We start from the raw sequence: 55,096 nt of genomic DNA on the forward strand, positions 1-55,096 counted from the left end.
TGCTGTTCCTCGGCGCGTTCTTCGTGCTGACCCCCGGGTCGCGGGGGCTGCGCGGGCTCGAGACGCTCGTCGGCGGCAACGCGATCGACGGACTGCGGGACATCGGGCTGATGGTCGGCATGCTCGCCGCGATCGCGCTCGGGATCCTCACCCTGGCCGCGCTCCTGCCCGCGCGATGGACCCGCGGCATGCTTCCGTAGCCGTCCGGGCTCGCCGCGCGCCGGGCGCGGCCCCGCGCCACACTGGCTGGCAGTCCGAAGCCGCCCAGCCAAGGAGCAGCCGTGAGCATCCTGCGCACCAAGAGCGTCGAGCAGTCCCTGGCGGACGCCGAAGAGCCGGAGTTCAAGCTCAAGCGCTCGCTGTCGGCGTTCGACCTCATCGTGTTCGGCGTCGGCGTGGTCATCGGCGCCGGCATCTTCACGCTCACCGGCCGCGCGGCGCACGAGGTCGCCGGTCCCGCCATCGTCATCAGCTTCGTCGTCGCCGCGATCTGCTGCACGCTCGCCGCGCTCTGCTACGCCGAGTTCGCGTCCACCGTCCCGGTCTCGGGGTCCGCGTACACGTTCAGCTACGCGAGCCTGGGCGAGATCTTCGCGTGGATCATCGGCTGGGACCTCATCCTCGAGATGTTCCTGGGTGCGAGCGTGGTGGCGCAGGGCTGGTCCGCCTACCTGAGCGTGTTCCTGGAGAACATCGGGATCACCGTGCCCGCCTCGATCAGCTCGGGCGGCACGGTCGACCTGTTCGCCATCGGGCTCGTCGTGCTCCTCGGTGTGCTCATCACGATCGGCATCAAGGAGTCGATGCGGGTCAACATCGTGCTCGTCGGGCTCAAGCTCTTCATCGTGCTGTTCGTCATCATCGCGGGGATCGGGTTCATCTCGACCGCCAACTACCACCCGTTCGTCCCGCCGGCCGAGGCGAACGAGACGACCACCGGCCTGACGCAGCCGCTCATCCAGGCGCTGTTCGGGCTCGCGCCGACGGCTTTTGGGATCGGCGGGATCTTCGCGGGTGCCGCGCTCGTGTTCTTCGCGTTCATCGGGTTCGACGTGGTCGCGACGACCGCCGAGGAGACGAAGAACCCGCAGCGCGACCTGCCGATCGGCATCATCGGCTCGCTGATCATCTGCACGGTCCTGTACTGCGCGGTCTCGATCGTGGTGACCGGGATGGTCCCGTACGACAAGCTCGACCCGGAGGCGGCGCTCGCGAACGCCTTCGAGGCGCACGGGCAGGACTGGATGGCGACGATCATCGCCGCCGGGGCGGTCGCCGGGCTCACGACCGTGGTCCTCACGCTGATGATCGGCGCGACGCGCGTCGTGTTCGCGATGAGCCGCGACAGCCTGCTGCCGCGCGGGCTGGCTCGCGTGCACCCCACGTTCCGCACCCCGTACGTGATCACGGCGCTCGTGACCGTCGTGACCGCGCTCGTCGCCGGCCTCACGCCGGTCGGGGTGCTCGAGGAGATGGTGAACATCGGCACGCTGTCGGCGTTCGTGCTGGTCAGCCTCGGGGTGATCGTCCTGCGCAGGAAGCGCCCCGACCTGCCGCGCTCGTTCCGCGTGCCGTGGGTCCCGGTGCTGCCGGTCGTGTCGGCGCTGATCTGCCTCTACCTGATGCTCAACCTGTCGGTCGAGACGTGGCTGCGGTTCCTGATCTGGCTGGTCATCGGGTTCGTCATCTACTTCGTCTACTCCCGCAGGCACTCGCGCGTGACGGACACGGACGCGCCGAAGGTCACGACGACGACGTGACCAGCACCTGCTCGACCCGCGAGGCCTGGACCACGCGGTGCACGAAGTCGAGCTTGCGCGCGACCTGCTCGACGATCGCGAACGGGTACAGGTCGGACTTGCCCATCGCGCGGTTCGCGGAGTCGAGGAACGTCGAGACCGGCCGCCAGTCGGTGAGCACGTCGGCCATGGTCGCGTCTCCGTAGGTGGCGCGCGGGACGACCTCGTCGCCGAGGCGCATCGCGGCGGCCGCTGCCGTCGTGAGCGTGTCCGTCATGTGCAGGTAGTGGGCCCAGCACTCGGCGAAGTCCTCCCACGGGTGCATCGTCGCGTACTCCGAGATGTAGCCCTCGGTCCAGCCCCGTGGCGCCCCCGTCCGGTAGTGGCGCGCGATGGCGTCGGCGTAGGACGCGCGCTCGTCGCCGAACAGCTCGCGGCACTCGTCGATCCACCCCGTCTGCTCGACGAGGACCCACTGGTAGTAGTGGCCGACCTCGTGGCGGAAGTGCCCGAGCATCGTGCGGTACGGCTCGCCGAGGCTGACCCGCAGCTGCTCGCGGTGGGCGTCCAGGGTCTCGGCCAGGTCGATCGTCACGATGCCGTTGGCGTGCCCGATGACGACGCGCGAGCCGTTGGTGCGCGACGAGAGCAGGTCGAACCCGAGCCCGCCGGGCCGCTCGTACCAGGGGGTGACCGGTAGGCCGAGCTCGGCCAGCTGGACCAGGAGCCGGCGCTTGCTCGCCGACGCGGTCGCCAGCTTCTCCAGGGCGAGGGTGTCGTCCGCGCTCGGGCGGGTGCGTGTGAGGCGGCACGAGAAGCACTGGCCGGACCCCGAGTCGCCCGCCGTCAGCCAGCTGCAGTCCCAGCGCCGGTTCGCGCACCGGAACCACCAGGTGCCGTCGACGTCGATGCCCTGCTCGGGGGCGGCGCGGACCGTCCGCGTGGGCGGGTGCAGCCCCACCTCGAGGCCGCACGCGCCGCACGTCAGCGAGTCGACTGCGAGGGCTGACGAGCAGCGAGGGCAGGAGAACTGGCGCACGGCGCGACCGTAGCGCACGGGCCTGTCGGTGGTCGGCGGGTGTGGTCGAGGGCCCGCGCCGCCTCGTGTGGGTGGTCGTCCGTAGCGTCGGCGCGAGCGACGAGGCGAGCTCGGGGGACGAGGGGAGCAGTGCGATGTGCATGCGGTGCCAGGGCATGAGCGAGGAGGAGGTCCGGGAGGACCTCCTGGCGAAGATCGAGCGGTTCGGATGGACGCTCTGCTCGGTCGAGGCCGGCGCGGGCAGCCTCTCGTTCACCTACACGATCGGGCTCACGCGGTTCCACGGGCATCCCGAGCTCATGGTCAGCGGTCTGGACGAGTTCGACGCGGCAAGCGTGCTCAACGACCTCGGAGAACGCGTGCGCGCGGGCGAGCGCTTCGAGCACGGGCAGGTCGTCCCGTACGAGGGCACCGCCCATCGGAGCCTGCTGGTGCACGTCGCGAGCCCGGAGGGCTGGTCTACGCGCAGGAGATCTACGCCGTGCCCGGCGGCCGGCCCGTCCCGGCGCTGCAGGTGATCTGGAGCGACCGCGCCGGCGCCTGGCCGTGGCAGGTCGACGCGCGTCCCGGACGGCAGGAGCTGTTCGGCCGGCCGCAGCACCTGCGACGCGGGTAGCCCGACGATGCCTGGTTCGCATTGCGCACTCGCCCCACCAGGAGAATCGTGTGCGGGGACGCGCCTCGCCGATCGCGTCCCCGCGCGTGAAGAGGGACCATGACCGACGCGACCGCCACGCCCGCACCATCCGCCTTCACCGTCCCGCGCTCGGCGTGGAACGCGCTGATCGTCCTCATGGCCGGGATGTTCATGGCCCTGCTGGACACGACGATCGTCAACGTCGCCCTCCCGACGATCCAGCAGTCGCTGGACGCGAGCGAGGCCACGCTGAGCTGGATCATCTCGGGCTACGCCCTCGCGTTCGGGATCGCGCTGATCCCCGCGGGCCGGATCGGGGACCGGATCGGGCACAAGTGGGTGTTCTTCGCCGGGCTGGCGCTGTTCACGCTCGCGAGCCTGTTCTGCGGACTGGCGCAGAACAGCATCCAGATGATCCTGGCGCGCGTCGTCCAGGGGCTCGCGGGCGGCATGTTCGTGCCCGCCGTGACCGCGTTCATCCAGCTGCTGTTCCCCGGGCCCGTGCGTGGCAAGGCGTTCGCGATCCTCGGGTCGGTCATCGGCGTGTCCACCGCGCTCGGCCCGATCCTCGGCGGCCTGATCATCGAGGCGTTCGGCGATGAGAACGGCTGGCGGCTGGTGTTCTGGGTGAACATCCCGATCGGCATCATCGCGCTGATCGCGGCGGCCAAGCTGCTGCCCGCGGGCGCCGAGGGCGGCGCGCGCGAGGGGTCCGACTACGTCGGGCTGCTGCTCCTGAGCGCCGGGCTCGTCGCGCTGCTGGTGCCGCTCATCGAGGGGCAGGACAAGGGCTGGCCGGCGTGGACGTTCGTCACGCTCGCGATCGGCGTGCTGCTGATCGTCGCGTTCGCGTTCTGGGAGCGGCGCGAGGCCTCGGCCGACAAGAACCCGCTGGTGCCGCCGCACCTGTTCTCGCACCCGGCCTTCACCGGCGGGACGATTCTCGCGCTCGTCTACTTCGCCGCGTTCACCAGCATCTTCTTCACCATCTCGCTGCTGTGGCAGGCGGGGCTCATGCACACCGCGCTGGAGTCCGGGGTCGTCGGCGTGCCGTTCGCGCTCGGGAGCATCGTCGGCGCGTCGCAGAGCAACCGGCTCAGCCAGAGGCTGGGGCGCACCGTGCTCGTCGTCGGCACCGCGATGGTCGCGGCGGGGTTGATCTGGGTGTGGCTGGTGCTGCGCACGGAGGACGCGAGCAGCCTCAGCAACTGGGACCTCGCCGTGCCGCTGGCCATCGCGGGCATCGGCAACGGGTTGTTCATCGCCCCGAACGCGCAGTTCATCGTCGCGACCGTGGACCGGACCGAGGCGGGTGCCGCGAGCGGCGTGATCTCCGTGATGCAGCGCGTCGGCAGCGCCATCGGGATCGCGGTCATCGGCAGCATCCTGTTCGGCACGCTGCACATCACGAGCAAGGACCCGGCAGCCATCGGGCAGGCGTTCACCGACAGCGCGGCGCACGCGATGGCGGTCAGCGCGGCGCTCGCGGTGCTGAGCTTCGCGCTCGTGTTCGCGCTGCCGAAGAAGGTCGACCAGTTCCGCGGCTGAGCCTCAGCGGGGGAATGGCACCCCGGTGATCTCGGCCAGGCGCGCGAGCAGGCCCTCCTGGACGTCGACCTCGCGCGCGAGCGGGTTCGGCACCTGGATCTCGTGCCGCTTGAGGTACTCGCCGGTGACCCGCGCCGCGTCGTCGTCCGAGGTCGCGAGCCAGACCTGCGTCGCAGCGCCCTCGTCGACCTCGTCCCACGCGTCGGGTCCGCCAAGCTTGGTCTTGATCCAGCCGGGGTCGACGGTCGTGGCCAGCACGTCGGGCCACAGGCGCGCGACCGCGAAGGCCAGCACGACGTCGTGCAGCTTGGAGTCGGAGTACGCCTGCATCCCGTGCCACGGGCGCTCGCGGTACTGCAGGTCGTCGAGCTGGGCGACGCCGTCCTCCTGCAGTCCGGACGTCAGGTAGACGAGGCGCTCCGGGCGCGGCAGCAGCGCCGTGAGGAGGTAGGGCGCGACGACGTTGACCTGGAAGATCTGCTCGATCCCGTCGGCGGTCTCGACCCGCGCCGCAGCGCCGCCGCCGATGCCGGCGTTGTGGATCACCGCGTCGAACGGCCCTGCCGCGACGGCCTGCTCCGCGAGCGCGCGCGTCTCGGCGAGCGACGCGAGGTCGCCGACGACGACCCCGTGCAGCTGCGGCAGCGCCGCGCGCAGCTCGTCGGCGCGTGCCGCGCTGCGGGCGTGGCCGGTGACCTCGTGGCCGGCGGCGAGGAGCTGGCGGGCGGTCTCCCGGCCGATGCCGTCGGACGAGCCGGTGACGAGGACGTGCGACATGCGGTGCTCCTGCGGTCGAGGGGGGGACGCCGCAATCTAGCCCGCGTCGGCCCACGGCGGCGCGTCGAGGCCCTCGTCGTACGTGCCGCCGGCACCGCACCCGTTCGCGTACTCCGGCCGCACCCGCGGGTAGGCCTCGGTCCAGTACCGCCGGGCCAGCGCCTGCCCCTGGGCGGGGGTCGCGCCGAGGGCGACGGCCATCGACGCGTCGCGCTGGATCGCCGCGCACTCGGCCTGCGACTCGTTCTTGAGCCCGACCATGTGCATCGTCTCGTGCGTGAGGATGTGCACCGCGATCACCTGGTCGAGGGTCGGAGCGTCCTTGGACGACCCCAGCCACGCCTTGAGGTCCCCGCACGGCTCCCGCTTGATGAGCGTCGAGCGCTCGGGGACGCCGTCGGCACCCCACCGCACCCAGCCGAGCTCGGGGCCGAGGTCGACGAACGCCTGGCCGAACGTCTGGCAGTGCACCGTGACGGGGCCGCCCGCGACGGCGCTCGCGGCCCGCTCCAGGCGTGACTCGAGCCGCGCGTGGGTCCACAGCGGGACCGCGCAGGCGACGACGACGACCAGGCAGAGCGTCACGCTGATGCGCGGGAACGGGCGAGCGCGGCCGAGGCCGTCGAACCGGCGGGGGACCCAGCGGATCGTGATCCCGGCCGCGAGGGCCAGGAAGCCGATGAGCACCCAGGTGAGGATCACCCCGGTGCTATCGGTCGATCGGCCTCAGGGCTGGAGCCTCGTGGCCGTCCAGGTGCTGCCCGCCAGCGTGTACTGCAGCCGACGATGCAGGCGGTCGGTGCTGCCGTACCAGAACTCGATCCGCTCGGCGACGACCCGGTAGCCGGTCCAGTCCAGGGGTCGTGCGACGTGGCCGGCCGCGAGGAGCGCGGCGGCTGCGGCGCGGAGCTCGTCCTCGGAGCCGAGCGGTTCGCTCTGCCGGGACGCCGCCGTGGTCGCCTGCGCGAGCGGGGGCCGGTGGTGGAACAACGCGTCCGACTCCGCGTCGGGCAGGGTCTCGACGGACCCTGCGACGGTGACCTGCTGCAGCGTCTCGCGCCAGTAGAACGTCAGCGACGCGCGAGGCCGGCCGGCCAGCTCGCGGCCCTTGCGGCTGCCCGTGAAGCTGCCGAACACCAGGCCGCGGTCATCGACGCCCTTGATCGCCAGCGTGCGCGTCGAGGGGTCACCGGCCGCGTCGGCCGTCGCGAGGGTCGCCGCCCACGGCTCGCGCACCTCGCGCTGCACGGCGGCGTCGAACCATGCGCGGAGCAGGGCCAGCGGGTCCGCCGGCGGTGAGTCGAACTCGGGCAGGACCAGGCTCGGGTCACCGGAGAGGGTCACGGCCACGGGTCCAGGATCGGGAGCGCACCGGTGAGGTCGTCGCCCAGCGAGCGGCCCGCCAGCCACTCCGCCAGCGCGTGCTGCTGCCCGGTGATCGGGACGGGCGCGTCGCCCGCGGTCGTCCAGCTGCGACCCGTGTCGGACGCGGTCAGCTCCGCGGGCGCGGGGACGCGGACCAGGAGCCAGTCGACGAGGTGGCCGCTGGTCGCGAACGACCAGTCAGCGGCCGTGCGCCCCACCTCGAGGTCGACCCAGTGCACCTCGAGCTCGCGCCACCAGCACAGCCGCGTCGCGTGCAGGTCGCTGTCCCGGTAGGCGCACGGCAGCGACCAGTCGGCGTCGCTGAGGGCGTTCCACGCGTCGGCGAGCTGGGCGAAGCCGGCGCGCAGGCCGTCGAGGATGTCGGGCAGGGCGCGCCCGGCGCCCAGCTCGATCGCGGCGTCACGGGCGGGTCGGCCGCCGTCGTAGACCTCGCCGCGCTCGCCGCGCTGGGCGTACCGCGCCTGGCGTGCGAACGCGGCGGACAGGTGCCCCAGGTGGGTGAGCACGTGCGCACGCGTCCAGCCGGGCAGGGCGATCGGCGCGTGCGCCTCCGCCTCGGTGAGCTGTTCGGCGCGCGCGAGCAGGGCCGCGTCGCCGGCGAGGAGGTCTTCGGGCGTCATGCGCTCTCCTGGGGTTGCGTGAGGGCGTGCTCGTCGACCGTGTACAGCCGGTCGAGGAGCGCATCGGCCGTGTCGAGGTCACCGACGACGACGGCGGCGTGCAACGCGCGCACCAGGCCCGCGTCGAGCGCCGCCGAGACCGCCGGGTCGTGCAGGGTGTACCAGCGGACCCGGGCCGTGGTCCGTCCGAGCAGCTCTCGCAGCACGGCGTTCGAGCTGCGCTCCTCGAACTGGTCGGCAAGGGTCGTCGCCGCCTCGAGCACGGGCACCCCGCGGTCGAGCGCGGCGACGGCGTCGGCGGTGACGGACGCTGCGTGGGCGGGGTCCGTCGTGACGCCCTCGCGCAGGACGAGCCGGCGCAGGACGCCTGTCGCGCGCATCGCGTGCTGGAACGCCACGGGATCGAGCGTCGCGACGCGCGCGGGGCGGTGGTAGGCCTGCTCGACGAGCCCACGGGCGATCAGCCGCGCGAGCGCCTCGCGGACCGGCGTCCGGGAGACGTTCATCCACTCCATCAGGGCAGACTCGTGCAGGGTCTCTCCCGGCACGAGGGTGCCGTCCAGGATCGAGCGCTGGATCAGGTCCGCGACCCGGTCCCGCAGGAGCAGGGTGGGCGGCGACGGCGGGGGCTCGCGCCGGCTCACGACCTCCAGGCTGGCCGGGAGGTTCGACCGGCCGTTCGCCTCCCACGCGGCCAACGCGCCGGTAACGTCTCCGGCGAGCGCCGCGTCCACCACGGCCCGCTGGTGCGCGAGCGACGCGGTGGCGTCGATCTCGTCGGCGTAGAACGCGTGCACGCGCATGAGGGTCGGGTTGAGCCACCCGCGCAGGCGCTCGTACTCCGGGTTGGCGACGCGGTCGAAGAACACCCCGTAGAGCCCGTCGATCACGGCGTTGGTGCGTACGGACTCGCGCGCGCTCGCCTCGTCGCGCAGCGCGGTGCCCCGGTAGGCGACCAGGCGCGAGCGGTCGGCGTCGGTCAGGAGCGGCACGCCCTCGCTGATGCCCTGCGCCACGATGGCCTGGACGACCGCGAGCGCCTCCTGCGTGGTGGCGACCCGGAGGGGCGTGACCTGCGTGTGCTGGCGAGGGGTCACCTCGACGAGGCCGACGGCCGCGACGCGGTGCAGCGCCTCGCGCAGCAGCGCCCGGGAGGTGGCGAACCGCTCGACCAGCTCGGGCTCGGCCAGGCGCGCCCCCGGGGCGAGCTCGCCGCCGATGATCGCCGCGAGGATCTGCTCGTAGAGCGCGTCGTGGGAGGGGGTGAGGTCGACGCTGGTGCGAGGAATGGGCACGATGCCATTCAACAGGCAGTTCTCGTGGCGACGTGGGACCAGGGGTGAGCGGTGGAGTTCGAGTTCGAGGCGCGGCTGCGGCTGTGGGACGCGCGGCGCGACGAGGGGTGGACCTTCGCGGACGTTCCGCCGGCCATGGCCGACGAGATCCTCGAGGTCGCCGAGGGCGTCGCTCGCGGGTTCGGGTCCGTGCGTGTCCAGGTCCGGATCGGCGGATCGACCTGGCGCACGAGCCTCTTCCCCGGCGAGTCGACCTACGCGCTGCCGATCAAGAAGGCCGTGCGCACGGCGGAGGGCTGCGAGGCGGGCGACACGGTCCAGGTCTGGCTCGAGCTCGTCGACGTCCCGCGTCCGTAGCGCGACCGCTGCTGCTCCTGTCGTCCGAGCGAGGAGGTGGCCCGATGGACGAGGTGTCCGCTGCGCGCAGCTGGCTGCGCCTGAACCAGCGCCGGTTCGCGCAGGTCCACACGGAGGGGGGTCTCGACGGGCACCGTGTCGCGCTCGCGCGAGTCGACGAGCGGGAGCGGATCGGGGTGCACGACGGCGACGACGTGCACGTCGAGGGCTTCACGTTCGGCGCGTCGAGCGAGCAGGCTCGGCTCGACCGGACCCGGGCGATCATCGACCGGATCGAGCCGGGGCCGCACGAGGACGGGATCAAGCTCGAGATCCTCGCGCGTCAGGCGGCGACCCTCGAGCTCGCGCTGCTCGAGCTGGACCCGCACCACGACCCAGACGAGGGCATGCGGCCCATCGCACGTGCGCTGGACCGCGTGATCCTGGGGACCACGGGCTGGCAGCGGCACGACGCGGTCACCAGCAAGGTCGGTCCCGCGTCCGTCATCACCGTCTCCGACGGGATGATGACGGCGTACTACCAGTCTGCCAAGGCTGTCGTCCTCGCCTGGCCGCTGATGACCGGCGACGACGGCCTCGAGTACCTGTCGACGAGGCTCGAGGTCATGGCTGCGGGGCTCGACCGGGACGCGTCGCCCGTGCTGCAGCTGGAGGAGACGTTCGGCAACTGGTTCTACTCCGGCCGGCCGCTCCCTCAGCGCTCGGCACCGCCCGCCTCGGAGCAGCGCCGCCGGGCGTTGACCGTCGTGACGGCGTGCATGGAGCGGTTCGTGCTCGCGCACGAGTACGTGCACGCGGTGTTCGACCAGCAGGCCGCGCCCTTCCCGGGCGACGAGCCGGCGTCGGCGATCGAGCGCGAGGTGCGCGCCGACCTGGTCGCCGCCCAGCTCGTCATGGGGAGCGCGATCACCTGGGACCGGTTCGCTCCGAACATGTCGCTGCAGGGCGCGCTGCTCGCGGTGCGCATCCACGAGATCGTGCAGGAGGCGCTGACGACCGCGGGCCGACCGGAGGCGGCGCCCTCCGACACGCACCCGCCGCTCCGCGACCGGATCGACATGGTCGTCGACCTGTACCGCGAGCAGGTCCACCGGGAGGGTGACCTTGACGTGCGCGGGATGCTGTACGCGACGCTGACGCTGGACGAGCTGTGGCGCCGCGCCCGAGTGCCGCTGCGCGCGTGGCTGACCTCCGACCGACCGTTCCACGCGACGTGGGCCACCACCTGAGGGGGAACGATGGACCAGGAACCGGGTGACGCCGAGCTCGTGCTCGACCCGACCGAGGTCGCCGACGTCCAGCGCTGGGCCGCCGACGAGGGGCTCGAGGTCGTGCCCGTCGAGCAGCAGGGCTTCGAGCCGATCTCGACGGTGACGCTGCTGATCTTCGGCGGGATCGCGGGGGTCGCCGTGGTGAAGCACCTTCTCGAGCAGCGCCGCGGCGGGCAGGTGATCGACCTCCGCGAGGGCGTGCCCGTGTTCCGGCGCGACCCCGAGGTCGTCTACGGGCTCGTCGTCATCCTCGCGGGCGACGGCACGGTGACGGTCGACGTCAAGGAGCCCCGAGGCGTGCTCGGCGAGATCATCGAGGCGCTGCGCGGCACCATCACCGACCTGGGCAAGGCCGGCACCGAGGCGGTCGCGGCCGCCGCCCGCGCGGCGGTCGGAGCTCGCGGCTCGGTGACGACGAGCACCTAGCTCGTCACGTCCGCGGTCGTGAACCGGCTCCAGGCGAGCGCACCGAAGATCGCGACCCACGCCGCCTGCACCGCGAGCCCGCCGCCGATCACGCCCCAGTCCGGCTCGATCCGCAGGAACTCGGCGAAGTCGAGCCAGTGGTGCGTGAGGAGCGCGGGGTGGATCGCCGACAGGGCGGGGATCGTGTCCAGCACGCCCGAGACGATGGCGACGACGACGGTCGCGGCCATAGCGCCGACGGGCACCTCGGTGAGCGTCGAGAAGAACAGCCCGACGGCCACGAGCCCGGTCAGCGACAGGCCGACGTAGACGACGACCGCGAGCACCCGCAGCACGCCCGCGCCCAGGGACACGGTGTCCCCGGACAGCAGCGTGACGTCGTGGATGCCGAACAGCGCGGCCCCGGCGATCAGGCCGACGACGGCGATCGACGCGACGGCCGCCGCGGCGAACGCCAGGGCGCCGACCGCCTTGACCAGCAGCAGCCGGGTGCGGCCCACCGGGACGGTCAGCAGGTACCGCAGCGTCCCCGCCGAGGCCTCGCCGGCGATGGCGTCGCCCGAGGCGATGCCGATCGTCAGCGGGAGCAGGAACGGCAGGCAGAGGAACACGGACGCGACGACGAGGAACAGGCCGTTGCCCGTGACGCGGCCGAGGAAGGCGGGGCCCTGCCCGTCCAGCGCGGTGTCCTGCGTGAAGAACAGGACGAGCCCGAGCAGCAGGGGCACCGCGGCGAGGCCGAGCAGGAGCACGACGTTGCGCCGGCGGCCGAGCACGAGGCGAAGCTCGGAGCGTTGCAGCCGCCAGTACGAGCGGGCCATCGACGGGGCGGGGGCCTCAGCGAGCGACATCGAAGCCCTCCCCGGTCAGCTCGACGAAGACCTGCTCGAGGCTCGGCCGCCGCACCGCGAAGCCGGTGACGTCGACGTCCGCGTGCACGAGGGCCTCCGGGATGCGGGCGGGGGCGAGCGAGCCGAGGTCGGCGCCGAGCGTCAGCTCGTCGACCGTGACGTCCAGGCCCAGCACCCGGAGCACGCCCGCTGCGGTCGCGACGTGCCCCGGGGCGACGGTGACCGCGACGCGCGTGACGCCGCGGGAGTCGATGACGTCACGCGGGCCCTGCAGGAGCAGGCGTCCGCGGCTCATGATGCCGATGTGCGTGCACACCTGCTCGATCTCGCCGAGGAGGTGGGAGCTGACCAGCACGGTGGTGCCGGCCTGGGCGAGCTCGCGGATGAGCAGCCGGACCTCGCGGGTGCCCTGCGGGTCCAGGCCGTTGGTGGGCTCGTCGAGGACCAGCAGGTCCCGGGGACGCAGCAGCGCCGCGGCGAGGCCGAGGCGCTGCTTCATGCCGAGCGAGTACTGCCGGTAGGGCTTGCCCTCGGCGGCCAGGAGGCCGACCCTCTCGAGGGCCTCGGACGCCCGCCGGTCGGCGGTACGGGCGTCCGAGGTCTGGTCGGCCGCGTCCAGGCGCGCGAGGTTGGCGCGTCCCGTGAGGTACGGGTGGAAGCCCGGTCCCTCCACGAGAGCGCCGACCCGCGGCAGGACGTCGGCCGGGTTCGGGGAGTCGAGCAGCCACGCCTGGCCGCTCGTCGGGCGCACGAGGCCCAGCACCATGCGGATGGTCGTCGTCTTGCCCGAGCCGTTGGGGCCGAGGAAGCCGTAGACCGCGCCGCGCGGCACGTGCAGGTCGATGCCGTCGACCGCCACCTGGCCGGACCGGAACCGCTTGGTCAGGCCCTGAGTCCGCACGGCCGTCCCGGCGGTGACGGGGGTGGTCACCGCCGGGGCGGCAGTCGTGGCGGGAGCGGTCATCGGGCGTCGGCCTGCAGGGTGGCGCCCGGGACCGCGCCGACGAGCACGCGCCCGTCGTCGGTCACCAGCACGCTGGCGAGCTTGGTCTCGATGAGCCGGCCCTCGGGCACCTTCGTCGTGATCGTGTCGAACAGCGTGCCCAGGTCGAGGTCGCGGACCTTGCCGCTGCCGTCGGCGCCGAACTCGTCGAGCAGCTTCTGGCCGCTCTTCGAGCCGATCGCGGGCTGGCTGCCGGGGACCGTGGTCAGCGCGTCGGTGCTGCCGGCGAGAAGTCCGGCCACGTCGACGCCCGACGCCTGGACGACGGTGTCCCAGCCGGTGCCGGTCACGGTCGTGCCGTCCGGGATCGTCGCGTCGGGCCGGTCGCTCGCCGTGGGCAGCGGGACGGTCACGTCCTTGGTGCTGGCGCCGGCGGGGGCGCTGAACGACAGCACCGAGTCGGACGGGGTCGAGAAGCTGACGTCGGTGAAGCCGACCTCGAGCGCGGGAGCCTTCGAGCCGCGGTCCCAGACCTGCACACGCAGCGGCGTGCTGGTCTTCGCGTCGATCGAGACGACCACGTGCCCGACGAGCGTCGTCGTGCTCTTCGGCGTCACGACCAGGTTGTAGGCGTCCCGGCCGGCGACGGTGGTCTGCGCGTCGAGGCTCACGCTGGAGAACTGCTCGACCAGACCGAGGACGGAGGACGCGGCCGCGGCGGGGGTGGGCAGGTCACCCTCCACCGTCGGGTCCTTCGCCAGGGCGTCGTAGCGCGCCTGGTCCTTCGGGTCGACCGCGTAGTGGACCACCGCGTCGTCGGTGCTGGAGTACGTCCAGGCCTGCGAGCCGTCGCGGACGACCGAGTACTCGGAGGTGGCCCCCAGCAGCGAGGCGCGCGAGCGGTCGACGCCGTCGGTCCAGACCCGCATGGTGGAGCTGCCGTCGAGCAGGTTCACCGGGGAGGCGCCGGCCATGTCGCCGAGCGGCAGCGACGGCAGGCCCAGGCGGGCGGTGTAGACGACGGTGCCGGACAGCGGCTGGTCCTTCGCGTCCGCGACGGCCGTCACGAGCTGCTGCGGCGTGAGCGTCGGCAGGTCGTCGCTGCTGGCCGAGGCGACCAGCGGGGGAGCGACGAACGCGGCGGCGACCACGACGCCGACGACGGCGGGAACGGCCCAGCGGGCCCGGGGCGACAGGTTGCTCATGACCACACCCTGCGCCGCGTGCGCTGTGGGGAACCTGAGAGCTGCTGCGGGCACGGGTGGGTGGGCGGTGACATGCTGCCCGTATGCGGGTCCTGGTGGTCGACGACGAGCGCGGGCTCGCGCGCGCCCTCCAGCGCGGGCTGACCGCGGAGGGGTTCGCCGTCGACCTGGCGCACGACGGCGAGCGCGGGCTGGAGATGGCGACCGACCACGAGTACGACGCGATCGTGCTGGACATCATGCTGCCGCGGCGGAACGGGTACGACGTGGTCACCGAGCTGCGCGCCCGCGCGGTCACCACGCCCGTGCTCATGCTCAGCGCCAAGGACGGCGAGTACGACGTCGCCGACGGCCTCGACGTGGGGGCCGACGACTACCTCACCAAGCCCTTCTCGTTCGTCGTGCTCGTCGCTCGCCTGCGGGCCCTGCTGCGCCGGCCCGCGCGGGTGACCGCGCCGGTCCTCGAGGTGCGCGACCTGGTGCTCGACCCCGCGGCCCGCACGCTGACCCGGGCCGGGGTCGCCGTCGCGCTGACCGGCCGGGAGCTCGCGCTGCTCGAGTACCTCATGCGGCACGCGGACCGCGTGGTCGGCAAGGTCGAGCTGCGGGACCACGTGTGGGACGGCACGGGGGAGGACGTCAACGTCGTCGAGGTCTACGTGGGGTACCTGCGGCGCAAGCTCGGGCGCGACGCGGTGGCCACCGTGCGCGGCGCGGGCTACCGCGTGGCGGGGTAGGCGTGCGCCGCTGGTCGCTGCGCGCGCGGCTGACGGTCGTGACCGCGGCGCTGCTGTGCGTCGCGCTCGTCGTCGGCGCCGTCGCCCTGACCACGGTCCTGACCCGCAGCCGCGTCGCGGCGCTGGACGACGTCGTCGTGCAGCGGGCCGCGACGGTCGCCGCGCTCGCGCAGGACGACCGCCTGCCGGCCGCCCTGCCCGTGGAGCAGCCGGGGGAGATCGTGCAGCTGCTCGACGCCTCGGGGCGGGTGCTCGCCTCGTCCCCGTCGGCGAGCCGGACGTTGCCGGTGCTGCCCGCAGGCGTCGTCGCGGACCTGCGACGCCTGTCCCCGTGGGTGGGGAGCACGACCGACAGCGCGTACGACGAGCAGGCGCGCGCGGCCGTCCGCGCGACGACCTGGCAGGGCGCGCCGGCGACCGTCGTCGCGACGGTGCCGCTCGGCGAGGTGCGCAGCCTGCTGCGCGCGCTCACCGTCGCGCTGCTGGTCGTCGTGCCGCTGCTGACCGCCCTGCTCGCGGCCGCCATCTGGTTCGCGCTCGGCCGTGCGCTCACGCCCGTCGAGCAGCTGCGGCGGGCCGCCGCGCAGGTCGCGGTGAGCGGTGGACCGGGGTCGCTGCCCGTGCCGGCGGCCGACGACGAGCTGGGCGCGCTGGCCCGCACCCTCAACGAGATGCTCGACCGGCTGGAGACGGCCGCCGCGCGGCAGCGGACGTTCGTGGCGGACGCCGCCCACGAGCTGCGCTCGCCGATCGCCTCGCTGCGGACCGCCGTGGACGTGGCCCGCGCGCACCCCGGGTCGTACGCGCCCGACGAGCTGGCCGCCGACCTGGACGGCGACCTGACCCGGATGCAGGCGCTGGTCGACGACCTGCTGCTGCTGGCGCGCGTCGGGTCGGCGTCCCGCGAGCGGGCGCCCGTGGACCTCGCGGCACTCGCGTCCTCGGTCGGCGCGACCGAGGTCGTCGGCGCGGGCTCGGCCGTGGTGGACGCGGAGGCCGTCGGGCGCGTGCTGCGCAACCTGGTCGACAACGCGACCCGGCACGCGTCGTCGCGCGTGCTGGTGAACGTGGCTCCCGGGCTCGTGACGGTCGACGACGACGGCGCCGGCGTCCCGGCGGTCGACCGGGAGCGCGTGTTCGAGCGGTTCGTCCGGCTCGACGAGGCACGCGAGCGGGAGGCCGGTGGCAGCGGGCTCGGGCTGGCCATCGCCCGCGAGATCGCGCGCGACCAGGGCGGGGACGTGACGCTGGCGGACTCTCCGCTGGGCGGCCTGCGCGCCGTCCTGACGCTCAGTTGATCCGGATCCGCACCCGATGAGCCCTTTCTGCATCTCGGCACGCGCACCTACGATCTCGAGCGTGAACCCCCGCCGCCTCGCCGCCCTCCTGCTGGCCGCCGCGCTCGTCCTCGTCGTCGGCGCCCCCGCGCAGGCTTCGACTCTCGACCCGCGCCTGACGCAGAAGCTCTACGTCGAGCCCGCGGGATCGGCGTACAACGCGGCCAAGGCGGCGCGCAGGGCGGGCCACACCGCGACGGCGAAGAAGCTCGAGGTCATCTCGAAGACCGCGCAGGGCAAGTGGATCGGCGACTGGGCCGGCGCCAAGCAGACCCGGGTCGACGTGCGCACCTACGTCAAGGCCGCGGCCAAGACCAAGCGCACGCCGCTCGTGGTGGTCTACGCGGTGCCGGGCCGCGACTGCGGCGGGCAGTCCGCGGGTGGGCTCACGGCCGGCGCGTACAAGGCGTGGATCAGGAGCGTCGCGGCCGGGTTGAAGGACGGCGCCGTCAAGGGCAAGAGCCGTGCGCTCGTCGCACTCGAGCCGGACTCGCTGATGATGGACTGCGCCGGCTCGTCGCGCAGCGCCCTCATCGCCTACGCGGCCAAGACGCTCGCAGCGACCGGTGCGTGGGTGTACCTCGACGCCGGCCACTCGAACTGGCGGACGCCCGCGGACACCGCCACCCGCCTCAAGGCCGCGGGCGTCCGGTACGCACGGGGCTTCTTCACCAACGTCTCCAACTTCAACGCGACCGCCGCGGAGAAGCGGTACGCGACGAAGGTTGGTGCCTCCCTGAAGTCGAGAGGCATCACGGCCGCGCACCGGCACTACGTGGTCGACACCTCGCGCAACGGCAGGGCCACGGCGAAGGGCCAGTGGTGCAACCCGCCCAAGCAGGGGCTGGGTGTGAAGCCGCGGCCGTCGACGGCCGGCGGGGCGCTCGACGCCTACCTGTGGGTCAAGCGGCCCGGCGAGTCCGACGGTGCGTGCAACGGCGGGCCCGGCGCGGGGCAGTGGTGGCAGGCGTACGCACTCGACCTGGTGAAGTATCGGGCGCGCTGAGCACTCCTAGACTCGAGGGGTGCAGTGCTCCTACTACGACGCGGGTTCGTGCCGCTCGTGCACGCTCATGGGGCAGCCGCACGGTCTGCAGGTCGCTGACAAGGAGCGGCACGTCCGCTCGATGCTCGGGCCCGACGTGCGGTGGCTCCCGCCCGTCGTCGGGCCGGAGAGCGGCTTCCGCAACAAGGCGAAGATGGTCGTCGGCGGGACCGTCGACCGCCCGACCCTCGGCATCCTCGACCGCGCCGGCGGGGGCGTCGACCTGCAGGGCTGCGGGCTCTACCCGCCCGAGCTGAGTCGCATCTTCCCGGTCCTCGAGGCGTTCGTCACGACCGCCGGGCTCACGCCGTACTCGGTCCCGGAGCGGACCGGTGAGCTCAAGAACGTGCTCGTCACGCTGTCGCCGGACGGTGAGCTCATGGTCCGGTTCGTGCTGCGCTCGCAGGAGTCGGTCGCGCGGATCCGCAAGCACCTGCCCGCGCTCGGCGACGTCGCGGTGGTGTCGGCGAACATCCTTCCCGAGCACAAGGCGGTCGTCGAAGGCCCGCTCGAGATCCCGCTGACCGAGCGGCAGACGCTACGCATGACCGTCAACGGGATCGACCTGCACCTGCGCCCGCAGTCGTTCTTCCAGACGAACACCGCGGTTGCGTCCGCGCTGTACAGGCAGGCGGTGCAGTGGGTCGACGAGGTCGCGCCGGCCTCGTTGTGGGACCTGTACTGCGGCGTCGGTGGGTTCGCGCTGCACTGCGCGGCGCCCGGGCGGGCGGTCACCGGCATCGAGGTCAGCGCGGAGGCGATCGTCAGCGCGGAGGCGTCGCGCGACGAGCTGGGGCTGGACGGGGTGTCCTTCGCGGCCGGGGACGCGACCGCCTTCGCGCTGGGCGCCGGGTCCGCGCCCGAGATGGTGATCGTGAACCCGCCGCGGCGGGGGATCGGGCACGAGCTGGCCGCCTGGCTCGAGGGCTCCGGGGTGCGGCACGTCGTCTACTCGAGCTGCAACGCGGAGTCGCTGGCCCGCGACCTCGCGGCGATGCCCTCCCTGCGGCCCACGCGTGCGCGGCTGCTCGACATGTTCCCGCAGACGACGCACTACGAGGCAATCACGGTGCTCGAACGGCCGTCGCGCACGGGGTCCTCCGCACGGTAGAACTGCCGGCATGAGCACCCTGGTCGTCGGCGCCGGTCCCGCAGGTCTCGCCGTCGCGGCCGCGCTCGGCGCTCGAGGCGTCGACGCGACCGTCCTCGAGCGGGCCGACGACGTCGGGGCGTCGTGGCGCGGGCACTACGACCGGCTGCACCTGCACACCACCCGCCGATGGTCGAGCCTGCCGGGCACGGTGATCCCGCGGCGCTACGGCCGGTGGGTGGCCCGCGACGACGTGGTCGCCTACCTCGAGGAGTACGCCCGTGACCTCGACGTGCGGACGGGCGTGAGCGTCGACCGCGCGGACGCCGACGGCACCGGGTGGGTGCTGACGACGTCGGCCGGCGAGCTGCGGGCACGCAACGTCGTCGTCGCGACCGGGTACAACCACACGCCCGTCCCGCCGGCCTGGCCCGGCATCGACACGTTCACCGGCGAGGTGCTGCACGCCTCGCGGTACCGGAACGCCGCGCCCTTCGTCGGGCGGGACGTGCTCGTGGTCGGCGTCGGCAACACGGGCGCGGAGCTCGCGGTCGACCTGGCCGAGGGCGGCGCGTCGCGCGTGCGGCTCGCGGTCCGGACGCCGCCCCACATCGTGCGGCGCTCCAACCTGGGCTGGCCCGCGCAGGGGACCGGGATCCTGGTGCGGCACCTGCCCGTGCCGCTCGTGGACCGGATCGCTGGTGCCGTGGCGCGCGTCGAGGTCCCGGACCTGTCGTCGTACGGCCTGCCGCGGCCGACGACCGGGCTGTACTCCCGCGTGCAGCAGGGATCGGTGCCGGTGCAGGACGTGGGGCTCATCGCGGCGGTGCAGTCCGGCGCCGTGACACCCGTCGGGGCCGTCGTCGGCGTGGACGGGCCGGACGTGCTGCTCGCGGACGGCTCGCGCGTCAGCCCGGACGTGATCCTCGCGGCGACGGGCTACCGGCGCGGGCTCGAGCCGATGGTGGGGCACCTCGGCGTGCTCGACGAGCACGGGGTGCCGCGTGCCCACGGCCCGCGGCCCGCCCGGCCGGGCCTCTACTTCACTGGGTACACCAACCCGATCAGCGGGATGTTCCGCGAGCTGCGGATCGATGCCGAGCGGATCGCGCGCGTCGTCGGCTGACTCTTGCCTGTCGTCCGCTGCCCGGTCAGACTCCCGACCATGCCTGCACGCCGCGGCCTCGTCGTCGCCCTCCTGCTCGCCGCCCTCGTCGTCGCCCCAGCCGCCCAGGCGTCCGCGGCCACGCACCACAGCCCGAAGAAGGGCGTGGCCACGTGGGAGATGCCCGGGCTGAAGGCGGCGCTCAAGGACGTCGGCGCCAGCTGGTACTACAACTGGTCGCCGTCGAACGCGGGCATGAAGGGTCCTGCGGGATCGACGTTCGTCCCGATGATCTGGGGCGCCGCGTCCGTGACCAAGGCCAACCTCGCGGCGGCCAAGAAGTCGAAGGTCATCCTCGGCTTCAACGAGCCGGACCTCGCCGGGCAGGCGAACATGACCGTCTCCCGTGCCCTGACCCTGTGGCCCCGGCTGCAGGCAACCGGCCGGACCCTCGGCAGCCCCGCGGTCGCCTGGGGCGTCGACCGTTCCGGCGGCTGGCTCGACCGGTTCATGAAGGGAGCCAAGGCCAAGCACCTGCGCGTCGACTTCATCACGCTGCACTGGTACGGCTCGGACTTCTCGTCGGCCTCGGTCAAGCAGCTCAAGGCGTACCTCGTGGCGGTGCACAAGAAGTACAAGAAGCCGATCTGGGTGACCGAGTTCAGCCTCATCCGGTTCGGCGCGAAGACGACGTACCCCTCCAGCAAGCAGCTCGTGGCGTTCCTCCAGGGCGCGACGACGATGATGGACAAGCTCGCGTACGTGAAGCGGTACGCGTACTTCGGGCTGCCGGCGAAGGGCTACCCGAACGGGCTGTACCGCGACGGCGACTCGCCGACCGCCGCGGGCCGGGCGTACCGCGCGGCGGGTCGCTGACGCATCCCGCCCCACTGGTGACTGGTGGTGCCTCTTGTCGCGTCGATCGCGGCTCAAGAATGCACGTGCGTCACAAGTGGGGCGGGATCGGTCACGCCAGCGCGGCAGCCAGCAGGCGCAGGGTCTCCTCGCGGGCCGGGGAGCGGTCCGCGGGTGAGCCGCGGTGCGCGCCGGCGATCGGGCTGACCATGAGCTCGTCGGTGCCGAGCCGCTCGGCCAGGCGCGTGACCTCCGCGGCGGCGTGCGTGGGGTCGCCGACGATCCACGAGTGGGTCAGCTCGTCCATCGGCGGCGTCGGCGCGGCGGCCTCCGCGTCCTCGACGAGCTCCTGCGCGGCCAGGGTCTGGCCCGAGCGCAGGCGCCACATCGAGCGGGCGTTCGGCAGGGCGAGGCGGGCGGCCTCGGCGCTGTCCTCGGCGACGACGACGTTGGCGACCGCGATGGTGCGCGGCTCCGGGAGCTCCTCGCTCGGGACGAAGGTGCGGCGGTACAGCGCGATCGCCTCGTTGGTGCCGCGGCCCGCGAAGTGGTGGGCGAAGACGTACGGCAGACCCAGCTCGCCAGCGAGCTGTGCGGAGTACATCGACGAGCCGAGCAGCCACACCTGGGCGGCGCTCGTCGCCTGCGGTGTCGCGCGCAGGTCGTACGTGCGGGCGCCGAGTGCGACCTGGACGCCGTTCGGGCGCAGCAGCGAGCTCAACGTGGCGACGTCGTCGGGGAAGGTGTCGACGCCGTCGGTCGTCGCGCCGCGTCGCAGCAGGTGCCCCGTCACGGGGTCGGAGCCGGGCGCGCGACCCAGGCCGACGTCGATCCGGCCCGGGTGCGCGGCCTCGAGGAGGGCGACCTGCTCGGCGATGACCAGCGGGGAGTGGTTGGGGAGCATGACGCCCCCCGAGCCGACCCGGATGCGCTGCGTCGCGGCGGCCACCATCGCCATGAGGATCGGCGGGTTCGTCGAGGCGACGGCCGGCATGTTGTGGTGCTCGGCGAGCCAGTAGCGCGTCAGGCCGAGGTCGTCGGCGGTGCGGGCCAGTGCCAGGGTCGCGGCGAGCGCGTCACCCGTGGTCTGGTCGGTGCGGACGGGGATGAGGTCGAGGACCGAGAGTGCGGGCACCTTCTCGGCAACCCGCTGGTGCTACCAGGCATTCCGGCCGAGCCGACGTCAGGCCGACGTCACACCGGCGAGCGCTGCGCGGCGATCGCCTCGGCGACCCGCTGGATCAGGTCGTACGGGACCTCGTCGGCGTATCGGAACGTGACCGAGTCCTTCTCGGAGCGGTACGGGGCGATCGCCTCCTCGAGGGCACCCTCGAAGCGCGGCACGGGGTAGAGGCCCACGTGCTTCTTCCAGCCGCCGATGTGGATCGCGTAGCGGCCGCCGAGCATGACCGCGGCCATGCCGTAGCGGATCTTCTCGTCCGCGCCCGGCACGCCCCGATGGATCGCGAGGCGGACGTTCTGCAGGATCTCCTGCACGTCGGGCTCGAAGCCGGCGATGTACTCGTCCACGGTGTCGGGCATGGGGGCACTCTAGAGTCAGGGCCGTGACTGCGCTCGAGCTGGCCGTGACCGATCTGGCGGGCCTCCGTGTCGCCCTGGACCTGGGGATGGACCGGGTCGAGCTGTGCGGGGCGCTCGAGGTGGGTGGCGTGACACCGTCCCTGTCGCTCGCCGCCGCAGCGGTCCGGCTCGCGGCCGGGTCGGGGCTCGGGGTCCACCCGATCATCCGGGTGCGGGCAGGCGGGTTCACCTACGACGACGACGAGGTGGCCGTGATGGTCGCCGACGTGCGGCGGCTCGTCGAGCTCGGGGTCGACGGTGTCGTCGTCGGCGCACTGCGGGACGGCGCCGTCGACCTGGCCGCGCTCGCGGCGCTGCGCGACGCCGCCGGGGGTGTGCCGGTCACCTTCCACCGCGCCGTGGACGCCGTCGCCGATCCCGACGTGCTCGACGTGCTGGCCGACGCCGGCGTCAGCCGCGTGCTCACCGCCGGGGGGGAGTGACGTCACCGCGGGCCTGGCCGCGCTGCGGTCGATGTCCGCGCGACCGGGACGCCGCGTGCAGGTGATGGCCGGCGGCGGCGTGACCGAGGCGAACCTGGTCAGCGTGCTGGAGGCCGGCGTGGACGCGGTGCACTTCTCTGCGGGGGCACGGGTCTTCGACCCGAGTGCGGAGGCCGGGGGCTACGGGGCCCACCAGGTCACCGATCCGGCCCGCGCCCGGGCGCTCGTGGAGCTCGCCCGTTCTCACGTGGCGGCCGCGGTCGCCGGCCCGAGATAGCCGCACTTGTGGCTGGAGTGCGCTCCTGAGGTTCGTCGGAGCCCCAGGAGCTCACTCGCGTACCAAGTGCGGCTAGGTCGGGCGACCGACGACGGGCCCGTCAGGCGGTGCGGGCGCCGTAGCGCAGGCCGTCGATCACTAGGTCGAGCAGCCGGCGGACCTGGCCCTCCCACGCGTCACCGAGCGGGATGTTCCACACCCCGCCCATCGCGAGCCAGAGGTCGTCCGGGTCGGCATCCGGTCGTGTGGACCCGTCGGCCGCCCCTGCGGCGAGCAGCAGCGCGAGTGCGCCGATGATCCGCTCGCGCGTCTCGCTGAACAGCATCGCGTCGCTCCCCGCGGCAGAGCGCAGGGCCGCGCCCATCCCGCGCTTGGTGGCGACGTAGTGCACGAAGCGCACCGACCACTCCCGGAGCGCGTCGACCGCCTGGTCGTGGCGATCCAGCAGGTCAGGGGCTGCGTCGCAGAGCGCGCCGACCTCCTGGCGGTACGCGGCCTCGACGAGTGCGTCGCGGTTGGCGAAGTGGCGGTAGAGGGTGCCGACCCCGACGCCCGCCCGGGAGGCGATCGTCTCGAGCGGCACGTCGGCGCCGTCGGAGCCGAACGCGTCGATGGCGGCGGCGAGGAGCTTCTCGCGGTTGCGGGCCGCGTCGGCCCGGAGCGGGGTGCCCACGCTCACCTCCTGTTGCGATGCGGAGGGGCCTCCGCTTAGTCTGGTCCCGTAACCGGAACCGCTTCCGTTTACGAGGGTAGCCCACGAGGCGCCCCCACCCCGCACTCCGGGAAGAGACCCCATGAAGACCTGGTTCATCACCGGCGCGTCCCGCGGCTTCGGCCGTGAGTGGACGCTGGCCGCCCTCGACCGCGGCGACCGCGTGGCCGCCACCGCCCGCGACACCGGCACCCTGGACGACCTCGTCCAGAAGTACGGCGACGCCATCCTGCCGATCCAGCTGGACGTCACCGACCGGGACGCCGACTTCGCGGCGGTCCAGCAGGCGCACGCCCACCTCGGCCGCCTCGACGTCGTCGTCAACAACGCCGGCTACGGCCAGTTCGGCATGATCGAGGAGCTGTCCGAGGCGGAGTCGCGCGACCAGATCGAGACGAACGTCTTCGGCGCGCTGTGGGTCACGCAGGCGGCGCTGCCGCTGCTGCGCGAGCAGGGCGGCGGCCACATCCTGCAGGTCTCGTCGATCGGCGGGATCAGCGCGTTCGCCAACATCGGCATCTACAACGCCTCCAAGTGGGCGCTCGAGGGCTTCAGCCAGGCGCTCGCGCAGGAGGTCGCCGGCTTCGGCATCCACGTCACGCTCATCGAGCCCGGCGGGTTCTCCACCGACTGGGGCGGCGCGTCGGCCAAGCACGCGACGGCGAACCCGGCCTACGACGAGTTCCGCGTCCAGGCCGCCGAGACCCGGGCCACCCGGACCGCCAACCCTGGCGACCCGAACGCGAGCGCGGCGGCCGTGCTGCGCATCGTCGACGCCGAGCACCCGCCGCTGCGCGTGTTCTTCGGCACCGCCCCGATCGCGATCGCGGAGGCCGACTACGGCCGCCGGCTCGAGACGTGGCGCGAGTGGGAGCACGTCTCCCGGATCGCGCAGGGCTGATCATGCGCGTCGGAGCACACCTCTACCGGTTCGACTCGGTCCCGCCGGCCCACCTGCGGGCCGAGCTCAAGGCGACCGGCGAGGCGGCCGACGAGGCCGGCGTCGCCTGGCTGTCCGTCATGGACCACTACTTCCAGATGGAGCGGGCGGGCTTCCCGGCCGAGGACCCCATGCTGGAGGCGTACACGACCCTCGGCTACCTGGCCGGCGTGACGGAGAAGGCCCAGCTGGGCGTGCTCGTCACGGGTGTCACCTACCGCTACCCGGGGCTGCTCGCCAAGATCGGCGCGACGCTCGACGTCCTGTCCGGCGGTCGCGCGACGATGGGCATCGGCGCCGCCTGGTACGACCGCGAGCACGCCGCGTTCGGGGTGCCGTTCCCGCCGCTCAAGGAGCGGTTCGAGCGCCTCGAGGAGGCGCTCCAGATCCTCCACCAGATGTGGGACCCGGCGCAGGTGGGCCCGTTCGCCGGCACTCACTACCAGCTGGCGGAGACGATCTGCTCGCCGCTGCCGCTGAGCAAGCCGGAGATCATGGTCGGCGGGTCGGGGGAGCGCAAGACGCTGCGCCTCGTCGCGCAGTACGCGGACGCGTGCAACCTGTTCGCGGCCTCGCCCGACGAGACGAAGCACAAGCTCGAGGTCCTGCGCGGGCACTGCGAGGACGTGGGCCGCGACCCGGCCGACATCCGCGTGACGATCCTGGCAGGCGGCGACCAGCTCCTGACCGGCGACGTCGACGGCTTCGTCGACGAGATGCGCCCGTACGCCGCGCTCGGTGTCGAGACGGTCATCCTGCGTGCGCCGGAGACTCCTCCGTCTGCCTGGCTCCGCGACAAGGTCGCCCCGGCGGTCGCGCGCGTCGCCGACCTCTGAGCATGCGCTGAGCAGGCCCGTCACCACCCGGTGACGGGTCTGCTGCATGCTCAGGGCGCACACAGCGGGGGCCTACGGGGTCGCTATGCCCAGTTCGTAGAACTGCGGCATGGACACCTCGACACCTGCCCCGAAGCGCAAGCGCCGCGTCCGGCGCGCCGTCGTCGCCGGATCGCTGAGCGTGCTGCTCGTCGTCGGCGGGGCGGCGGCCTGGGCGCTCGACCGGTTCGTCATCGACCACGTCGCGATCTCCGACGTGGACTCCTACGTCGCCGCGCAGTCGGGTGCGACGAGCGAGCCGACCACCGCGACGAGCGGCACCGTCACCTCGACGAGCTACACCTCCGACGACTCCGACGTCACGATCAAGAAGGTCGTCACCGGATCTGGGGACTCGACCGTCACGTACTACGTCGCCGACGTGACGCTGAGCGACGCGACCACCCTGCGGTCGGCGTTCGCGAACAACGAGTTCGGCACGAACATCGTCGAGGACACCTCCGACATCGCGGCCGACAACGACGCGGTCTTCGCGATCAACGGCGACTACTACGGCTTCCGTGACACGGGCATCGTCATCCGCAACGGCGTGGTGTTCCGCGACGAGGGCGCCCGCGAGGGGCTCGCCTTCTACCGCGACGGGCACGTCGAGGTGTACGACGAGACGTCGACGACCGCCCAGGAGCTCGTCGACGCGGGTGTCTGGAACACCCTGAGCTTCGGTCCCTCGCTGCTCGACGACGGCCAGGTCGCCGCCGGCATCGACGACGTCGAGGTCGACACGAACTTCGGCAACCACTCGATCCAGGGCGCGCAGCCGCGCACCGCGGTCGGGGTGATCGACGACAACCACCTGGTGTTCGTCGTCGTCGACGGCCGCAGCACCGGGTACTCGGCGGGCGTCACGATGACCGGGCTCGCCGAGATCATGCAGGGCCTCGGCGCGACGACGGCCTACAACATCGACGGCGGCGGGTCCTCGACGATGGTGTTCGACGGCGAGCTCGTCAACGACCCGCTCGGCAAGGGCCAGGAGCGCGGGACGTCCGACATCCTCTACATCGGCGGGCTGTCGTCCGCGGTGTCGTCGTGATCGTGCTGATCCCGGCATTCGAGCCCGACGAGCGCCTGGTCGCGCTGGTGCGGGCGCTGCGTGGCCGGCCCGTGGTGGTGGTCGACGACGGCAGCGGGCCGGCGTACGCCGCAGTGTTCGCCGCCGCGGCCGACGAGGGCGCCACCGTCCTGACCCACCCCGTGAACCGCGGCAAGGGCCGCGCGCTCAAGACGGGCTTCGAGCACGTGGCCCGCGCGCAACCCGGCCACGGGGTGGTCTGCGCCGACTGCGACGGCCAGCACACGCCGGACGACATCCTCGCCGTGGCCGAGCACGCCCGCGCCGGCGGCACGGCCGTCGTGCTGGGCGCACGGCGGTTCACGGGCGACGTGCCGCTGCGCAGCCGGTTCGGCAACGCGTGCACGCGGATGGCCTTCCGGGCCGGGACCGGGTGCGCGGTGCAGGACACCCAGACGGGCCTGCGGGCGTACCCCGCGCACATGCTGCCGTGGCTGCTGGGCGTGCGCGGCGAGCGGTTCGAGTACGAGCTCGTCGTGCTGCTGCGTGCGGCGCAGGAGGGCCTGCCGGTCGAGGAGGTGACGATCGCGACCGTCTACCTCGACGGCAACGCCTCGTCGCACTTCCGGCCGATCGTCGACTCCGCGCGGATCTACGCGCCGCTGCTGCGGTTCACGGCTTCGTCGCTGCTGGCCTTCGTCGTCGACGCCGCCGCGCTGGTGCTGCTCATGTCGGCGACCGGCTCCCTGCTCGCTGCCGTCCTGGGCGCCCGCGCCCTGAGCTCGGCGGTGAACTTCGTCGTGAACCGCTTCTGGGTCTTCCGCCGCCGCACCCGCCACCCGGTCCGACGCGAGGCGGTCGCGTACTGGCTGCTCGCGGCCGCGCTCATGGTGGCGGGCTACGGCTCGCTGTGGGCGCTGACCTCGGCCCGCGTGCCCCTGCTGGCCGCGAAGGTCGCCACCGACCTCGCGCTGTTCGTCATCGGCTTCCAGGTGCAGCGCACCTCCGTGTTCGCGGGACCCCGTGCGGCCGCGACATCCGTACCCCTGCCTCAGCGGGCGCACAGCGACCGCTCAGCCGCGCGCGACTGAATAGCACCACCGAGCACTCCACCCGAAAGGTCCCCCCCATGTCCCCGTACGTCCTCTACGCGGTCGACCTGGTCGCGATCAGCATCCTGACCTTCGCGGTCTACCTGCCCCGCCACCGTCGCCGCGACCTCGTGGTCGCCTACCTCGGCGTGAACGTCGGCGTCCTGGCCGTGGCCGGCGTGCTCGCCCAGAGCACCGTCGGCGCGGGCCTCGGGCTCGGTCTGTTCGGCGTCCTGTCGATCATCCGGCTGCGCTCCACGGAGCTGACGCAGCACGAGGTCGCCTACTACTTCGCGGCCCTGGCCCTGGGCCTCATCGGCGGGCTCGGCGTCGCGCCGCTCGCGCTGAGCATCGGCCTCATGGCGCTCGTCGTGCTGGTCCTGACGCTCGCGGACAGCCCGCGGGTCATGTCCCGCTACCGGCAGCAGACGATGGTCGTCGACCGGGCGATCGTCGACGAGGTCGCCCTCGTGGCCCACCTCGAGCGGCTGCTCGGCTGCCACGTGCACCAGGTGTCCGTCCAGCGGCTCGACCTGGTCAACGACACCACCACCGTCACGGTCCGCTACGAGTCCGGCCGGCCCGCGCAGGTCGCCGCCGAGGCCACCACGTGGGAGCAGGTGGCCCGATGACCGCGCTGGCGGACCTCGCGCCCATCACCCTCGGCGAGCTCGAGGCGGCGGCCTCGCTGCAGACCCGGATCGACCGCAAGTACCTGGTCCCGACGAGCGACCTGCCGGCCCTGCTCGACGCGCTGGACCCGGCCGTCCGCACCCTCGAGATCGACGGCGAGCGGGTGTTCGCCTACGAGTCGGTCTACTTCGACACCCCCGGGCTGACGAGCTACCTCGGCGCGGCCCGCCGTCGGCGCCACCGCTTCAAGGTCCGCACCCGCACGTACGTCGACTCCGACCTGTGCTGGGTCGAGGTCAAGACCCGCGGCCCGCGCGGCGCGACGGTCAAGACGCGCCTCCCGCACGAGGCGGCGGGCCGGACCGAGCTCGACGACCCCGCGCTGCGGTTCACCAGCGACGTGCTCGGCGGGCTGGCCGGTCCGATGGCGCCGACGCTGCTGAGCTCGTACGACCGGGTGACCCTGCACGTCCCGGCCGAGTCGGGACCCGACAGCCGCACGACGATCGACACCGACCTGGTGTGGACCGACGCCGACACCGGCCGCGAGCGGGCGCTCGTCGGGCTCGCGGTCGTCGAGACCAAGACCGGCTCGACGCCCTCGTCGACCGACCGGCTGCTGTGGCGGCACGGGCACCGGCCCGTCCGCATCTCCAAGTACGGCACCGGCATGGCCGTCCTGCACCCCGACCTGCCCTCGACCCCCTGGCGCCGCGTCCTCGACCGGCACGTGGGCTGACTGAACGGAGCATCATCATGAGACGCATCACCGCACGCGTGGCCGCACCGGTCGTCCTGGTCGCGGCCCTGCTGGCCGGCTGCTCGGCCGACCCGGCCGATCCGGCCGCGACCGGCACGACCGACTCCGGTACCGCCGCGACGACCACGACGACCGCCACCGCGACTGACGCCGACGTGACCGTCGAGTCCGTCATGGCGGACAACACCGCGGCGCACGTCGCCGGGGCGTCCGACTCGGCGGAGACGACGATCACGCTGTCCGGGACGTCCGCGACCGTGTCCGGGGACGGCGCCTCGGCGGAGGGTTCGACGGTCACCATCACCGCGGCGGGGACCTACCGGATCAGCGGCACGCTGACCGACGGCGCGGTCGTCGTCGACAGCCCGGACGATGGCACGGTCCACCTGGTCCTGGACGGCGCCGACCTCTCGAGCTCGACCACCTCGCCGCTGCAGGTCACCGACGCGGGCGACGTCGTCGTGGAGCTCGCGGCGGGCTCCACGAACCACCTGTCCGACGCGACCACCTACGCCTCGACGGACACGGACGCGCCCAACGCGGCTCTGTTCAGCAGCGCGGACCTGACGATCACGGGGACCGGCACGCTCGACATCGAGGGCAACGCGAACGACGGGATCACCTCGAAGGACGGCCTGGTCGTCGAGTCCGGCACGATCACGGTGACCGCGGCCGACGACGGCATCCGCGGCAAGGACTACCTCGTCGTCGACGGCGGCTCGCTCACCGTCACCGCCGGGGGCGACGCCCTGAAGTCCGACAACGCCGACGACACCGCGCTCGGCTACGTCGAGATCACCGCCGGAGACGTCACGCTCACGGCCGGCGACGACGGGCTCTCCGCGGCCACGGACGCCGTGGTCGCGGGCGGCACGCTGACCGTCACGGCCGGCGGCGGGCACGAGACGGCCGTGGCCGACGACGCGTCGCCCAAGGGGATCGTGGCGGACACCGTGGTCGTCGTCGGCGGAGGCACGGTCGCCGTGGACTCCGCCGACGACGCCATCCACTCCGGCGGCGTCGCGTCGATCACCGACGGCACGCTCACGCTGGCCACCGGCGACGACGGCATCCACGCCGACGGCGCGCTGCAGATCTCGGGCGGGACGGTCGACGTCCCCACCGCGAACGAGGGCCTCGAGGCGCCGGTCATCACGGTCGCCGGCGGCTCGACGTCGGTGACGACCAGCGACGACGGGGTCAACGCCTCGGCGGGGTCGACCGACGACACCGCGGACGCAGCGGGCGGCGGGGAGATGTCTGCCGACGCCGACGTGCTGCTCGACATCACCGGCGGGTCGCTCGTGGTGGACGCCGAGGGCGACGGGCTCGACTCGAACGGGTCGATCACGATGAGCGGGGGCACGGTCGTCGTGTCCGGGCCGACGAACGACGGCAACGGCGCGCTCGACTTCAACGGCACGTTCGAGATCTCGGGCGGCGAGCTGCTGGCCGTGGGCTCGTCGGGCATGGCGCAGACCCCGTCCGCGGACTCCTCCCAGTCGTTCGTCGGGATCACCCTCTCGGCGGCGCAGCAGCCCGGGGTGGTGCACGTGCTCGACGCCGACGGCACCGTGCTCGCCTCGTTCACGGCCACGAAGCAGTACTCCTCGGTGGTCTACTCCTCGCCCGACGTGGTCTCCGGTGACACCTACACGGCGAGCGTCGGTGGTTCCGCAGGGACCGACGCCGTGGGCGGTCTGACCCATGACGGCTCGGCGTCCGGCGCCACCTCGGCCGGGACCGGCACCGCCGGCGAGGCCCAGGAGGGCATGGGCGGCGGGATGGGCGGAGGCGGCGGCCGTGGCGGTGGCCCGCGCGGCGACGGCGGCCAGCCCCCGGCCCAGCCCTGACGGCCAGCCTCCCGTTAGCCCTAGCGGGCAGCCTCCCGCCCAGCCCTCACGGGTGAGCTGCGATCCGTGGTCGCAGCCTTCGTTGAACGACACGCCGTGCGCAGCAGCCTCTGCGCACGGCGTGTCGTGCAACCACACCTGCATCCATCCGCGCGAATCGGTGCGCTGGTGCGCTGGTGCGCTGGTGCGCTGGTGCGCTGGTGCGCGGGTCGGTGTGCGAGTGGGTGTGCGACGCGCCGCAGCTCCCGCGGCGTGTCGCACACCCACGCGCACCCTGCGAGGAGCCGGGGGCGAGGGGCGAGAGGGCGGGGAGCGAGGGGGCGGGGAGAGAGGGGGCCGGGAGAGAACGGCCTTCCGGCTCAGAGGGTGGTGAGGAGGGACTCCACGACGGCGGCGGAGCGGTCGGCCGCGTCGTCGACATGGGTGAGGAACTCGCCGGCCTCCATGGGGCTGCACAGGTCGGAGATGCCGCGCACCGAGACGAACGGCACCCCGAACAGGTGGGCGGTCTGCGCGAGGGCCGCCGACTCCATGTCGGTGGCCAGCGCCCCGGGGTAGGCCTCGCGGACCCGGGCGACCCGCTCGGCGTCGATGAACGAGTCGCCGGAGATCGCCAGGCCGGCGTGGACCCGCAGGTCCTCGCGCGGAGCGGCGGCGGCCGCTGCGAGCGCCGGATCGGCCGAGTAGGACGCCGGCATGCCCGGGACCTGGCCCCGCTCGTAGCCGAAGGCGCGGGCGTCCGCGTCGGCCAGGACGTAGGACGAGCCGACGACGACGTCGCCGACGCGGATGCCTACCCCGAGCCCTCCGGCGCTCCCGGCGCTGACCAGCACGCGGGCCGACGACGAGCCGAGCGCGACCGACGCGGCCGACGCGGCGTTGACCAGCCCGATCCCGGACCGCACGAGCAGCACGCGGCGGCCCCCGAGCACGAGCCGGTGGTGCTCGGCACCGCCCACCCCGACGGGCTCCCCGACGGAGGACGCGCGCGCGAGGAACGGCGCCGCCTCGTCGGCCATCGCGACGACGACCACGGCGTCGACCGGACCGGACAGCGGGCCCGCCTCGGCCCGGTGCGCGGCCCGAGACGTCACGCCGTCACCTGCGACCACGAGTCCCGCTCGGCCAGGAACGTGCGCGCGGCGTCCTGCGCGCCGGACAGCGTGTGGTTCGCGCCCCAGCCGCACTGCACCTCGTTCGCCGCGGGGACCTCGTCGGCCACGAGGACGTCCTCGAGCGTGTCCGCCACGAGCGCCAGGACGTCGTCGTACTCCCACTGCCCCTGCAGGATCAGGTAGAAGCCGGTCTGGCAGCCCATGGGGGAGAAGTCGATGACCCGGTCCGAGTGGTTGCGCGACTTCTCGGCGAACAGGTGCTCGAGGGAGTGCACGACCGGCATCTCCAGGTGCGCGACGTTGGGCTGCGTGAAGCGCACGTCGTACTTCTCGATCACGTCGCCCGCCGGGAGCCTCTTGGTGTCGGCCAGGCGCACGTACGGCGCGGCGACGGTGCGGTGGTCCAGGTTGAACGACTCGACATTCATGCGCTCGGGCACGGTGGGCTCCTCGGGGTGGACGGCGACCACCCATTCTGCCGTGACGGGCGCCGTCCAGGGGCACCGGCTAGCCTGCGCGCGTGACCACGACGCAGACGCGGGCGGACGCCCCCGCCGCACCGCCGCGCTCCGGAGCGGGCTTCCGGCCCGACATCCAGGGGCTGCGGGCGATCGCCGTCGTGCTCGTGCTCGTGTTCCACGCGGGGGTACCGGGGCTGCCCGGCGGCTACGTCGGCGTCGACGTGTTCTTCGTCATCTCCGGCTACCTCATCACCTCGATGATCGTCACCGAGGTCATGGAGACCGGGCGCCTGCGGCTGGGTCGGTTCTACGCCCGACGAGCCCGCCGCCTGCTGCCCGCCGCGGCGACCGTGCTGGTCGCGACCGCGATCGCCACGGTGCTGTGGCTGCCGGTGACCCGGTGGCGCGAGATCGCCGGCGACCTGGCGAGCACCGCGCTGTACGTCGTCAACTGGCGGCTCGCGGGGCGGTCCGTGGACTACCTGGCCGAGGGGGCCGCGGCGAGCCCCGTGCAGCACTTCTGGTCGCTCGCGGTCGAGGAGCAGTTCTACGTCCTCTGGCCGGTGCTCGTGCTGGTCGCGGTGCTGTGGGCGCGCCGCCGCGGCCGCGCCGTCAGCGCCCGGCTGCTCGCGGCGGCGATCCTCGTCATCGCGGTGCCCTCGCTCGTGTGGTCGGTCCACCTCACGTCGTCGGCGCCCGACGCCGCGTACTTCGTCACGACGACGAGGCTCTGGGAGCTCGCCGTCGGCGCGCTGCTCGCCGTCGGCGCGGCCCGGGTGGCCCGGCTGCCGCAGCGCTGGCTCACCGGCGCGGGCGTTGCGGGCCTCGCGCTGATCGCCTTCGCCGCGTTCGTGTTCACGGGCGGCACGCCGTTCCCCGGAGCGGCGGCCCTGGTGCCGACGGTCGGGGCGGCCCTCGTCCTCGCCGCCGGCCTGCGTGACCGGCGTGGCCTGACCGTCCTCGGGCTGCCCGGCATGCAGACCGTGGGTGCGATGTCGTACTCGCTCTACCTGTGGCACTGGCCGGTCGTGGTGGTCGCGACGACGCTCTGGGCCGACGACGCGGGCCGCCTGCCCACCGGCATCGGGGTCGCTGCCGTCGCGCTCTCGGTGCTGCCGGCGTGGCTCGCGTACCGCTTCGTCGAGCAGCCGCTGCACCTGTCGTCGGCGCTGCGGGGCAGCGTCCGGAAGTCCGCGCTCGTCGGGCTGGTCTGCACGCTCGTCGGGCTCGGCGCCGCGGCCGGCGTCGCTCTCGCCGTGCCCTCCGGCCCCACGGGCACAGCCCCCGGCGCCGCCGTGATCGGCACGAGCGCGTGGAGCGGCGCGGCCGATCCGGGAACCGACCTCGGCCAGGTCGTGCCCGCGCTCGCGGACGCGACCGACGACGTCGCGGACCTGTACGCGGACGGCTGCCACCAGGACAAGAACGGCACGTCGGCGAAGGCCTGCACGTACGGCGACCCCGACGCCGACGTGGTGGTGGCCCTCGTCGGCGACTCGCACGCGGCGCAGTGGCAGCCCACGCTGCGCGCTGTCGCGGAGCAGCAGGGCTGGCGGCTGGACACCTACACGAAGGGCAGCTGCGCGTTCGCCGACGTCGACGTGTGGCTGACCACGATCGACGGCCCGTACACGACGTGCTCGCAGTGGAACGACGCGGTCTCCGCGAAGCTCCTGGCCGACCCGCCGACCGTCGTCGTGACGTCCAACGACGCGATCGACGGCGTCGTGGTGGACGGCGCCATGCGGCCGAAGGCGACCCTGCTGGACGACGTCGCGGACGGCCTGGTCCGCACCTGGAAGACTCTCGCGGACGCCGGCACGAGGGTGGTCGTGCTCGGCGACACCCCGTGGATGGCCAAGGACATCCCGGAGTGCGTCGCCGAGCACACCGACGCGTGGGCGACGACCTGCTCCGTGCCGCGGGCCGCCGCGGTCGAGCGCTCGGCGCTCGCCCAGCAGCAGGCCGCGGCCGAGCGGGCCGACGTGCCGCTCATCGACCTCGACGACTACGTCTGCCCGGGCAGCACGTGCCCGGCGATCATCGGCGACGTCCTGGTCTGGCGCGACGCGCACCACCTCACGGCGACCTACGCCCGCACGCTCGCGCCGCGGCTCGCCGACCAGCTGGTCCCGCTCGTCACCCGCTGACGTCAGGCGGCCGCCCGGCGCGCCGACCGCACGCCCGCTGCGACCTTCACCAGCTGACGCGGACCGGCCTCCTCGCCCTTGGCGGGTGCGTGCGCGACCTCGACGAACCACACGGGCTCGAGCAGGTCCGCGCCGCCCTCGTACGGGCCCGCCCAGTAGGCGAGCGAGGCCGAGACGACCTCGACAGGCGTGGCGCGACGGCGGCCCTTCGCGGCCGCGAGCAGGTTCTCGACGACCTCGTCCTTCTCCAGCACCTCGACCTCGTCGAACGCCTCCACGGCGTCCCACGTCGTCACGGCGAGCAGCACCGGGGAGGCGTCGTCGAGGAACGTCGCCGCGACCCCGGCGCGCGGGCCCGAGAGCGGGACGCCGTCGAGGTGCACGCGCGTGCGCACGTCGGTCTTCGCGTCGAAGGAGCGCCGCTCCTTGCCGTCGAACGTGACGCCCTGCGTGACGCGCGCGTCGACGCGCACGTCGAGCTTCAGGCCACCGGCCGTCGTGGGGCCCAGGCGCAGCGTCTCGGTCAGCTCGGCGACGATCGCCGCCGCTTTCTCGGCCGGGATCAGGCGCCGCTGGTCGGTCTCGGGCGGCAGGTCGGCGATGCCGCGCCGGTTGTCGACGAGGTTCGTCAGCCCGCCCATCCGGTTGCCCGGCTGGCCGTGCACGACGGCGCCGTCCGGGCCGACCAGGGCGACCGCCTCGTCGGTGCGCAGCACCTCGCCGCGCAGGGAGATCGTCTCGGCGAGCGCGTGGATCCGCTCGTCGTCCAACGTCGTGGGGCGCACACGCGCCACCGTCATCGTGGTCATGGTGGTGATCCGTTCTCGAGGTGGGTGGGGTCAGCAGGCGTGCGGGATCCAGGTCCAGGAGAACCAGGACTGGCCGCGGACGGGGTCGGGGCTGACGGCGCCGTGGCCGTGCAGGAAGTCGGCGCCGGTGTTCGTGCCCTGGCTGTTCGCGAACAGCACGGCGGACTCGACGTCGCTCGGCTGGCAGAACTGGGCCATCCAGAACCAGGCGTCGACGACGCGCATGGGGGCCCGGATGAAGTCCGGCAGGCCGTAGGCGACGCTGATCCAGCGGCCGTCCATCGCGGCGGCGAAGATCTTGCCGGGGTTGGCCAGGTCGAGGCTCGTCGTCGTGAAGCTGAGGATCGCGTGCAGGCCCTCGAACGCGTCGGCCCAGCGGTCGAACACGTCGCGGTTGGCGCCCTGCTGGTTCGCGTCCATCTGGAGCGTGTTGCAGACCTCGAGGGCCAGCCACTCGATGTTGTTGTGGCCCAGCCGCAGGTCGCCGTCGTTGCCGGCGGACGTGCTCGTGAAGTCGCCCCGGATCTGGGAGTCGTCGGGCGTGTCGCTGCGGAAGTAGAACCCGCTGGGGCTGCCGTGCCCCGTGAAGTAGACGATGTCGGCGCGCTCGACCCACTGGTCGGCGTGCCCGCCGCTGGCGTTGGCCTTGAAGTCGTCCTCCCAGGCGCCGGCGTCACCCCAGGTGAACAGGCCCGTCGCGCCGTCGTGCAGGCGCAGCTCGTCGTAGAAGCCGCCGGCGTCCTCGTGCTCGTGGTGCAGCGCGTTGAGGTTGTCGTACGCGTTGATCCATTCCACCCCGATGCTGTACGACATCGTGGGCCCCCTTCGTCGTCGAAAGTGCGGACGACGTGAAGGAGCGGAGCCGACGGCGTGCAGATACTCACCTGCGCGCCGCGCGATGCACGCCAGGCTGTACAGGGGCTTTGTCGTCGCTCACGGCAACGGTTAGCGTTCGCCCGTGACCACGACGCAGACGCGCCTCGCCACGCCTGGCGCCAAGCCACGGGGCAAGGCAGCCTTCCGCCCCGACATCCAGGGGATGCGCGCGATCGCGGTCGTGCTCGTGCTGCTGTTCCACGCCGGCTTCCCCGGGCTCTCGGGCGGGTTCGTCGGCGTCGACGTGTTCTTCGTGATCTCGGGCTACCTCATCACGTCGATGATCGTCACCGAGGTGCTCGAGACGGGCCGGCTGCGCCTCGGGCGGTTCTACGCCCGGCGGGCCAGGCGCCTGCTGCCCGCCGCCTCCACCGTGCTGGTCGCCGTCGCGGTGATGACTGTCCTGTGGCTCCCGGTCACGCGGTGGCGGGAGATCGCCGGCGACATGGCGAGCACCGCGCTGTACGTCGTGAACTGGCGGCTCGCGGCCCGGTCCGTCGACTACCTCGCAGAGGGCGACGCGGCGAGCCCGGTCCAGCACTTCTGGTCGCTCGCGGTCGAGGAGCAGTTCTACATCCTGTGGCCGGTCCTCGTGCTCCTCGTCGTGTGGTGGGCTCGCCGCCGCGGCGTGCGCGTGACGCGGCGCGTGCTCGGCGTCGCGATCCTGGCGATCGCCGTCCCGTCGCTGGCGTGGTCCGTGCACGCGACGAGCGCCACCCCGCAGGCTGCGTACTTCGTCACGACGACCCGCCTGTGGGAGCTCGCGGTCGGCGCTCTCCTGGCGGTCGGGGCGACCCGCGTCGCGCGGCTTCCGCAACGACTCCTCGCGGTGACGGGCTTCGTCGGCCTCGCACTCATCGCCTACGCGGCGGTCCGCTTCGACGGCTCGACCCCGTTCCCGGGCGTCGCAGCCCTCGTGCCGACCCTCGGTGCCGCGGCGGTCCTGGCTGCAGGCCTGCGCGACGGGCGCGGGCTTCGCGTGCTCGCGCTGCCGGGCATGGCGACCACGGGCGCGATGTCGTACTCGCTGTACCTGTGGCACTGGCCCGCGATCGTGCTGGCGACGACGCTGTGGGCCGACGACAGCGGGCACCTGCGCATCCGGGTCGCGCTCGCCGCCATCCTCCTGTCCGTGGTGCCCGCCTGGCTGTCCTACCGCTTCGTCGAGCAGCCCCTGCACCTGTCCGAGGCCCTGCGGCGCAGCGTCAAGCGGTCCGCGGCCGTCGGCGTCGCGTGCACGCTCGTCGGCCTCGCGGCTGCCGGTGCCGTGCTGCTCGCGCTCCTCGCACCCGCCTCGGGCGCCAACGTCCCGCACCCGGGCGCCGCCGTCATCGGGACGAGCGCGTGGACCGGGGTCGCGGACGCGACGACCGACGTCTCGCGCATCGCCCCCGCCCTCGCGGACGCGAAGCGCGACGTCGCCGACTCGTACTCCGACGGGTGCCACCAGACCGAGACGGAGACGGCCGTCAAGCCCTGCCGGTACGGCCCCGACGACGCCACGGTGGTCGTCGCGCTGGTCGGCGACTCGCACGCGGAGCAGTGGGAGCCCACGCTCCGCGAGGTCGCCGAGCAGCAGGGTTGGCGGCTCGACACCTACATCAAGAGCAGCTGCGCCGTCGCCGACGTCGACCAGTGGCTCCGGACGATCCCCGGCCCCTACGACACGTGCACCACGTGGGCGGACTCGGTGACCAAGCTCCTGGTCGCGGACCCGCCGACCGTCGTCGTCTCGTCGAACGACGGCATCGACGGCGTGGTGGTCGACGGCGTGAAGCAGCCGCGAGAGAGTCTCGAGAGCGACTTCGCGGCGGGCCTCGCCCGGACGTGGGAGGAGCTGGAGGCGGCCGGCTCGACCGTCGTCGCGCTGGCCGACACCCCGCGGTCGTCCACGGACATCCCCGAGTGCGTCGCCAAGCACGAGAAGTCGTGGGCGACCGAGTGCGAGACCCCGCGCGAGAAGGGCGCCGCGCGCTCGGCCGTCGGCGCCCAGGAGCGCGCCGCGAAGCAGGCGGACGTTCCCCTGATCGACCTCACGGACGCCATCTGCCCGGCCCCGGCGTGCCCGGCGATCATCGGCAACGTGCTCGTCTGGCGCGACTCGCACCACATGACGGCGACCTACGCCCGGACGCTCGCCCCCCGCCTCACCGACGCGCTCGTGCCGATCGTCGCCGCGAGCTGACCGCCGCCTGTCCCGACGAGGTCAGCCGCAGACGCCGGCCGACTTCGTCGCCTTCGGGGTGTGCGTGGACCCGGTCGGCTTCGGCGCCGGATCGGTGAGCGGCCTGTCCTCCTTGAGCCGCTTCCAGATGTCGTCGGCGGCCGACGTCCACACCACGCGACCCGACTGCGTGGTGGACGGTGCGTTCGGCACGGTGATCGCGTCGATCTCGTCGCCGTCGATGCCACGCAGCCCGTTGGCCAGCCCCGCCATCGTGCGCAGGTCGCCGAGGCCCGGGCTCACGCTGATGGCCTTGGTCGCCTGGTCGAGGACCTTGAGCAGCTTGGTCGGCTTGCCCAGCAGCTTCTCGTGGTGGACCTTGTCCGTCAGCGCGACGAGGAACTCGTGCTGCCGGTCGAGGCGGCCCAGGTCGCTGCCGATCCACAGCCCGCCGCCCGTGCCGGTCCGTGCGCGCAGGAACGCGATCGACGTCTTGCCGTCGAGCACCTGCTTGCCGGCCTCGACGTGCAGCTTGGCCTTGGGGGAGTCCATCGCCTCGGGGAAGCAGAACGGCACGCCGCCGAGGGTGTCGATGACGTCGCGCACGCCGTCCATCTTGATGACGACGTGCTCGTCGGTGCGCACGCCGGTGTCCTGCTCGAACGTCTTGCGGGTGCACGCGGCCGCGGTGGTGAGGTTCTTGTCGCTGCCTGACCCGATCTCGAAGGAGGCGTTGAACATCTCACCGGTGCGGGGCGCAGTCTTCGTCCCGTCGGCCAGCAGGCAGGACGGGATGTCGACGAGCGAGTCGCGCGGGACCGAGACGATGTCGACCCGAGAGCGGTCCGCGGGGAGGTGGACGAGGAACGTCGAGTCGGATCGCTGCCCGTCGACGTAGCCGTACGTCTTGTCGTCGAGGTCGCGGGCGTCGATCCCCATCACCAGGATGTTCAGCGGCTTGCCGGCGAAGCCGTCGACGAGCGGGTCCGCGGTGACCGTCGGGGTCGGGCGTGAGGTACCGAGGTACTTGTCGACGTCGTCGGCCGTGTCGATGTTCGCGTTGAGGTGCGCGTAGGTCGCCAGCGACGCGCTGATGACGAACAGCGGCACCGCGATCACCGCGGCGGCGACGGTGCGCACCACGGGGTGGGAACGGGCGGGGCGGCGCGAGTGCCGGGCGGGGAGACGTCTCACGTCTCGCAACCTAGGACGCCGCTGTGCCGCGTGCGTTGCGTTCCGGCGGCGGTCGCGGAGAGACCATGTGTGCGCGACGTGAAGATCCGCGCTGGTCAGCGGCCTGGTCGGCAGGCTCCGACCATGAAGCTCCGTGCGGTGGCCGTCGCCTGCGTGCTCGTCGTCCTCACGCTCGCCTACGTCCGCGTGGGGTGGTGGCGGCTGGAGGACGCCTGCCAGGCGGACCCGCCGGGCGGGCCGGCGTTCGCGTCAGCCGCGACGAGCTGGTCGTGGCGCCCGCCGGGCTTCACGTGCGAGCACGACGACGAGCCGCCGCGCACGCGACTGTGGTGGTGAGCGTCAGCTCTCGCGGTCCTCGAGGGCCGGAAGGATCGTCGTCGGGATGCCGAACGACAGGGCGATCGCCAGGATCCCGGCCGAGAAGACGTACGGGCCCGCGTCGCCGACGTTGAACGCCACCGTGAACAGCACGATGCCGCCGATGAACAGCAGGAAGGCGAAGAAGGCGCCCACGGCGTTGGCGGGGGAGCCGTTGCGCTCGACGGGGCTGTTGCTGCTCACGGGGGTCCTCCATGGGTGGATCGGGTGTCTGCCCCCGATCCTGCCTCCTGCGACGGGCGCGGCGCCAGCGCGCCCGTCGGCGTGGCTCACTCGAACGGGTCGAAGGCGCGGACCTCGACCTGGCCGAAGCGCGCCATCGGGTGCTTGGCGGCGATCGCGACGGCCCCCTCGAGCGAGTCGGCCACGAGGATGTCGAACCCGGCGATGAGCTCGCCGAGCTCGGCGAACGGGCCGTCGGTGACCGAGACCGCGCCGTCGCGCACGCGGACGGTCTTGGCCTTCGCGGCGCCGGCCAGGCGCTCGCCGAGCAGGCGGGAGCCGGTGGAGTCCGCCTCGGCGACCCACTCGCCGATGTTGTCGAGCGCGGCGTCGTAGGGCTCGGCGGTCGGGTCGGTGCACACGAGCATGAGGAACTGCATGGGAGCTCTCCTTCGTCGGGGTCGGTTCGAGGTGGTGACGGACGAGGGCGACCGGATTCGACTCAGGTCAGCGGACGAGCCCGCGGGCTGCGCGGGCCGTAGCGCGGAGCGTGCGCCGCCTGGGTGATCTCGATGAGCCGGATGACGCGCTGGCGGTGCGGGCGCCACGGCTCGAGCAGCTCGAGCATGCCGGCGTCGTCCGTCCGGTCGCCGGTCAGCGCCCAGCCGACGAGGTGCGCGAGGTGGTAGTCGCCGACGGAGACCGCGTCCGCGTCGCCGAGCGCGCGCGACGTCGTCTCGGCGACGGTCCACGGCCCGATCCCGCGCACGGTCAGCAGCCGGCGCCGGGTCTCGACGAGCGGCACGTCCTCACCCAGCCGGTGCGCGACGAGCGCCGCGCGCCGGATCGTGTCCGCGCGCTGCCCCTCGACCCCGGCCGCGCGCCACTCCCACACGGGGATCTCCGCCCACACCGCAGGGGGCGGTGGCACGCGCATCCCCTCGGGGGCGGGGCCAGGTGCCGGCAGGCCGTGCCGCCCGACGAGACGCCGCCACGACGCCTTCGCGTCGATGCCCACGACCCGCTGCTCGAGGACCGCGGGCACGAGCTGCTCCCACAGGTTGCCCGTCCGGGTCAGGCGCAGCCCGGGCAGGCGGTGGTGCGCGTCGCGGACCAGAGGGTGCAGCGCGGGATCGAACCCGGTGTCGTCGTCGCGCGCACCCAGCAGGTCGGGGACGCCGGCGAGCACATGGTCGGCGCCGGGGCCCCACGCCTCGACGTGCACGCCGTCGCGGCGGACCGCGATCCGGGCGGTGGCCGGTCCGTCGGGGGTGAGCGTCGCGCGCCAGAGGGCCCCGTCCGGCGTGGTGCGCCACACGGGGTCCGCCCCGCCGCGACGCAGGGGACCGAGCGTGCGACGGACGTCGAGACGGTAGTCGGGGCGGTAGACGGTGGCGGGCGTCAGTGCCCCCGGAGGCGCTCGATGAGTCGCCGGTCGCGCTTCGTCGGGCGTCCTGCGCCGCGGTCCCGCTCGCCCATCAAGACCTTCTGCTCCTTCGGCACGACGGCGGGCGAGCGGTCGAGGTAGCACGTGACGGCCACGGGGGCGCCCACGCGCTTGACGACCGTGCGCTGCACGATGACGATCCGCTCGCGCTCGCCGCCGCGCACCACGATCTCGTCACCCGGCACGACCATCGTCGCGGGCTTGGCGCGGTCGCCGTTGACCCGGACGTGGCCCGCCTTGCAGGCGGCTCCGGCGGCGGACCGGGTGGGGAACAGCCGGACCGCCCACGTCCAGGCGTCGACCCGGGCACGCGTCACCTCGGGCATCGCACCACCGTCGTCGTCCGCACCGACCCAGCGTCGCACGGTTCGCTCGCCTGGAGCGACGTAGGTTGGAACGCATGACTCCTTCTGTCGTCGCCGTCACCGGCGGCCGTGTCGTCCCCGTCAGCTCCGAGCCCATCGAGGGAGGCACGGTGCTCGTCGTCGACGGGCGCATCACCGCCGTCGGCGCCGACGTGCCCGTTCCCGAGGGTGCACGCGTGATCGACGCGACCGGCCGCTGGGTCCTGCCCGGCTTCGTCGAGGCGCACGGGCACGTGGGCCTGCACGAGGAGAGCGAGGGCGCGGCGGGCAACGACACGAACGAGATGGTGCGGCCGAACACCGCGGCCGTGCGGGCCATCGACGGCGTGAACATCGACGACGAGGGCTTCCGCGACGCGCTCGTCGGCGGCGTGACGTCGGTCGTCGTCAAGCCCGGCTCGGGCAACCCGATCGGCGGCCAGTCGGTCGCGATGAAGACGTGGGGCGGACGGATCCTCGACGAGCAGGTGATCCGGGAGTCGGTGAGCGTGAAGTCGGCGCTCGGCGAGAACCCCAAGCGGGTGTACGGCGAGCGCAAGCAGCTGCCCTCCACCCGGCTCGGCACCGCGCTGGTGATCCGGGAGGCGTTCACGGCCGCGCAGCACTACCGCGCGGCCCGCGACGCGGCGGCGGCCGAGGGCAAGCCGTTCGCGGTGGACCTCACCCACGAGGTTCTCGTCCGGGTGCTCGACGGCGAGCTCTACTGGGACCAGCACACGCACCGGCACGACGACATCGCCACCGCGCTGCGCCTGGCCGACGAGTTCGGCTACAAGCTGGTGATCAACCACGGCACCGAGGCGCACAAGCTCGCCGACGTGCTCGCCGAGCGGGACGTGCCGGTGATCTTCGGGCCGATGTTCACGAGCCGGTCCAAGGTCGAGCTGCGCGACCGGTCGATCTCCCACCTCGCGACGATCGCCGCGGCGGGCGTCCGGGTCGCGATCACGACCGACCACCCCGTGGTGCCGATCAACTTCCTGGTCCACCAGGCGACGCTCGCCGTGAAGGAGGGCCTGCCGCCGCAGACCGCGCTCGAGGCGCTCACGACGAACCCCGCCGCGTTCCTCGGTCTCGACGACCGCGTCGGGGCTCTCGAGGTGGGCCGTGACGGGGACGTCGTGGTCTGGTCGGGCGACCCGCTCGACGTGCACTCCCGCGCGGAGCACGTGCTCATCGAGGGCCGGACCGTCTACACGTGGGACGACGAGGCCCGGGTGGGGACCGTCGTGGAGCGCGCGGGCCGGTAGCGGCCGGCCCACGCGCCGTCACGCACGGCTGTCAGGCGCGCAGCTCGAGGTAGCGCGTGATGAGTGCCTTGGTCGACGGGTCCTGAGCCGCCAGGGCAGCGGAGTCGCCCTGGACGGCCGGTGCCACCTCGAGCGCGAGCTTCTTGCCGAGCTCGACGCCCCACTGGTCGAACGAGTCGATGCCCCACACGACGCCCTGCACGAAGGTGATGTGCTCGTACAGCGCGATGAGCTGGCCCAGCACGGAGGGGGTCAGCGACGCCGCGAGGATCGAGGTCGTCGGGCGGTTCCCCGAGAACACGCGGGCCGGGACGATCGCCTCGTCGGTGCCCTCGGCGCGGACCTCGTCGGCCGTCTTGCCGAACGCGAGCGCCTTGGTCTGCGCGAAGAAGTTCGCCAGGAACAGCGAGTGGACGTCGGTGTCGCCGTCCTTGAGCGGGTGCGCCGGGTTCGCCACCGCGATGAAGTCGGCCGGGATCAGGCGCGTGCCCTGGTGGATCAGCTGGTAGAACGCGTGCTGCCCGTTGGTGCCGGGCTCGCCCCAGAAGACCTCGCCCGTGGTGGTGGTGACGGCCTCGCCGTCCCAGCGCACCGACTTGCCGTTGGACTCCATGGTCAGCTGCTGCAGGTACGCCGGGAAGCGGTGCAGGTACTGCGCGTAGGGCAGGACCGCGTGCGTGTGGGCGCCCAGGAAGTTGACGTACCAGACGTTGAGCAGGCCCATCAGGACGGGCACGTTGCGCTCGAACGGGGTCGTGGCGAAGTGCTCGTCGACCGCGTGGAAGCCGGCGAGGAAGTCCCGGAAGCCGTCCGGGCCGATCGCGATCGCGAGCGACGTGCCGATCGCGGAGTCGACCGAGTACCGGCCGCCCACCCAGTCCCAGAAGCCGAAGGCGTTGGCGGGGTCGATGCCGAACGCGGCGACCTTGTCGAGCGCGGTCGAGACGGCGACGAAGTGCTTGGCGACGGCCTCGTTGCGCGCGTCCTCGTCGTCGGGCGTGCCGAGCTGGGCCCAGAGCCAGTCGCGGGCCAGGCGCGCGTTGGTCAGGGTCTCCAGGGTGCCGAACGTCTTGGACGCGACGATGAACAGGGTGGTCGTCGGGTCGAGGCCCTTGACCTTCTCCGCGAGGTCGGTCGGGTCGATGTTCGAGACGAAGCGCACCTCGAGCCCGTCCTGCGCGTACGGCTTGAGCGCCTCGTACGCCATGACCGGGCCGAGGTCCGAGCCGCCGATGCCGATGTTGACGACCGTGGCGACCCTCTTGCCGGTCACGCCGACCCACTCGCCGCTGCGCACCTTGTCGGCGAACGCGGCGACCTTGTCGAGGACCTCCTGGACGTCGTGGTCGATGTCCTGACCGTCGACCACGAGCGCGGGCTGCTTCCCGGCGGGGCGGCGCAGGGCCGTGTGCAGGACCGCGCGGTCCTCGGTGACGTTGATGTGGTCGCCGCGCAGCATCGCCTGCAGGCGGTCCGCGAGGCCCACCTCGTCGGCCAGGCGGACCAGCAGCGCGAGCGTGTCGTCGGTGACGAGGTTCTTGGACAGGTCGACGTGCAGGTCGGCCACGTCCAGCGTGAGCCGCTCCGCGCGGCCGGCGTCGGCGGCGAACCAGCCGCGCAGGTCGGCCGTGAACGTGGACTCGTGCTCGGACAGGTCCTGCCAGGCGCTCGTGGTGGTGGCGTCGATGGGCTGCGTGGACACGGGTGTTCCCTCTCTGACGGATGCGGCGGGGCTGGTTCCCAACTTAGTGCGGGGTACGGGGTGCATGCGCGGGACGGTCATGGGACCTCCACCTAGGCTGGCGCCATGTCCCGAGTACCGACCGCCGTGATCGCCGCCCTGACGCTGGTCGTCGGGTTCTTCGTCGCCCAGGTGACCGACGTCCGGGCGCTCGGCGGGCTCGTCCTGCTGGCGGGTGTCGCGTGGTGCGTGTGGCGCTCGCGGGCCGCTGGCGTGGCCCGGCTCGCCGCCGTGGTGGTCGTCGGCGCCGTGTGCTTCGTCGGGGCGCACGTCCTCGCGCCGCACCTGGGCGCGTGGCCGGCCGTGCTGCTCGTCGCCGCGGTGCTCGGCGTCGTGACCTGGGCACTCGTGGACCGGCGCGCGGACCGGCCGGCGGACCTGCGCGCGTGAGGCTCGTCTGCTGCGGGCTGGCCACGCTCGACGTCGTCCAGGTGGTCGACGCGGTGCCGGGGTCGAACGCGAAGGTCGTCGCGCGCAGCCTGTCCGTGACCTTCGGCGGCCCCGCCGCCAACGCCGCGGCCGCGGCGGTCGCGCTCGGCGTCCCCGCCCGCCTGGTCACCGCGCTCGGGCGGTCGCCCCTGTCGACGCTGGTCCGGTCCGGGCTCGAGGCCGCCGGCGTCGAGGTCGTCGACCTGCTCGACGGACCCGGCTCGCCCGCGGTCTCGACCGTGCTGGTGACGGCGTCGACGGGTGAGCGGGCCGTGGTGTCGGTCAACGCGACGGGCGTGTCCGGGCTCGGGCCTGCGGCGCCCTGGGTGGCCGACGCGACCGCGGTGCTCGTGGACGGGCACCACCTCGGCGCTGCGGTCGAGCTCGCCTCGGCTGCCTCCGTCCCGGTGCTGCTCGACGGCGGCAGCTGGAAGCCCGGGCTGGGCTCCTTGCTCAGGTTCGTCGACCACGCCGTGCTCTCCGCCGACTTCCGACTGCCCGAGCCGGTCGCCGACCTCGCGGCGGCCGTCGCCGCGCTCGGGCCGTCGTCCGTCGCGATCTCCGCCGGCGCCGGGGCCATCCGGCTGGTGACCGGGGGAGTCGAGTCCTGGATCGAGGTGCCCGTCGTCGACGACGTGGTCGACACCCTGGGCGCCGGCGACGTGCTGCACGGAGCGATCGGTGCGGCCCTGGCCCGCGGCGAGGACATCGCCACGGCGCTCGCGGCCGGTGCCCTGGTCGCGAGCGAGTCGGTCCGCCACCAAGGCGCCCTCGGCTGGGCCACCGCCCGCGCCTGACACCCGCCGGGTGTCCACCGAGCGCCCGCGCCAGCCAGGGAGGTCGGACCGCCGAGACCGACCCTCGCGGGCGAGAACGACCCTCCGGAAGGGTCGTACTCGCACCGGGCGGTCGTTCTCGGCGGCCCGCCACCCGGGCGTGCTGGGCCGGGTCACCGCCTCACCTCACACTCGCCGGGGGCGGCCCGTGCCCCGCGCCCTCACGGTGAGGCCGGATCGAGAACGACCCTCGCGGGTGAGAACGACCCCGCGGGAGGGTCGTTCTCGCACCGGAGGGTCGGTCTCGGCGAGCGGGCGAGGCGAGCGGGGGGGCCGGGCGGGCAGGTCAGGCCAGGGCGTCGCGGACGAGCGGGGCGACGACCGTGCCCAGGAGCTCGATCGCGCGCAGCGACTCCGCCTGCGGGACCCCGGACAGGTCCATCTGGAACGCCTGCCGGTCGTGCCCGAGCACGGCGTGCAGCGCGACGATGCGCTCGGCGACCTCCTCGGGGTGCCCGACGAAGTACGCCCCGCCGCGTGCGGCCTGCGACTCGTAGGAGATCCGGTTCGGCATCGCGAACCCGCGCTCGGAGGAGATCCGCCGCATCGACTCGAGCCAGTACGGGTAGAAGAACTCCCGCGCAGCCTTGCTCTCCTCGCCGACGAACCCCATGCCGGCGACGGCCACGAACGGCTCCGCATCCTGCGGGAGCCGCGACCGGACCGACGGACCGGCCTCGGCGAACGAGCGGCGGTACAGGTCGACGAGCGGCGCGAACGACGCGGGCTGCCCGCCGATGATCGCGTAGCTGATGGGCAGCCCGAGCAGCCCGGCACGGGCCGAGGACTGCGGGTTGCCGCCCGTGGCCACCGCGATGTCGAGGTGCGCGCCGCGGCCCGGCTTGTCGTAGGGCCGGGGCAGGACGAGCGCGTCGTCGAGAGCGGGACGGAAGCGGCCCGACCAGGTGGTGCGCTCGGCCAGGTCGAGCTGCAGCAGGAGCGCGATCTTCTCGTCGTACAGCTCGTCGTAGTCGTCGAGCGAGGCGCCGAACAGGGGGTAGGACTCGATGAACGAGCCGCGCCCGGCGAGCAGCTCGACGCGTCCCTGCGAGTACAGGTCCATCGTCGAGAACTGCTGGTAGACGCGCACCGGGTCCTCGGTGGACAGCACCGTGACGGCCGAGCCGACGGTGATCCGCGACGTCTGGGCCAGGGCCGCGGCGATCACGGTCGACGGCGAGGAGATGGCGTAGTCGGGGCGGTGGTGCTCGCCGATCCCGGCGTACTCGAGGCCCACCTCGTCGGCCAGCCGGATGCGTTCCAGCACGTCGCGCAGCCGCTGCCCGGGCGAGATCACCTCGCCGGTCACGGGGGAGGGGTGCACGTCGCCGAACGTGTAGAAGCCGAGTTCCATGTCCCGACGATAGGGCCGTCCGGTTCGTCCGCGCCTGGGTGGAGTCTCATGACACGACGTGGACCCGCTGGTTACGGCGTGTTTCGGACCGGTCACGATGTGGTCACGGTCACAGAAGGTAGTTGACACGGATTAGTAAGGCAGGTCTACTAACAAACATGACAACGGTCGGACAGCCCCGAGTGACGGGTGCACGAGCGGTGGGTCGGATGCTCCGGCCGACCGCGAAGGCGCTGCCCGAGCACGCCCGGGCCCACAACCGTTCGATGGTGCTCGCGCACCTCTTCCACGAGGGTCCCTCGTCCCGGGCGGACATCGCCCGCTCGACCGGCCTGACCCGCGTCACGGTCTCCAGCCTCGTCGACGATCTCATGGGGGAGGGCCTGGTCACCGACCTCGGCGTCCGCTCCGAGGGCAAGGTCGGCAAGCCGGCCACGCTCGTCGGGATGCAGACCGAGGCGTTCCAGATCGTCGCGGTCGACCTCACCGACGACTCCCGCCTGCTGGGTGCCGTGATGACGCTCGTCGGCGACGTGCTTCACCGCCTGACCGTCCCGCTCGAGGGGCGGATGGGCGACGCCGCCGCCGACCTGACCGAGACGCTGTGCCGCGACCTGCTCGCGCTGGCCGACCGCCCCGTGCTGGGTGTCGGCCTCTCGTCTCCCGGCGTCATCGACAACGACGGCCGCATCGTCCAGGCGCCCAACCGCGGCTGGTACGACGTGCCGATGGCCGCGCTGCTCAGCGAGCGGCTCGACGTCCCGGTGCACGTCGCCAACGACGCCAACACCCGTGCGCTCGCCGAGTTCACCTACGGCGAGGCGGCCGGCGGCTCGATGGTCGTCACCGTCGGGCAGGGCGTCGGCGCCGGCATCGTCGTCGACGGCGCGCTCGTCGTGGGCCGTCACCACGCGGCCGGCGAGATCGGGCACGTGACCGTCGTGGACGACGACCCCGACGAGTGCGCGTGCGGCCGCCGCGGCTGCCTCGAGACCGTCCTGAGCGTGCCGGCCCTGCGCCGCCGCACCTCCGGTCTCTCCCCCCAGGACTCCGACGCCGTGCTGGCGTCGGTCGGACGGTTGCTCGGGTTCGCCCTGGCACCCGTCGTGTCTGCGCTCGACCTCGGTGAGGTCCTGCTCTCCGGCCCCCCGGAGCTGCTGGACGGACCTCTGCGGGAGGCGGCGCTCGACGCCGTCCGAGCCCGAACCATGCCCGTCATCGGGCAGTCGTTCGCGCTGCGGATGGGATCGCTCGACGAGGACGGAGCGCTGGCAGGCGCTGCAGTGCTCGTCCTGGCAGGTCAGCTCGGGGTCTCGTGACGACCCCGAGCCGACCAACTGCAGGTCGGAACCACCCCCGGCGACGCCATCCGGCGCTCGCCTCGCTCACGGGAGGAAACCCCAACGTGAAGATCTTACGTTTCGCGGCCGTCGGCGTGGCGGCAGCGCTTGCGCTGACCGCGTGCAGCTCCGGCGACGACAGCCCGGCGGAGACGACGAAGCCCTCCGAGTCGGCCGCCGCGCCCGAGGCAGCCACGATCAAGCTGTGGCTCAACGGCACGGACACCCCGGACGCCCTGCGCGAGTACCTGACGACGACGTTCGCCGCGCAGAACCCCGGCTCCAAGCTCGTCATCGAGCAGCAGGACTGGAACGGTCTCGTTCCTCGCCTGCAGACGGCCCTCTCCTCCGAGGACCAGACCCCCGACGTGGTCGAGGTCGGCAACACGCAGTCGGCGACGTTCACCTACGCGGGTGCGTTCTCCGACCTGACGAGCCTGTACCCCGAGCTCGGCGGCGACAAGCTGCTCCCCGGCTTCGTCGAGGCCGGTACGGCCGACGGCAAGGTCATGGCGGTGCCGTACTACTCCGGCGCCCGCGCCGTGTTCTACAACAAGGACATGTTCAAGGACGCAGGCGTCGAGGTCCCCACGACGCTCGCCGACTTCACCACGGTCGCCAAGAAGCTCACGACCGACAAGGTCTCCGGCTTCTGGTTCCCGGGCCAGGACTGGTACAACGGCGCCACCTGGATCTACACCAACGGTGGTGAGCTCGCGACGCAGGACGGCGACACCTGGAAGGGTGCGCTGGAGTCGGCCGACTCGATCAAGGGCCTCGAGCAGGTCCAGGACCTGTTCAAGACGGCCACCAAGGCGCCTGCCGACAGCGACTCGAACGAGCCGTGGGTTCCCTTCAACCAGGGCAAGGCCGCGATGTTCTCGGCTCCGACCTGGGCGCGCTGGAGCATCGACCTGCCTGAGTGCAACGAGGGCGTTGCGGCCGACGACACGTCGGACGACGCGACCGCGAAGCGCACGAAGCAGCAGGCCTGCAACGAGGAGCACACCGGCGTCTTCGCGATGCCGGGCCTGACGGCCGACTCGTTCGCGACCGCCTTCGCCGGCGGCTCCAACCTGGGCATCCCCGCCAAGTCGAAGCACCAGGAGCTGGCCCAGAACCTGCTGAAGATCATCTTCTCGGCGGACTTCCAGAACCAGCTGGGCAAGAACGGCCTGATCCCGGGCAACACCGAGTACGCCACGTCCATGGGCGACGACGTGTACGCCAAGGCCGCGATCGCCGCCGCCCTGGGCGCCAAGCTCACGCCGGCCGCCGAGAACTGGGCGACCGTCGAGGGCGACCGCATCCTGGAGGACTTCTTCCAGAAGATCGCCACCGGTGCGGACGTCACGGCTTCCGCGAAGGCTGCGGACCAGCTGATCAGCGACGCGCTGAACAAGTAGTCGTACCCCGGTCGGTGGTCGGCTGACCACGGTCAGCCGACCACCGACCACACGATCACCCGTCGACGACCCGGCAGGACGCCGGACGTACGACCCCCTGATCCGGCGCGGCCGGGCCTGCTCCCAGCGGGCCGGCTCGGCTGCGCCATCAGACTGGAGCTCTCCTCATGGCAGCCACTGCCCCCACGGTTTCCGGGACCACGACGCCGTCGGTCCCACCCCTCCGCCGCCGCCGGCCGAAGCTCGGCGCGTACGGCCTGCTCGTCCCGGCGAGCATCCTCATCGGCGTCGCACTCGGGTACCCCCTGGTCCGCCAGTTCGTCATCAGCTTCCAGGAGTACGGCCTCAAGCAGCAGTTCGGGGCCCCGGCCGAGTGGGTCGGCCTGCAGAACTACACCGACCTGCTGACCGACTCCTACGTGTGGACCGTCATCGGTCGCTCGGTCGCCTTCTGCTTCGTCAACGCCATCGTCACGATGGTCATCGGCATGAGCCTCGCCGTCCTGATGCAGCGCATCGGTCGCGCCGCGCGGATCACGCTGCAGGTCTCGCTGCTGCTCGCCTGGGGCACGCCCGTGCTGGCGTCCATGACGGTGTGGCAGTGGCTGTTCGACACGCAGAACGGCGTCATCAACTGGGTGCTGTCCCACGTGCTCGGCATCGACTCGATGGCGCAGCACTCGTGGATCATCGAGCCGCTGTCGTTCTTCTTCGTCGCGACCGTCATCGTCGTGTGGATGTCCGTGCCGTTCGTCGCGTTCTCGATCTACGCGGGCCTGCTGCAGGTGCCGGCCGAGACGATGGAGGCCGCGCAGCTCGACGGCGCGTCCGCCCGCCAGCGGTTCTGGGGCATCACGATCCCGATGATCCGACCCGTCCTGTCGATCGTCCTGCTGCTGCAGGTGATCTGGGACCTCAAGGTCTTCACGCAGATCTACGTGCTGCAGCGCGCCGGTGCGCCGACGCGCGACACCAACCTGCTCGGCACGCTCATCTACTCCTACTCCAAGGAGTTCGGCATGGCCGGGGCGCTCGCCACGATCATGCTCGTGCTGACCCTCGCCCTCACCGGGTTCTACATCCGGCAGATGCTGAAGGAGGACGAGCTGTGAGCACCGTCTCCGCCCCCACCACGCTCGGCACCCCCGCCGCGCGACCGACCAAGGTCGCCCGGACGAGCTCGACGGAGTCGGGCCGCAGCCAGACCTCGAAGTCCCGTCGCCTGCTCGGCGCGCTGGCCGTCGTCGTCGCGCTCGCCTGGGTGTTCCCGATCTACTGGATGATCAACAGCGCCTTCCAGCCGCTGAACAAGCTGCAGGCCGAGAATCCCGCGTGGCTCCCGCTCGGCGGCACGATCGCCAACTTCCGCCAGGTGCTCGACGACGGCACGTTCTGGGCCGCGATGCGGACCTCGCTGTCGGTCGTCGTGATCGTCCTCGTCGCGGCGCTGATCTTCGCGTTCCTCGCCGCCCTGGCCGTGAGCCGGTTCCGGTTCAAGGGCCGCAAGTCGTTCATCCTGACGATCCTCGTCGTGCAGATGATCCCCGCCGAGGGCCTGTTCATCTCGCAGTACCAGGTGCTCGACGGCTGGGACCTGGTCAACAAGGTCGCGGGCCTCGCGCTCGTCTACACCGCGGCGATCCTGCCCTTCACGATCTGGATGCTGCGCGGCTTCGTCGCGGGCGTGCCGATCGAGCTGGAGGAAGCGGCGATGGTCGACGGCCTCTCGCGCGTCGGCGCCTTCTTCCGCATCACGTTCCCGCTGCTGGCCCCGGGCCTCGTGGCCGCCGGCGTGTTCGGCTTCCTGCAGGCCTGGAACGAGTACACGCTGGCCCTCGTGGTCATGACCGATCCCGCGCAGCGCACGCTACCGCTGTGGCTGCAGGGCCTGGTCGAGTCCAACCGGGCCACCGACTGGGGCGTCGTCATGGCCGGCTCCGCGGTCATCGCCATCCCCGTCATCGTGTTCTTCCTGTTCGTGCAGGGCAAGATGACGTCTGGGCTGGTCTCCGGAGCGGTGAAGGGCTGACGTGAGCGAGCAACTCATCACGGCACCCGGGCAGGTGTCGCAGACCGACACGCCCGTGAGCGTGGTCGGCACGCCCGACGGCTCGCGGCCGGGCTGGTCGATCGGCCTCGACGTGGGCGGCACCAAGGTGCTGGGCGTGGTCCTCGACCCGTCCGGTGCGGTACGGCACCAGGTCCGCGCCGCCACGGTCCGCGGGATCGACGGGGTCGTAGGTGGCGTCGTCGACGCCGTGCACGACCTGGCCGACCTCGCCGGCGTGGCCGTCGAGGACCTGGCGGGCATCGGCATCGGCCTGCCCGGCGTGGTCGATCCCCGCGACGGGACCGTCGAGCACGCCGTCAACCTCGGCATCGTCGAGAGGGTCGCGCTGGGGGCGCTCGTCGCCGCCCAGCTCGGTGCGCAGCTGCCCGTCCAGGTGGAGAACGACCTGAACATGGCCGCTCTCGGAGCCGCGCACGTCATCACCGAGCCGGTCGCGGACCTCGCGTTTCTCGCGCTCGGCACGGGCGTGGCCGCCGGGCTGCTGCTCGACGGCCGGCTGCGCCGCGGCGCGACGGGTGCGGCCGGGGAGATCGGCCACCTGACGCTCATCGTCGACGGCCTGCCGTGCAAGTGCGGGCAGGCGGGGTGCGTCGAGCAGTACGCCTCGGGCACGGCGATCGACGTCGCCTGGCCCGGACCGCACTCGCGCCCCGCGCCCCTGGAGCTGTTCGACGCCGCCGCGGCGGGCGACGCCCGGGCGATCGAGGTCCGCGACCAGTTCGCCTGGGCCGTCGCCTCGGCGGTGCGGATCCTCGTCCTGACGTGCGACGTGCAGCACGTCGTGATCGGCGGCGGCGTGTCCGGCGTCGGCGCACCGCTGCTCGACGCCGTCCGCGGCGTGCTCGCGGCCGAGGCGCAGGCCTCGCCGTTCCTCGCCTCGATGGGCCTGGCGATGCGCGTCAGCCTCGCGCCGGCCGGTTCGCCCGTCGGGGCGATCGGCGCGGCCCTGGCCGGCCGGCTCGCCCGGGAAGGAGCCATCTGATGGAGGTCGTCATCGCACCCGGCCCCGAGCTGGGGCGGATCGCAGCCGACGCGATCGAGGCGCTCCTGCGCGCCCGCCCGGCGTCGGTCATCGGCCTGGCCACGGGCTCGAGCCCGCTGGCGGTGTACGACGAGCTGGCCCGGCGTCACGCCGAAGACGGGCTCTCGTTCGCGCAGGCGAAGGCATTCATGCTCGACGAGTACGTCGGCCTGCCCGCCGACCACCCCGAGCGGTACCGCAACGTCATCGAGAAGGAGATCGCCTCCCGCGTCGACTTCGCGCCCGGCGCGGTGCAGGGCCCGGACGGGCTCGCTGCCGACGTCATCGCGGCGTGCGCCGACTACGAGCGGGCCATCACGGACGCCGGCGGCGTCGACCTGCAGATCCTGGGGATCGGCACCGACGGGCACGTCGCCTTCAACGAGCCCGGCTCGTCGCTGGCCTCGCGCACGCGCATCAAGACGCTGACGCGCCAGACCCGCGAGGACAACGCGCGGTTCTTCGGCGACGACATCAGCCAGGTGCCCGAGCACTGCCTCACGCAGGGGCTCGCGACGATCATGTCCGCCCGCCACCTCGTGCTCCTGGCGACCGGCCGCGGCAAGGCGGAGGCCGTGCACCAGCTCGTCGAGGGCCCGGTCAGCGCCATGTGGCCCGCGACCGTGCTGCAGCACCACCCGCACGTGACCGTGCTGGTCGACGACGCGGCCGCCTCCCGCCTGCAGCTCGCCGACTACTACCGCGAGACGTACGCCGCCAAGCCCGACTGGCAGCACCTGTAGCTCCCCGGTTCCGCGACAGCCCGGCCCGCCACCACCCCTCGGCGCGCCGGGCTCTCGCCTGCCCCCGCGATCTGACGCGGTCAGAGGAGGGCGAGGGCGAGCCAGGTCAGGAGGATCGGGGCCAGGAGCAGGTTCCACGTGCCGAGCGAGTCGAGGACGCCCAGGGCCTCGCGGGTGTCGGTGTCGCGCAGGTCCGCGCGCTGCCGCGAGCCGCGCCGCGTGCGGACGGCCACGTCGACGAGGACCAGCACGATGCCGAGGGCGATCGCGGCCGGCGCCGGGAGCGTGACGAGCGGCGCGGTGACGACATGTGCGCAGACCGTCGCGGCGACGGCCGTCACCCCGACGACGAGCAGGGCGCGACGCGCGCCGACGAGCCACGCGGCGTGCTCGAGCGCCTGCCGCTCGCCCACGCGGGCCAGCACGACGGCCGCGACGCCGAGTGCGACGGCGCCGAGCACCGCGCCGAGCGTCACGGTCACCGGCCCGCCGCCCTTCCCGCCCACGAGCACGAGCAGCACGCCGACGAGCGCGCCGAGGTGGGGCAGCACGCGTCCGGCGGCGGACGCCCAGGTCGGGGCGGCGTCGCGGGCGGGAAGCGTCTGCGTCATGGGCGGCACGCTAGCGAGAGCGTGTTTCGGCGGTGTTCCACGAGGCGTGCGTGCCTCGAGCGTGTCGGGGCATCGACGTACACTCGTGGCCATGAGTGAGCCCCTGCCGCAGCCCGCGCCCGTCGACCCGAGCGGACCGGACCAGGGGACCGCGACGAGCGTGCTGGAGCGCCAGGAGACGACCGAGCAGGTCGAGCCCGGCGACCACGAGCGCTTCGCGCACTACGTGCGCAAGGAGAAGATCATGGCCTCCGCGATGAGCGGCAAGCCCGTGATCGCGCTCTGCGGCAAGGTCTGGGTGCCGGGCCGCGACCCGAACAAGTTCCCCGTCTGCCCGGTCTGCAAGGAGATCTACGACGGTCTGCGCGAGCCGCAGGACGGCGACGACAAGGGCTCCGGTGACAAGGGCTCGGGCGACGGCGGCGGCCGACGGTTCGGCTTCGGCCGCGGCGGCAAGTGAGCGGCGCCCCGCGCCCGTCGTCCCCCTCCTCCCAGCCCACGGACCTGTTCGCCGCGCACGCAGCGAGCACCCACGCCTCGGCGTCCGCCGCGGAGCACCTGCCCCCGGCGTTCCCCAGCCGTGCGCCGTGGGGGACGGCCGGCAAGCTGCGCGCCTGGCAGGCGGAGGCCATCGAGCGCTACCGGGACGCGTCACCGCGTGACTTCCTCGCGGTCGCCACACCGGGCGCCGGCAAGACGACGTTCGCGCTGC

The 55,096-nt window shown here is 72.9% G+C and carries 60 protein-coding genes (2 of these 60 cut by a window edge); 36 read left to right on the forward strand and 24 right to left on the reverse strand.

The annotated features are described in order from the left end of the window. Window positions 1-200, forward strand: partial view of a threonine/serine exporter ThrE family protein gene (locus tag EDF34_RS08410; protein WP_123370928.1) — the final stretch only. It extends 1,051 nt beyond the left edge of the window; only the last 200 of its 1,251 coding nucleotides appear in the window; its start codon lies off the left edge, out of view; the stop codon is at window positions 198-200. 81 nt (window positions 201-281) lie between these two features. Continuing rightward, window positions 282-1,760 carry an amino acid permease gene (locus tag EDF34_RS08415; protein WP_123370929.1) on the forward strand — a complete coding sequence of 493 codons (1,479 nt, stop codon included), beginning with the start codon at window positions 282-284 and terminating at the stop codon, window positions 1,758-1,760. Here the strand turns inward: EDF34_RS08415 and EDF34_RS08420 are convergent. After that, on the reverse strand, window positions 1,744-2,778 hold the full coding sequence (locus EDF34_RS08420; RefSeq protein WP_123371266.1) for a putative zinc-binding metallopeptidase: 1,035 nt from the start codon (window positions 2,776-2,778) through the stop codon (window positions 1,744-1,746). The two genes, EDF34_RS08415 and EDF34_RS08420, sit on opposite strands and share 17 nt — an antisense overlap. Window positions 2,779-2,933: 155 nt before the next feature. Between EDF34_RS08420 and EDF34_RS08425 the strand changes: the two genes are divergently transcribed. Next, window positions 2,934-3,296 (forward strand): DUF4262 domain-containing protein, encoded by a 363-nt coding sequence (locus EDF34_RS08425; RefSeq protein ID WP_158615067.1) that lies wholly within the window; start codon window positions 2,934-2,936, stop codon window positions 3,294-3,296. A 197-nt stretch (window positions 3,297-3,493) separates the two neighbouring features. Next, window positions 3,494-4,963 carry an MFS transporter gene (locus tag EDF34_RS08430; protein ID WP_123370931.1) on the forward strand — a complete coding sequence of 490 codons (1,470 nt, stop codon included), beginning with the start codon at window positions 3,494-3,496 and terminating at the stop codon, window positions 4,961-4,963. Between the two features lie 3 nt (window positions 4,964-4,966). On the opposite strand, the gene EDF34_RS08435 is transcribed toward EDF34_RS08430, so the two are convergent. Genes EDF34_RS08435 through EDF34_RS08455 form a run of 5 tightly spaced genes read right to left on the reverse strand, consistent with a single transcriptional unit; the run spans window position 4,967 to window position 9,041 of the window. Then, window positions 4,967-5,740 carry an SDR family NAD(P)-dependent oxidoreductase gene (locus tag EDF34_RS08435; protein ID WP_123370932.1) on the reverse strand — a complete coding sequence of 258 codons (774 nt, stop codon included), beginning with the start codon at window positions 5,738-5,740 and terminating at the stop codon, window positions 4,967-4,969. A gap of 36 nt (window positions 5,741-5,776) precedes the next feature. Then, window positions 5,777-6,442, reverse strand: a complete 666-nt coding sequence (locus EDF34_RS08440; protein ID WP_123370933.1) for a hypothetical protein — start codon at window positions 6,440-6,442, stop codon at window positions 5,777-5,779. A 24-nt stretch (window positions 6,443-6,466) separates the two neighbouring features. Continuing rightward, on the reverse strand, window positions 6,467-7,090 hold the full coding sequence (gene phzG / locus EDF34_RS08445) for a phenazine biosynthesis FMN-dependent oxidase PhzG (RefSeq protein ID WP_123370934.1): 624 nt from the start codon (window positions 7,088-7,090) through the stop codon (window positions 6,467-6,469). Beyond that, window positions 7,081-7,746 (reverse strand): maleylpyruvate isomerase family mycothiol-dependent enzyme, encoded by a 666-nt coding sequence (locus EDF34_RS08450; RefSeq protein WP_123370935.1) that lies wholly within the window; start codon window positions 7,744-7,746, stop codon window positions 7,081-7,083. Before EDF34_RS08450 ends, phzG begins: the two co-directional genes overlap by 10 nt. Then, entirely contained in the window at window positions 7,743-9,041 is a 1,299-nt protein-coding gene (locus EDF34_RS08455; protein ID WP_148076602.1) for a GntR family transcriptional regulator, read from the reverse strand. The genes EDF34_RS08450 and EDF34_RS08455 overlap by 4 nt, the downstream gene beginning before the upstream one ends. A 51-nt stretch (window positions 9,042-9,092) precedes the next feature. On the opposite strand from EDF34_RS08455, the gene EDF34_RS08460 reads away from it, so the two are divergent. From EDF34_RS08460 to EDF34_RS08470, 3 genes are read left to right on the forward strand one after another with little or no spacing between them, the layout of a single operon-like run. Continuing rightward, a complete protein-coding gene (locus tag EDF34_RS08460; RefSeq protein ID WP_123370937.1) occupies window positions 9,093-9,398 on the forward strand; it encodes a DUF1905 domain-containing protein in 306 nt (101 codons plus the stop codon). 44 nt (window positions 9,399-9,442) lie between these two features. Beyond that, the gene (locus EDF34_RS08465) at window positions 9,443-10,627 is read left to right on the forward strand and encodes an ImmA/IrrE family metallo-endopeptidase (protein WP_123370938.1); all 1,185 of its coding nucleotides are present in this window, start codon (window positions 9,443-9,445) and stop codon (window positions 10,625-10,627) included. A 9-nt stretch (window positions 10,628-10,636) separates the two neighbouring features. After that, entirely contained in the window at window positions 10,637-11,095 is a 459-nt protein-coding gene (locus EDF34_RS08470) for a hypothetical protein (RefSeq protein ID WP_123370939.1), read from the forward strand. On the opposite strand, the gene EDF34_RS08475 is transcribed toward EDF34_RS08470, so the two are convergent. The 3 genes from EDF34_RS08475 to EDF34_RS08485 are packed head-to-tail and all read right to left on the reverse strand — an operon-like array spanning window position 11,092 to window position 14,094. Then, window positions 11,092-11,946 (reverse strand): ABC transporter permease, encoded by an 855-nt coding sequence (locus EDF34_RS08475; RefSeq protein ID WP_123370940.1) that lies wholly within the window; start codon window positions 11,944-11,946, stop codon window positions 11,092-11,094. The genes EDF34_RS08470 and EDF34_RS08475 overlap by 4 nt on opposite strands. Next, window positions 11,933-12,910 (reverse strand): ABC transporter ATP-binding protein, encoded by a 978-nt coding sequence (locus tag EDF34_RS08480; RefSeq protein ID WP_123370941.1) that lies wholly within the window; start codon window positions 12,908-12,910, stop codon window positions 11,933-11,935. The genes EDF34_RS08475 and EDF34_RS08480 overlap by 14 nt, the downstream gene beginning before the upstream one ends. Beyond that, a complete protein-coding gene (locus tag EDF34_RS08485; RefSeq protein ID WP_123371268.1) occupies window positions 12,907-14,094 on the reverse strand; it encodes a hypothetical protein in 1,188 nt (395 codons plus the stop codon). The genes EDF34_RS08480 and EDF34_RS08485 overlap by 4 nt, the downstream gene beginning before the upstream one ends. An 83-nt stretch (window positions 14,095-14,177) precedes the next feature. Here EDF34_RS08485 and EDF34_RS08490 point away from each other — a divergent pair, with 83 nt between their 5' ends. The 6 genes from EDF34_RS08490 (at window position 14,178) to EDF34_RS08515 (ending at window position 20,284) form a co-directional block, all read left to right on the forward strand. Beyond that, window positions 14,178-14,831 carry a response regulator transcription factor gene (locus tag EDF34_RS08490; protein ID WP_123370942.1) on the forward strand — a complete coding sequence of 218 codons (654 nt, stop codon included), beginning with the start codon at window positions 14,178-14,180 and terminating at the stop codon, window positions 14,829-14,831. Between the two features lie 2 nt (window positions 14,832-14,833). Beyond that, window positions 14,834-16,129: an ATP-binding protein gene (locus tag EDF34_RS08495; protein ID WP_123370943.1), complete on the forward strand. Its 1,296-nt coding sequence runs from the start codon at window positions 14,834-14,836 to the stop codon at window positions 16,127-16,129. 61 nt (window positions 16,130-16,190) lie between these two features. Then, window positions 16,191-17,174, forward strand: a complete 984-nt coding sequence (locus tag EDF34_RS08500) for a glycoside hydrolase family 6 protein (protein WP_158615068.1) — start codon at window positions 16,191-16,193, stop codon at window positions 17,172-17,174. 19 nt (window positions 17,175-17,193) lie between these two features. Then, window positions 17,194-18,324, forward strand: coding sequence for a 23S rRNA (uracil(747)-C(5))-methyltransferase RlmC (rlmC, locus tag EDF34_RS08505; protein WP_123370945.1), 1,131 nt, complete (start codon window positions 17,194-17,196; stop codon window positions 18,322-18,324). 10 nt (window positions 18,325-18,334) lie between these two features. After that, the gene (locus tag EDF34_RS08510) at window positions 18,335-19,429 is read left to right on the forward strand and encodes an NAD(P)/FAD-dependent oxidoreductase (protein ID WP_123370946.1); all 1,095 of its coding nucleotides are present in this window, start codon (window positions 18,335-18,337) and stop codon (window positions 19,427-19,429) included. Between the two features lie 39 nt (window positions 19,430-19,468). Then, window positions 19,469-20,284: a glycoside hydrolase family protein gene (locus EDF34_RS08515; RefSeq protein ID WP_123370947.1), complete on the forward strand. Its 816-nt coding sequence runs from the start codon at window positions 19,469-19,471 to the stop codon at window positions 20,282-20,284. A 91-nt stretch (window positions 20,285-20,375) separates the two neighbouring features. On the opposite strand, the gene EDF34_RS08520 is transcribed toward EDF34_RS08515, so the two are convergent. Continuing rightward, window positions 20,376-21,398 (reverse strand): LLM class flavin-dependent oxidoreductase, encoded by a 1,023-nt coding sequence (locus EDF34_RS08520; protein ID WP_123370948.1) that lies wholly within the window; start codon window positions 21,396-21,398, stop codon window positions 20,376-20,378. 59 nt (window positions 21,399-21,457) lie between these two features. Further along, the gene (locus EDF34_RS08525; protein ID WP_123370949.1) at window positions 21,458-21,805 is read right to left on the reverse strand and encodes an iron chaperone; all 348 of its coding nucleotides are present in this window, start codon (window positions 21,803-21,805) and stop codon (window positions 21,458-21,460) included. 23 nt (window positions 21,806-21,828) lie between these two features. Here EDF34_RS08525 and EDF34_RS17840 point away from each other — a divergent pair, with 23 nt between their 5' ends. Both EDF34_RS17840 and EDF34_RS17845 read left to right on the forward strand, forming a co-directional pair. Beyond that, complete coding sequence (locus EDF34_RS17840) at window positions 21,829-22,287, forward strand: copper homeostasis protein CutC (protein WP_233575276.1); 459 nt, start codon at window positions 21,829-21,831, stop codon at window positions 22,285-22,287. Between the two features lie 31 nt (window positions 22,288-22,318). Beyond that, the gene (locus EDF34_RS17845; protein WP_233575277.1) at window positions 22,319-22,564 is read left to right on the forward strand and encodes a hypothetical protein; all 246 of its coding nucleotides are present in this window, start codon (window positions 22,319-22,321) and stop codon (window positions 22,562-22,564) included. A 100-nt stretch (window positions 22,565-22,664) separates the two neighbouring features. Here the strand turns inward: EDF34_RS17845 and EDF34_RS08535 are convergent, their stop codons facing one another. After that, window positions 22,665-23,237: a TetR/AcrR family transcriptional regulator gene (locus EDF34_RS08535; RefSeq protein WP_199737749.1), complete on the reverse strand. Its 573-nt coding sequence runs from the start codon at window positions 23,235-23,237 to the stop codon at window positions 22,665-22,667. 121 nt (window positions 23,238-23,358) lie between these two features. Here EDF34_RS08535 and EDF34_RS08540 point away from each other — a divergent pair, with 121 nt between their 5' ends. From EDF34_RS08540 to EDF34_RS08570, 7 genes are all read left to right on the forward strand, one after another. Then, window positions 23,359-24,177 carry an SDR family oxidoreductase gene (locus EDF34_RS08540; RefSeq protein ID WP_123370951.1) on the forward strand — a complete coding sequence of 273 codons (819 nt, stop codon included), beginning with the start codon at window positions 23,359-23,361 and terminating at the stop codon, window positions 24,175-24,177. 2 nt (window positions 24,178-24,179) lie between these two features. Next, window positions 24,180-25,052, forward strand: a complete 873-nt coding sequence (locus EDF34_RS08545; RefSeq protein WP_123370952.1) for an LLM class F420-dependent oxidoreductase — start codon at window positions 24,180-24,182, stop codon at window positions 25,050-25,052. Window positions 25,053-25,161: 109 nt separating this feature from the next. Next, a complete protein-coding gene (locus tag EDF34_RS08550; RefSeq protein WP_123370953.1) occupies window positions 25,162-26,145 on the forward strand; it encodes a phosphodiester glycosidase family protein in 984 nt (327 codons plus the stop codon). Further along, entirely contained in the window at window positions 26,142-27,215 is a 1,074-nt protein-coding gene (locus EDF34_RS08555; protein WP_123370954.1) for a bifunctional glycosyltransferase family 2/GtrA family protein, read from the forward strand. Before EDF34_RS08550 ends, EDF34_RS08555 begins: the two co-directional genes overlap by 4 nt. Window positions 27,216-27,253: 38 nt before the next feature. Further along, the gene (locus tag EDF34_RS08560; protein WP_123370955.1) at window positions 27,254-27,847 is read left to right on the forward strand and encodes a DUF4956 domain-containing protein; all 594 of its coding nucleotides are present in this window, start codon (window positions 27,254-27,256) and stop codon (window positions 27,845-27,847) included. Then, complete coding sequence (locus EDF34_RS08565) at window positions 27,844-28,587, forward strand: polyphosphate polymerase domain-containing protein (protein WP_123370956.1); 744 nt, start codon at window positions 27,844-27,846, stop codon at window positions 28,585-28,587. The genes EDF34_RS08560 and EDF34_RS08565 overlap by 4 nt, the downstream gene beginning before the upstream one ends. Window positions 28,588-28,604: 17 nt before the next feature. Then, window positions 28,605-30,461 (forward strand): carbohydrate-binding domain-containing protein, encoded by a 1,857-nt coding sequence (locus EDF34_RS08570; RefSeq protein WP_123370957.1) that lies wholly within the window; start codon window positions 28,605-28,607, stop codon window positions 30,459-30,461. Window positions 30,462-30,820: 359 nt separating this feature from the next. Here EDF34_RS08570 and EDF34_RS08575 read toward each other — a convergent pair whose 3' ends face one another. Together EDF34_RS08575 and EDF34_RS08580 are read right to left on the reverse strand one after the other, a co-directional pair. Next, window positions 30,821-31,555 (reverse strand): 5'-methylthioadenosine/adenosylhomocysteine nucleosidase, encoded by a 735-nt coding sequence (locus tag EDF34_RS08575; protein ID WP_233575278.1) that lies wholly within the window; start codon window positions 31,553-31,555, stop codon window positions 30,821-30,823. Then, window positions 31,552-32,004, reverse strand: coding sequence for an S-ribosylhomocysteine lyase (locus EDF34_RS08580; protein WP_123371271.1), 453 nt, complete (start codon window positions 32,002-32,004; stop codon window positions 31,552-31,554). The genes EDF34_RS08575 and EDF34_RS08580 overlap by 4 nt, the downstream gene beginning before the upstream one ends. 92 nt (window positions 32,005-32,096) lie before the next feature. On the opposite strand from EDF34_RS08580, the gene EDF34_RS08585 reads away from it, so the two are divergent. Continuing rightward, a complete protein-coding gene (locus EDF34_RS08585; RefSeq protein WP_123370958.1) occupies window positions 32,097-34,187 on the forward strand; it encodes an acyltransferase family protein in 2,091 nt (696 codons plus the stop codon). A gap of 2 nt (window positions 34,188-34,189) precedes the next feature. Here the strand turns inward: EDF34_RS08585 and EDF34_RS08590 are convergent, their stop codons facing one another. Together EDF34_RS08590 and EDF34_RS08595 are read right to left on the reverse strand one after the other, a co-directional pair. Continuing rightward, window positions 34,190-34,996 (reverse strand): hypothetical protein, encoded by an 807-nt coding sequence (locus EDF34_RS08590; protein WP_123370959.1) that lies wholly within the window; start codon window positions 34,994-34,996, stop codon window positions 34,190-34,192. Between the two features lie 30 nt (window positions 34,997-35,026). Continuing rightward, window positions 35,027-35,809 carry a DUF6345 domain-containing protein gene (locus EDF34_RS08595; protein ID WP_123370960.1) on the reverse strand — a complete coding sequence of 261 codons (783 nt, stop codon included), beginning with the start codon at window positions 35,807-35,809 and terminating at the stop codon, window positions 35,027-35,029. 145 nt (window positions 35,810-35,954) lie between these two features. Here EDF34_RS08595 and EDF34_RS08600 point away from each other — a divergent pair, with 145 nt between their 5' ends. Continuing rightward, window positions 35,955-38,057, forward strand: a complete 2,103-nt coding sequence (locus EDF34_RS08600) for an acyltransferase family protein (protein ID WP_123370961.1) — start codon at window positions 35,955-35,957, stop codon at window positions 38,055-38,057. Window positions 38,058-38,078: 21 nt separating this feature from the next. Here EDF34_RS08600 and EDF34_RS08605 read toward each other — a convergent pair whose 3' ends face one another. Next, a complete protein-coding gene (locus EDF34_RS08605; RefSeq protein ID WP_148076603.1) occupies window positions 38,079-39,230 on the reverse strand; it encodes an LCP family protein in 1,152 nt (383 codons plus the stop codon). 123 nt (window positions 39,231-39,353) lie between these two features. Between EDF34_RS08605 and EDF34_RS08610 the strand changes: the two genes are divergently transcribed. Continuing rightward, window positions 39,354-39,566: a hypothetical protein gene (locus EDF34_RS08610; RefSeq protein WP_123370963.1), complete on the forward strand. Its 213-nt coding sequence runs from the start codon at window positions 39,354-39,356 to the stop codon at window positions 39,564-39,566. 3 nt (window positions 39,567-39,569) lie between these two features. On the opposite strand, the gene EDF34_RS08615 is transcribed toward EDF34_RS08610, so the two are convergent. The 4 genes from EDF34_RS08615 to EDF34_RS08630 all read right to left on the reverse strand — a co-directional run bounded on the left by EDF34_RS08615 (window position 39,570) and on the right by EDF34_RS08630 (window position 41,543). Then, a complete protein-coding gene (locus EDF34_RS08615; protein WP_123370964.1) occupies window positions 39,570-39,791 on the reverse strand; it encodes a hypothetical protein in 222 nt (73 codons plus the stop codon). Between the two features lie 86 nt (window positions 39,792-39,877). Beyond that, on the reverse strand, window positions 39,878-40,210 hold the full coding sequence (locus tag EDF34_RS08620; protein ID WP_123370965.1) for a YciI family protein: 333 nt from the start codon (window positions 40,208-40,210) through the stop codon (window positions 39,878-39,880). A gap of 62 nt (window positions 40,211-40,272) precedes the next feature. After that, a complete protein-coding gene (locus EDF34_RS08625; RefSeq protein ID WP_233575279.1) occupies window positions 40,273-41,088 on the reverse strand; it encodes a DNA-3-methyladenine glycosylase in 816 nt (271 codons plus the stop codon). An 83-nt stretch (window positions 41,089-41,171) separates the two neighbouring features. After that, window positions 41,172-41,543: an RNA-binding S4 domain-containing protein gene (locus EDF34_RS08630; protein ID WP_123371274.1), complete on the reverse strand. Its 372-nt coding sequence runs from the start codon at window positions 41,541-41,543 to the stop codon at window positions 41,172-41,174. 74 nt (window positions 41,544-41,617) lie between these two features. Here EDF34_RS08630 and EDF34_RS08635 point away from each other — a divergent pair, with 74 nt between their 5' ends. Beyond that, window positions 41,618-42,832, forward strand: a complete 1,215-nt coding sequence (locus tag EDF34_RS08635) for an amidohydrolase (RefSeq protein ID WP_123370966.1) — start codon at window positions 41,618-41,620, stop codon at window positions 42,830-42,832. A 31-nt stretch (window positions 42,833-42,863) separates the two neighbouring features. Here the strand turns inward: EDF34_RS08635 and pgi are convergent, their stop codons facing one another. After that, window positions 42,864-44,534, reverse strand: coding sequence for a glucose-6-phosphate isomerase (pgi, locus tag EDF34_RS08640; protein WP_233575280.1), 1,671 nt, complete (start codon window positions 44,532-44,534; stop codon window positions 42,864-42,866). 105 nt (window positions 44,535-44,639) lie between these two features. On the opposite strand from pgi, the gene EDF34_RS08645 reads away from it, so the two are divergent. Further along, window positions 44,640-44,963, forward strand: a complete 324-nt coding sequence (locus EDF34_RS08645) for a hypothetical protein (protein WP_123370967.1) — start codon at window positions 44,640-44,642, stop codon at window positions 44,961-44,963. Beyond that, window positions 44,960-45,799, forward strand: coding sequence for a PfkB family carbohydrate kinase (locus EDF34_RS08650; RefSeq protein WP_123370968.1), 840 nt, complete (start codon window positions 44,960-44,962; stop codon window positions 45,797-45,799). Before EDF34_RS08645 ends, EDF34_RS08650 begins: the two co-directional genes overlap by 4 nt. Window positions 45,800-46,124: 325 nt before the next feature. Here EDF34_RS08650 and EDF34_RS08655 read toward each other — a convergent pair whose 3' ends face one another. Beyond that, a complete protein-coding gene (locus EDF34_RS08655) occupies window positions 46,125-47,192 on the reverse strand; it encodes an LLM class flavin-dependent oxidoreductase (protein ID WP_123370969.1) in 1,068 nt (355 codons plus the stop codon). Between the two features lie 158 nt (window positions 47,193-47,350). Here EDF34_RS08655 and EDF34_RS08660 point away from each other — a divergent pair, with 158 nt between their 5' ends. The 6 genes from EDF34_RS08660 (at window position 47,351) to nagB (ending at window position 53,773) form a co-directional block, all read left to right on the forward strand. After that, complete coding sequence (locus EDF34_RS08660) at window positions 47,351-48,511, forward strand: ROK family transcriptional regulator (protein ID WP_123370970.1); 1,161 nt, start codon at window positions 47,351-47,353, stop codon at window positions 48,509-48,511. 86 nt (window positions 48,512-48,597) lie between these two features. Further along, the gene (locus tag EDF34_RS08665) at window positions 48,598-49,938 is read left to right on the forward strand and encodes an extracellular solute-binding protein (RefSeq protein ID WP_123370971.1); all 1,341 of its coding nucleotides are present in this window, start codon (window positions 48,598-48,600) and stop codon (window positions 49,936-49,938) included. Between the two features lie 167 nt (window positions 49,939-50,105). Then, entirely contained in the window at window positions 50,106-51,050 is a 945-nt protein-coding gene (locus tag EDF34_RS08670) for a carbohydrate ABC transporter permease (protein WP_123370972.1), read from the forward strand. Next, on the forward strand, window positions 51,047-51,967 hold the full coding sequence (locus EDF34_RS08675) for a carbohydrate ABC transporter permease (protein WP_123370973.1): 921 nt from the start codon (window positions 51,047-51,049) through the stop codon (window positions 51,965-51,967). Before EDF34_RS08670 ends, EDF34_RS08675 begins: the two co-directional genes overlap by 4 nt. A gap of 1 nt (window position 51,968) precedes the next feature. Continuing rightward, on the forward strand, window positions 51,969-52,991 hold the full coding sequence (locus EDF34_RS08680; RefSeq protein ID WP_233575282.1) for an ROK family protein: 1,023 nt from the start codon (window positions 51,969-51,971) through the stop codon (window positions 52,989-52,991). Next, window positions 52,991-53,773, forward strand: a complete 783-nt coding sequence (gene nagB / locus EDF34_RS08685; RefSeq protein WP_123370974.1) for a glucosamine-6-phosphate deaminase — start codon at window positions 52,991-52,993, stop codon at window positions 53,771-53,773. The genes EDF34_RS08680 and nagB overlap by 1 nt, the downstream gene beginning before the upstream one ends. A gap of 80 nt (window positions 53,774-53,853) precedes the next feature. On the opposite strand, the gene EDF34_RS08690 is transcribed toward nagB, so the two are convergent. After that, a complete protein-coding gene (locus EDF34_RS08690) occupies window positions 53,854-54,384 on the reverse strand; it encodes a hypothetical protein (protein ID WP_123370975.1) in 531 nt (176 codons plus the stop codon). A 91-nt stretch (window positions 54,385-54,475) separates the two neighbouring features. On the opposite strand from EDF34_RS08690, the gene EDF34_RS08695 reads away from it, so the two are divergent. Together EDF34_RS08695 and EDF34_RS08700 are read left to right on the forward strand one after the other, a co-directional pair. Beyond that, window positions 54,476-54,844, forward strand: coding sequence for a DUF3039 domain-containing protein (locus EDF34_RS08695; protein ID WP_199721510.1), 369 nt, complete (start codon window positions 54,476-54,478; stop codon window positions 54,842-54,844). Further along, a protein-coding gene (locus EDF34_RS08700) for a DEAD/DEAH box helicase (RefSeq protein ID WP_370450040.1) crosses the window boundary here: on the forward strand, window positions 54,841-55,096 show its 5' portion. 1,601 nt of this gene lie beyond the right edge of the window; the window shows 256 of its 1,857 coding nt (coding positions 1-256); its start codon is at window positions 54,841-54,843; its stop codon lies beyond the right edge, outside the window. Before EDF34_RS08695 ends, EDF34_RS08700 begins: the two co-directional genes overlap by 4 nt.

Origin of the sequence: Cellulomonas sp. PhB150, from assembly GCF_003755175.1 — a bacterium.
Classification (GTDB): domain Bacteria; phylum Actinomycetota; class Actinomycetes; order Actinomycetales; family Cellulomonadaceae; genus Cellulomonas.

Coding starts and splice junctions, on each gene's coding strand:
- EDF34_RS08695 (WP_199721510.1), top strand. CDS start 54,476: ATGAGTGAGCCCCTGCCGCAGCCCGCGCCCGTCGACCCGAGCGGACCG.
- EDF34_RS08690 (WP_123370975.1), bottom strand. CDS start 54,384: ATGACGCAGACGCTTCCCGCCCGCGACGCCGCCCCGACCTGGGCGTCC.
- EDF34_RS08425 (WP_158615067.1), top strand. CDS start 2,934: ATGAGCGAGGAGGAGGTCCGGGAGGACCTCCTGGCGAAGATCGAGCGG.
- EDF34_RS08435 (WP_123370932.1), bottom strand. CDS start 5,740: ATGTCGCACGTCCTCGTCACCGGCTCGTCCGACGGCATCGGCCGGGAG.
- EDF34_RS08545 (WP_123370952.1), top strand. CDS start 24,180: ATGCGCGTCGGAGCACACCTCTACCGGTTCGACTCGGTCCCGCCGGCC.
- EDF34_RS08570 (WP_123370957.1), top strand. CDS start 28,605: ATGAGACGCATCACCGCACGCGTGGCCGCACCGGTCGTCCTGGTCGCG.
- EDF34_RS08510 (WP_123370946.1), top strand. CDS start 18,335: ATGAGCACCCTGGTCGTCGGCGCCGGTCCCGCAGGTCTCGCCGTCGCG.
- EDF34_RS08525 (WP_123370949.1), bottom strand. CDS start 21,805: ATGCCCGACACCGTGGACGAGTACATCGCCGGCTTCGAGCCCGACGTG.
- EDF34_RS17845 (WP_233575277.1), top strand. CDS start 22,319: ATGTCCGCGCGACCGGGACGCCGCGTGCAGGTGATGGCCGGCGGCGGC.
- EDF34_RS08475 (WP_123370940.1), bottom strand. CDS start 11,946: ATGTCGCTCGCTGAGGCCCCCGCCCCGTCGATGGCCCGCTCGTACTGG.
- EDF34_RS08450 (WP_123370935.1), bottom strand. CDS start 7,746: ATGACGCCCGAAGACCTCCTCGCCGGCGACGCGGCCCTGCTCGCGCGC.
- EDF34_RS08670 (WP_123370972.1), top strand. CDS start 50,106: ATGGCAGCCACTGCCCCCACGGTTTCCGGGACCACGACGCCGTCGGTC.
- EDF34_RS08560 (WP_123370955.1), top strand. CDS start 27,254: ATGTCCCCGTACGTCCTCTACGCGGTCGACCTGGTCGCGATCAGCATC.
- EDF34_RS08485 (WP_123371268.1), bottom strand. CDS start 14,094: ATGAGCAACCTGTCGCCCCGGGCCCGCTGGGCCGTTCCCGCCGTCGTC.
- EDF34_RS08590 (WP_123370959.1), bottom strand. CDS start 34,996: ATGACCACGATGACGGTGGCGCGTGTGCGCCCCACGACGTTGGACGAC.
- EDF34_RS08490 (WP_123370942.1), top strand. CDS start 14,178: ATGCGGGTCCTGGTGGTCGACGACGAGCGCGGGCTCGCGCGCGCCCTC.
- EDF34_RS08660 (WP_123370970.1), top strand. CDS start 47,351: ATGACAACGGTCGGACAGCCCCGAGTGACGGGTGCACGAGCGGTGGGT.
- EDF34_RS08580 (WP_123371271.1), bottom strand. CDS start 32,004: ATGAATGTCGAGTCGTTCAACCTGGACCACCGCACCGTCGCCGCGCCG.
- EDF34_RS08465 (WP_123370938.1), top strand. CDS start 9,443: ATGGACGAGGTGTCCGCTGCGCGCAGCTGGCTGCGCCTGAACCAGCGC.
- EDF34_RS08480 (WP_123370941.1), bottom strand. CDS start 12,910: ATGACCGCTCCCGCCACGACTGCCGCCCCGGCGGTGACCACCCCCGTC.
- EDF34_RS08470 (WP_123370939.1), top strand. CDS start 10,637: ATGGACCAGGAACCGGGTGACGCCGAGCTCGTGCTCGACCCGACCGAG.
- EDF34_RS08620 (WP_123370965.1), bottom strand. CDS start 40,210: ATGCAGTTCCTCATGCTCGTGTGCACCGACCCGACCGCCGAGCCCTAC.
- EDF34_RS08430 (WP_123370931.1), top strand. CDS start 3,494: ATGACCGACGCGACCGCCACGCCCGCACCATCCGCCTTCACCGTCCCG.
- EDF34_RS08635 (WP_123370966.1), top strand. CDS start 41,618: ATGACTCCTTCTGTCGTCGCCGTCACCGGCGGCCGTGTCGTCCCCGTC.
- EDF34_RS08595 (WP_123370960.1), bottom strand. CDS start 35,809: ATGTCGTACAGCATCGGGGTGGAATGGATCAACGCGTACGACAACCTC.
- EDF34_RS08515 (WP_123370947.1), top strand. CDS start 19,469: ATGCCTGCACGCCGCGGCCTCGTCGTCGCCCTCCTGCTCGCCGCCCTC.
- EDF34_RS08540 (WP_123370951.1), top strand. CDS start 23,359: ATGAAGACCTGGTTCATCACCGGCGCGTCCCGCGGCTTCGGCCGTGAG.
- EDF34_RS08550 (WP_123370953.1), top strand. CDS start 25,162: ATGGACACCTCGACACCTGCCCCGAAGCGCAAGCGCCGCGTCCGGCGC.
- nagB (WP_123370974.1), top strand. CDS start 52,991: ATGGAGGTCGTCATCGCACCCGGCCCCGAGCTGGGGCGGATCGCAGCC.
- EDF34_RS08610 (WP_123370963.1), top strand. CDS start 39,354: ATGAAGCTCCGTGCGGTGGCCGTCGCCTGCGTGCTCGTCGTCCTCACG.
- EDF34_RS08645 (WP_123370967.1), top strand. CDS start 44,640: ATGTCCCGAGTACCGACCGCCGTGATCGCCGCCCTGACGCTGGTCGTC.
- EDF34_RS08565 (WP_123370956.1), top strand. CDS start 27,844: ATGACCGCGCTGGCGGACCTCGCGCCCATCACCCTCGGCGAGCTCGAG.
- EDF34_RS08655 (WP_123370969.1), bottom strand. CDS start 47,192: ATGGAACTCGGCTTCTACACGTTCGGCGACGTGCACCCCTCCCCCGTG.
- EDF34_RS08630 (WP_123371274.1), bottom strand. CDS start 41,543: ATGCCCGAGGTGACGCGTGCCCGGGTCGACGCCTGGACGTGGGCGGTC.